Source organism: Christiangramia portivictoriae DSM 23547 (assembly GCF_000423045.1).
GTDB classification, from domain to species: Bacteria; Bacteroidota; Bacteroidia; order Flavobacteriales; family Flavobacteriaceae; genus Christiangramia; species Christiangramia portivictoriae.
In genome coordinates, this window is sequence record NZ_KE383972.1 from 540,882 (window position 1) to 588,123 (window position 47,242).

The following is a 47,242-nucleotide window of genomic DNA, read 5'->3' on the forward strand; positions in this document are numbered from 1 at the left end:
TATTGTTCGGAATTTTCTTGGCAATACAGTAGAAACTTCAGGAAGAAATTTCAAATCCAATACGCTTGGTCTTAAATATTTATTCTACGATCCATATAAGAATATGGAAGAGGAGAAACCAAACATTCGAAGCTGGTACGCAAACAGAAAATTCAAATGGAAAACCCTGATCCCTGCAGTTTCGATCTACGCCGGGGCGAACTTTGCGTTTGGTGACAATCCTTACCTGTTCGAAGGAGAGAATAAATTTAGCCCGAAGGTAGCTCTTATCACGCAAAACAATTGGGGTCGGTGGGTATTGGTGATGAACATTATTGCCGATAAATTAACTGAAGAATACAGAAGCTATAATGGAATTGCAACTGTAACTCATACGGTCACTCCTAACTTTGCGATCTTTGGAGAATACCAAGGAATTAAAAGCGACCTATATGCAGATGATCTTCTGCGTGGCGGTGGTGCTTATCTTGTAGGCGATAATTTGCAATTTGATGTTAGCGGACTAGTCAATTTTAAGAATACCCCCTCCCGTTGGCAGGTTGCCCTAGGAGTTTCCTACAGATTGGATCTTCATAAAGTTGATGAATACCTGGAGGAGTCTAATGAAGGCAATAAGCGCCGTGCCAGAAGCAAGAAACTAAGCCGGGAAGCCGAAGAAGATTCAGAAGAAAATGATCAATAAATAATAAAGGCCGGAGTTACCGGCCTTTATTGTTAATTATATGCTTACTGGGAGCTTATTTGTTGGACATTGCGGCTTCTACTGAAGCAGAAAGTCTTTTATAAGTTCCATTCTCAAGTCTTTCTCTAATCGCGGAAAAAGCTGTAAGTGTTTCTTCTACATCTTGCAAAGTGTGCGTAGCTGTTGGAATCATTCTTAAAAGAATAAGACCTTTAGGAATCACTGGATAAACCACAATTGAACAGAATATCCCATGATTCTCACGTAAATCTTTTACAAGCGCCATTGCCTCCGGAATGCTTCCTTTAAGATACACCGGCGTTACACAACTTTGAGTAGTTCCTATATCAAAGCCGTTATCCTTCAATCCATTTTGCAAGGCATTTACATTCTCCCAAAGTTTCTCTTTAAGCTCAGGCATGGTTCTAAGCATATCCAGACGCTTTAAGGCACCTACAACCAGCTGCATTTGCAGTGATTTAGCAAACATTTGAGACCTAAGGTTATATTTTAGATAATCGATAATTTCTTTATCACCAGCGATAAATGCACCAGTACTTGCTAAAGACTTAGCAAAAGTTGCAAAATATACATCAATATCATCCTGCACACCCTGCTCCTCACCTGCTCCGGCTCCGGTTTTTCCAAGCGTCCCGAAACCATGGGCGTCATCTACGAAAAGTCTAAAATTGTATTTCTTCTTCAGTTCAACGATTTCCTTCAGTTTACCCTGCTCACCTCGCATTCCAAAAACACCTTCAGAAATAAGCAATATACCACCACCAGTTTGCTCAGCGATCTTGGTTGCGCGCTGCAGGTTCTTCTCGATACTTTCCATATCGTTATGCTTATAGGTGAATCGCTGTCCAAGATGTAAACGAACCCCGTCTATGATACATGCGTGAGCATCTACATCATAAACGATAACATCCTGCTTTGATACCAAAGCATCTATGGTAGAAACCATTCCCTGGTATCCAAAGTTCAACAGGTAAGCGGCCTGTTTGTTAACAAAAGATGCAAGTTCATCCTGCAACTTTTCGTGAAGATCTGTATGACCACTCATCATTCTGGCTCCCATTGGGTACGCCGATCCATAATCTGCAGCTGCCTGGGCATCTACTTTACGAACTTCAGGATGATTGGCAAGACCAAGGTAATCGTTAATACTCCAGGTAATTACATTCTTACCTCGAAACTTCATTCTATTGGAAATAGGCCCTTCCAGTTTAGGAAATACAAAATATCCTTCTGCCTGCTCCGCCCATTTTCCTAACGGTCCTTTATCTTTATAAATCTTATCAAATAAATCCTTCATCGGTCATTTTTTAGACGAGCCGCAAAAATACTGAAAATTGGCCCAATTTTACAAGGTAAATTATTAACATCGAAATCTAATAAAAACAGAAGCATCCTGCAAAGAACAGGATGCTTTTTGTTAATAATTGTTAATCTTTTATTTGATGATCTCTATGGATTGAGATTTTGAATCCTTCTGAGTATCGAGAAAACCCTGCTCATTCATCCAGTCATCGCTATAGATCTTACTCATATACCTGGAACCATGATCTGGAAAGATCAGAACTACATTGGAGTTTGCATTAAACTCTCCTTCTTCCTGATATTGTTTTAATCCCTGCATGGCAGCTCCACTTGTATAACCTACGAACAGACCTTCAGTCCTGGCAAGTTCTCTGGCAGTATGTGCTGCATCTTCGTCACTAACCTTCATAAATTTATCGATCTTATCAAAATCTGTAGCAGATGGAATAAGATTTTTACCAAGTCCTTCTATTCTGTATGGATAGATCTCATCTTTATCGAACTCTTTGGTTTCGTGATACTTTTTAAGAACGGAGCCAAATGCGTCAATTCCGAGGATTTTAATATCCGGATTTTGAGACTTCAAAAATCTTGCGGTTCCAGAGATAGTACCACCGGTACCGCTACAAGCCACAAGGTGCGTAATAGTTCCTTCGGTTTGTTTCCAAATCTCTGGCCCTGTAGAATTAAAATGAGCATCTATATTCAGTTCATTAAAGTACTGATTGATATAAACAGAACCTTTAATTTCAGAATGAAGTCTTTTCGCTACTTCGTAATAAGACCGCGGGTCATCTGCAGGAACGTTTGCCGGGCAAACATGAACCTTCGCACCCATGGTCTTCAGCATATCGATCTTGTCTTTAGATGACTTTGAACTTACAGCAAGGATACAATCGTAACCTTTTATGCAACTTACCATGGCAATACTAAAACCTGTATTTCCTGAAGTAGTTTCAATGATAGTATCACCGGGTTTCAAGATTCCTTTTCTTTCGGCTTCTTCAATAATATATAAAGCGATCCTATCCTTCGAAGAATGGCCTGGATTAAAAGCTTCTATCTTAGCGGAGTACTTTCCGGGGAAATCTTTAGTGATTTTATTTAAGTTGATCAACGGGGTGTTTCCAACTAGTTGCAATACGTTATCGTAAACATGCAAATCTTCTCTCATAAAATGATCTTTAAATAAAACGCGTTCTCACACATTTTACTAATCGACAAATTTAAGCCAAATTTTTTAATTACTCCTTAATCCCTTCAAGATCCAGTAAAAATGCGTACTCTTCAGCTACTTCCTTTAAAGCTTCAAACCTTCCCGAAGCACCACCATGGCCGGCATCCATATTGGTATGTAATAGCAAAATGTTCCTGTCTGTCTTCAACTCCCTGAGTTTGGCAACCCATTTAGCAGGTTCCCAGTATTGCACCTGGCTATCATGCAAACCTGTAGTAACCAGCATATTTGGATAATCCTGCGCCACCACGTTATCATAAGGAGAGTATGATTTCATATAATCATAATAAGATTTTTCATTAGGATTACCCCACTCATCATATTCGCCCGTAGTAAGTGGAATGCTATCATCCAGCATCGTGGTAATAACATCTACAAACGGTACGGCGGCTATTACCCCGTTATATAGGTTTGGAGCCATGTTCACGACGGCCCCCATTAGTAAACCTCCGGCTGAACCACCCATCGCGTACAAATGATTCGAAGAAGTGTAATTCTCCTGTATGAGAAATTCAGAAACATCTATAAAATCTGTAAACGTATTTTTCTTCTGAAAAAGTTTTCCATTCTCATACCATTCCCTTCCCAGATATTCACCACCACGAATATGTGCAATGGCATAAATAAATCCGCGATCCAGCAAACTGAGCCGTACGGTGGAGAAATATGGATCTATCGTAGAGCCGTAAGAGCCGTAAGCATATTGTAAAAGAGGATTTTTTTGATCCTTCTGAAGTCCTTTCTTGTATACCAGAGAGACGGGAATACTTGTTCCATCTTTAGCGGTAGCCCAAATACGTTCGGAAGTATAATTATTCTTATCAAATTTACCACCCAGTACTTCCTGTTCTTTTAAAACTTTCTTGTCTCCGTTCTTCATGTTATATTCCACGACTGAAGTTGGAGTAGTTAGACTATTATAGGTATACCTCAACAAATCTGTATCAAAATCTGGATTTATGGACGTGTAAGCTGTATAAGTCTCATTATCAAAAGGAATATAGTATTCTTTATTTCCTTCCCATTCAATAATCCTTATTTTGTTGAGACCATTTGTTCTTTCACTTACCACAAGGTATTTCTGAAAGATATCTATATCCTCCAATAAAAAATCCTTTCGATGAGGGATCACATCTTCCCAGTGCTCTTTTTCTGTTTGAGCTAGCGAAGTCTTCATCAATTTGAAGTTGGTGGCATCATCCTTATTGGTTACTATATAAAAGTGGTCCTTGTAATGTGCAATGCTATATTCAAGTCCTCGCTCACGAGGCTGGAAAACTTTAAATTCTTGATCTGGCGTATTAGCATCAAGAATACGATACTCGGTAGTCAAGGTACTATGAGAACCTATAATGATAAATTCCCTGGATTTGGATTTGTAAACATAGGAATTGAATGTTTCGTCCTCCTCTTCATAAATAAGCTCATCGGTTTCAGGATCGGTTCCCAGAATGTGCTTATATATTCTGAAAGATCTTAAAGTTTGAGGATCCTTTTTGGTATAATAGAGCGTTTTATTATCGTTCGCCCAGGTAGAACCACCTGTAGTATTTTCAATGTTTTCATCATATATCTCACCGGTCTCCAGGTTTTTGATCCTGATGGTATACTGTCTCCTGCTTACCGTGTCGGTTCCAAATGCCACCATCGTATTGTCTGGCGAGACATTTAGACCTCCAAGACTATAGTATTCGAATTCCTTCGCCATGTCATTGACGTTGAACATCACTTCTTCATCTGCCTCGAGAGTTCCTTTTTTCCGACTATATATCGGGTAATCATATCCCTTCTCGAACCTGGTGATATACCAGTATCCATTGAGCTTATAAGGAACTGACTCATCATCTTCCTTGATGCGGCCCTTCATCTCCAAAAATAATTTCTCCTGAAATTCTTTGGTATGGGAAGTCATTTGATCATTATAGCTGTTTTCAGCATTTAAATAATCCAGAACTTCCTGGTCTTCCCGCTGATTCATCCAGAAATAATTATCGATACGCACATCGCCATGCTTCTCTAATCTTTTCTCAACCTTTTTGGCGATTGGAGCCTGTAATTTCTTTTCCAAATCATTGTTATTTTGAGCGCCTGCAAATGTAATGCATCCTAACAGAATAAAGAATAGTCTTTTCATAATGACAGATTTCAAAGCTGAATTTAGTAATTTTGAGCTTACCAATTTTAAAACGAAATAGATATGTTTGGAGATATGATGGGCATGATGAATAAGCTGAAAGAAGCCCAGGAAAAAGTAGAACAAACCAAGAAAAGACTCGATACGGTATTAATAGATGAACAATCTGCAGATGGACTGCTAAAGGTGACCATCACCGCAAATCGTGAAGTGAAAAATATTAGTGTAGATGAGCAATTGCTACAGGATAAAGAGCAGTTGGAAGACTACCTTGTTCTTACAATGAACAAAGCGATTAAAAAAGCTACAGAAATCAATGAAGCTGAAATTGGTTCTGCAGCGAAAGACGGAATGCCAGACATTCCTGGAATGGACATGTTCAAATAATAAAAGCGGGCAATGCCCGCTTTTTTTTGTTGCTTTTCAAGTTTTATGCCTCTCCTCTGGCAGGATAATCTTCTTTATTCACAAAAGAGATCGACTTGATAAGATCCACAAATTGTGGCCTTGCGAAAGGCATAGATTGTATACTCGCAGAATACAGCGTGCTGTCAGGTCTAATCAGGAATAGTGCCGGCTCTACAAATTCTGAAGGTTCAGAATCTTTGATCCCTTCAGAAATATAAAGATCCCATTTTCTACCGTCTTCCACATCAAAACTATGACCTATGGTAAGGTTGTCAACATCCCATTCTTCCACAGTTTTTTCAGCTAACTCCTTAGTATTGGAACTTACACAAATAATATTCACTCCTTTATCCTTAAAATCGTTCACCATCGTATTTAACTCCTCCAGGTATTTTTTACAAACCGGGCAATGTATACCCCTGTAAAAAATGACCATGGTGAAATTCTCAGGTTGGCTATCTCGAAGGTTCCAGTCCATACCGTTAGTAGTTTTTACTATAAGTTCGGGAACCGCCTGTCTTGGTCTTAAATTTTTCATTGCTTTCTATTTTTTTGAAAATTAAAAGAAAGTCAAATTCTTCTGTGATAAAGCCCTGCTAATATTTAGTTAATAAACTCTAGAATCGTAATTTTTCCAAAGTATCAATGAAATAATGGTGCATCTCTTCAGTATAATCGAGATGAGTTACAATCCTCAGTTTTCCCTGCCCCATGTTACTAATTCTTATATTTTTCTCCTCGAGCTTATGCATGAACTCTAATTCCTTAACATCATCCTGAAGATAAAATATAATAATATTGGTTTCTGTTGGTTCCAGGCTTTTCACATATGCCTGTTTTTTTAAAACTGCTGAAAGTTCTGCTGCACGCTCATTATCTTTTTTCAACTGTTCGAGATGATGATCCAGGGCATAAATTCCCGCTGCGGCCATGAATCCTACCTGGCGCATTCCACCTCCAAGCACTTTTCTTACTCTAATGGCATTTTTCATCAAAGATTTCTTTCCTATAAGCACTGAACCCATAGGAGTACCCAAACCTTTCGATAGACAAACCGAAATGGTGTCGAATACTTTTCCGAAGTCTTTAGGAGTATACTCTTTTTCTGCAAAGGCATTGAACAACCTGGCGCCATCCAAGTGTAAGCCCAGATCATGTTGATCACAGACTTTTCGAATCTCCTGAATGGTTTCAAGCTCATAGCAGGCTCCCCCGCCCTTGTTCGTTGTATTCTCAAGACAAACGAGGCTGGTTAGCGGACTATGATAAAAATCTGGAGCATTAATGTTCTCTTCTACCTGAGCAGCGGTAATCATCCCTCGATCGCCATCTACCAGTTTACAGGAAACCCCGCTATTAAAGGAAACACCACCGCCTTCATAATTAAAAACATGAGCCCATTTATCACAGATGAGCTGTTCCCCGGGTTGTGTATGCAATTTGATTGCTGCCTGGTTCGCCATACTTCCGGTAGGAAAAAATAAGGCTTCATCCATCCCGAACATATCAGCTAACTTTTTCTCCAGAGCGTTAATCGTTGGATCTTCTTTATATACATCATCGCCAACTTCAGCATTCATCATCGCCTCCATCATTCCTTTCGTTGGTCTGGTCACCGTATCACTTCTTAGGTCTATTTCTTTCATTGCATCGTTTTTACTGCTCGCTAAGTTAAAAACTTAAAATCTCCTGCCAATCCTAATTACGCCTGAATAAAACATTTAGTTACCAATCGGCGATCCATCGGGTATCTTCGGAATATTCAGTTCTAACTGAAATTGATCTGGATGTTCCCTGAATTCTTCAATATTTCTCAGCATTTCCCTGTTAACCGCATTGTTGTTCTTCCGAAGCCATTGTTGTAGAGCATCAATTTCAGCATTTGTAATGGACTTCACCAGGCTCGTGGATCTATCATTGGCTGCGAGATTGAGCAGATGTTCAAAAACTACGAAATTTACTGTTTGCTGCACCTTATCAAGGTATTCATCATTATAGTCTGTTTTAATCGTACTGCTAAGGATTTCCCGAAGCAAATACTCCAGCCCTGGATTCTTATCATCTACTGCTTTTTGCTGAATCAACCTTTCAGCTCTGGCCGGATGCAACAGGAATTGCATGGTCATTGCTGCTGCGGTCGCCGGTGCTCCAAAGATATCAAACGCAACATCGGTATTGCTTTTAAAACTTTCCCGATCGCGACCATATCCAAATGCTCTGGGTGGAAAAAGCTGAAGTTTATCCTGCGGGATCGCAATTTCTTCTGCCTTCAAAGTATTTAAAACTCCGTCTATTGCTTTCTTCTGAAGATCGGCATCCAGGATTTTAACATTCAGATTGCCGGCTCCTTTCACTGCATAATCGTATTCGAGTCCGCCAACAAGTTTAACTGCAGCTTCCGTTTGATACCGATGGAAAAAATACAAAGGCACAAATACGTCCTCAAGTACTGTTAGTGGCTCTCCAGTCCTTATATTATCAATAGAGAAGTTTTTGATAGCCTGTTTCCGTATTTTCAAAACATCCTTAAGTTCATCAACTGCATTTTCCCCATTATCCCACAAATGAGCCTGGGCGTTGGCACCGCCCGCAGCCCTGGCATCGCTATCAGAAATGAATAGGAGTCCGTTTCTTTGAGCTTCTTCAAGAGTTTCATTTAAATATTCACTTTCGTTCTCACCCTTCGGAATATCACCATAACTATATTGAACGGTGACCATGTCCCATGCTCCTATACCGGTATCATAGGCATCTTCAGCAGAAATCTGTCCGTTCTTTAAACTAAATTGTGGATGAGGATAATCCATCACAGAGGCTCTGTCTTTGGTACTTGCTGCAAAATTATGAGCAAATCCCAAAGTGTGTCCAACTTCATGGGCAGATAATTGTCGGATTCTCGCCAGCGCCAGATCCATCATGGGTTTAATATTTTCATCAGATGCTGCAAAAGGTTTATTGAGAAGCGCCTGCGCGATCATAAAGTCCTGTCGAATTCTTAAACTACCCAAACTAACATGGCCTTTAATGATCTCTCCGGTTCTTGGATCTACAACGCTTGCACCATAGCTCCAGCCCCTGGTAGACCTGTGCACCCACTGGATCACATTATATCTGGAATCAAGAGGATCTGCAAATTCTGGTAACATTTTGACCTGGAACGCGTTTTTATAACCAATGGCTTCGTAAGCCTCGTTCCACCAGGAAGCACCTTCCAGTAAAGCAGAACGAACAGGTTCAGGTGTACCCGGATCCAGGTAATAAATAATAGGCTCAACCACCTCGCTTACTAATGAATCTGGCGTCTTTTTTTCCAGCCTGTGTCTTATTGCGTAGCGTTTGGTAATAGGTTCGTGAACCGGACTTGCATAGTCCTGGTAGGAGATGAATATCGCACCACTTCTTGGATCAAATGGCCTTTTTTTATAATGATCGTCTGGCAACTTTACAAAAGAATGATGCTGTCTTACTGTAATGTTTTTTGCATCTGGTACTACCGAATTAATGGTTCTTCCTGTAGATGTTCCCGAAAAGGTTAGAAGCGCTTCAAATTCCACGTTCTCTGGATAAGCCTTCGTTCTGTCCAGACCAAGGGCACTTTTGGATTTATCCAGATTATAGGAACCAAACTTGCCTCTCTTCAGCTTTTCGCTTACACCGTGAGCATCTTCCATTAGAAATGATGTAAGATCGATTATATATTTGTTCCCATTGGTTTCTTTAATTTCAAAACCAAAAATGACCGACTCTGCAAAAGCTTCTTTCACACTACTTCTTTCTGCCTCATTGGAGGTGATCGCGCGATATTTTTGATTAGGTTCAATTAACAGAAGCTTATTCCCGGCTTTTCTGAATTCGAGAATCTTTGTATTTCCCAGCTGTCCCCTGTCAAGCCCAATATCATTTGATCCCACACCGGTAGTCAAAAACTGTGTATATAAAAATGGTGTATCCAGGCTGTCCACTTCCAGGTATATTTCGTCCTTGTCTTCATGATAATGGAAATTGAAAAATCCCTGGTAAGTTTTAAGATCTTTCATTTTTTCAAGGAACTGTGCATTCATTGGTATCGAAATGCTGAAAGCCAGAAAGATAGATAGTACGTAGCGCATGAGTGTTTTTTTAAAGCTGTCTAAATCTAAAAATTATTCGTTAAATACTTTTCCGAAACACCCCTAAATTCTATTTTTACGCTAAATCGAACACATGATAACTACAGAGAATATACGAGATCTCAAAGAGCGCCTGGTTGCGTTAAGGAGGTATCTTTGACATTGATGCCAAGAAGATCGAAATAACCAACATGGAAGAAAAGACCTTTGCTCCAGATTTTTGGGATGACCCCAAAAAAGCAGAGCAGATCATGAAGGAGGTCAATGCTGAAAAAAGTTGGGTCAGTGATTATGAAAAAGCGGAAACTTTAGTAGAAGATCTTGAGGTTCTTTACGAATTTTATAAAGAGGACGAGGCTTCTGTGGAAGATGTCCAGCAAAGGAATGATGATGCTCTGGATCTTATAGAAGAACTGGAGTTTAAAAACATGCTTTCCGAAGAAGGAGACAGCATGAGTGCCGTTTTGCAGATCACTGCCGGTGCAGGTGGTACTGAAAGTTGTGACTGGGCAGAAATGCTTATGCGCATGTACATGATGTGGGCTGAAAAGCGAAACTTTAAAATAAGGGAATTAAACTACCAGGGAGGTGATGTGGCTGGAATCAAGACAGTGACACTGGAAATTGAAGGTGAATTTGCCTTTGGCTGGCTTAAAGGTGAAAACGGTGTGCACAGGCTGGTAAGAATATCGCCATTTGATAGTAACGCTAAACGTCATACTTCGTTTGCTTCAGTTTATGTATATCCACTGGTAGATGATACGATAGAAATCGACATCAATCCATCACACCTTAGCTGGGAAACTATGCGATCATCTGGTGCTGGTGGACAGAACGTAAATAAGGTGGAGACCGCGGTTAGGCTACGCCATGAACCTACGGGAATTGTCATTGAAAATTCTGAAACCAGGTCACAGCTTGAGAATAAGAACAAGGCGATGCAGTTATTAAAGAGCCAGTTGTTTGAAATTGAACTCCAGAAACGGCAGGCACAGCGAAGAGAAATTGAGGATTCTAAAATGAAAATTGAATGGGGATCGCAAATTCGCAACTATGTGATGCATCCTTACAAACTGGTAAAAGATGTTAGAACAGCGGAAGAAACCGGAAATGTAGATGCTGTGATGGATGGTGCAATTGATCCATTTCTGAAAGCGTTCCTGATGATGATGGGACAAAAAAATGAAGATTAGTTAATGCTATGGCTTTTTTTAATTAATCTGAAATGTTTATATTAAGATTTAATGAAATATACTATTTATCATAATGCCAGGTGTAGAAAATCCAGAGATGGACTTGAACTTTTAAAGGATTCTGGTAAGGATTTTGAAATCAGGGAATACCTCAAAGAGCCACTTACAAAAGATGAGTTGAGGCAGATTTTAAATAAACTGAATTACACCCCTCTTCAGTTAGTGCGCACCAGTGAAAAGATCTGGAAGGAAAATTATAAAGGAAAAGATCTTAGCGAAGAGGAATTGATGCAGGCTATGGTGGAACATCCAAAGTTGATTGAAAGACCTATCGTTGAGAACGATCAAAATGCAGTAGTTGGAAGACCAGCTACTGAAATTAATAAATTGCTATAATAACCAATTATATGAAACTACAACACAGGATTACAATTATTGGTCTGGCCGCTGCGGCAGTAGCTGGTTTCGTATATTCTCAAATACATATTCACGAGAAGAACCGGCGAGAAATTAGAGAGATTGCAGCTGAGCTTGCTTATACCTGGAGAAATCAGTTAAATCTTTCTATTGACCAGACGCAGCTTCTGGAAGATGCGATTATTGAATTCACAATAAAAAAGAATGAGATCATCAATTCCAGCCTGGGAACCGGACAACAAGTCAATAAGTTAAAGACCATTCAAAAAAGTGAACATAAGTCTCTTCAGAAATTTTTAACCCAGGAGCAGTTTGAAAATTATATTTTTTTGAATAAACAGCTTACCAGAAAATCCTGATATTCATTACAGTGCGTTTGTTGATTGAAATTAATTTTGCGCTTAACAATATTTTAACCCTCGTTCATTAAACTAAGTGGGTTTCCTATGGTCATAGGGTAAAATTATATAATGACCAGTCGGAAGATCTATACCCTAAATTTACTCTTACTATTTATTGGCCTGTTGAGTTTCAAAACCTACGCTCAGGGTCCTTCACCTCTTAAAAAATATACCATCTCTGGAAAAGTAATGGATGATGAACTAAACGTTCCTCTTGAATATGCTACTGTAGCCATCCAGAATTCCAATGACCCATCAAAAATTGACGGTACGGTAACGAATATTGATGGTGAATTCGAGATTACGGTTCAGGAAGGTACTTACACTATTACAGTAGAATTCATCTCTTACGAATCCAAAGTTTTTAAAGATCGCCAGGTGAATGCAGATCTGGATCTGGGGACAATTATGCTGGGTCTTGGTTCTGAAAACCTTGATGAGGTGGTTGTAAGAGCAGAAACGACGCAGGTAGATGTAAGACTGGATAAAAAGATCTATAATATTGGAAAGGATCTTACTACTGCTGGTGGAACTGTAAGTGATGCATTAAATAATGTACCATCGGTAACCGTTGATATCGATGGAGGAATTAGCCTTCGTGGGAACGAAAATGTGAAAATTCTGATTAATGGAAAACCTTCGGCAATGGCTGGATTTGGCGATACGAACGTTTTGAACAATTTGCCTGCGGATGCCATCCAGCGGGTTGAAGTGATCACTTCACCTTCCGCGAGATATGATGCTGAAGGTACAGCGGGGATTCTGAACATTATTCTTACTCAAAAGGAAACTTTAGGATTCAATGGTTCTTTTACAGCCAACCTGGGTACTCCAACAAATGCTGGAGCGAATGCTAACCTGAATTATCGTACAGAGAAATTCAACCTGTTTACTACAACCGGTGTTCGTTATAACGAATCTCCAGGTGGCGGATTCTTTGATACCAGGTACTTTGAGAACAGCTCTACAGACTATTCCAGAATCTACGAAGACAGAGATATCGACAGGCTTAGCAGAAATTTCAATACCAATTTTGGGATGGAATATTTCCTGAACGATCAATCCTCTCTAACCGGAACCATATTTTACAGAGGTGGCGATGATGTAGATATCACTACCAATAATTCTGATTATTACACAAGTGAATCGGGTCTGGTTCTACAAACAGAACGCCGTGAAAGACAGGCGGAGATTGACAATAGCTGGCAATTTGCTCTAAATTATATCAATAACTTTGATGATAAAGGCCATACGCTCACTGCAGATTTCCAATATGAGATCGATGGCGAGACACAGGCTACCAGGATTACAGAGGATATTTTCAATAACCCGGGCAATATAGATTTTGCTTTGATCGGGGAAAATGTAAACCAGATCGAGGATCAAACAGAAATACTGATCCAGTCAGATTATGTACTTCCACTAGGTGAGGATGCTCAATTCGAAGCCGGTTACCGTGGTAATTTTGAAAATTCGATTACAGATTACGACTTGTTTCAACAGGACGTAAATACAGGTTCTTTTTTTCTGAATGAAACCCTAACCAACGAATTTGATTATACTGAAAATGTAAATGCTCTTTATACTCAGTATGGAAGTAAATTTGGGTCCTTGTCTTTCTTACTTGGTTTGCGATTGGAAAATACACAATTGAAAGGTAAAATTGAAAGTGAATTGACAGACGAGCAGCTGGAAGAAGCTTTTGGAATTCCTATTGATACCGATTTTGATAACAACTACCTGGGACTATTCCCAACGGTAAACCTTATTTACGAAGTTGCTGAAGAAGAAAATATTACTTTAGGCTATAACAGGAGGATCAACAGGCCAAGAGGCTGGTTTATCAATCCATTCCCTTCTCGTAGTAGTACTAATAACGTATTCCAGGGAAACCCTAACTTAAGTCCGGCCTACTCCAACGCTTTTGATCTTGGATACTTAAAAAGATGGGAAAAGCTTACATTGACTTCATCGATCTACTACCAGCATGAAACCGATTCATTCGAAAGGATCGAAGACAATGTCGCTGGAACAAATATCGTTAGAACGATTCCAGTGAATCTTTCAAGCAATGATCGTACTGGTGCAGAACTTGGTCTTCTTTACAATCCTGCTGACTGGCTAAGATTAAATGGAAGTTTCAATTTCTTCAGATTTAAAACCGAGGGGGATTATAATGGTAGAAGTTATGATGCTGAAAACAATAGCTGGTTCGCCCGCTTTAGTTCAAAAGTAACCTTGCCTGCGAAAATCGACTGGCAAACCAATGCATTTTACAGAGGAGCTTTTGAAGGCGTACAGGGAACACAGGAAGGTATTCTATCTCTGGATCTTGCTTTTAGTAAGGATATCTTTAAAGAGAAAGCTACAATTTCACTGAATGTTCGCGACTTGTTGAATTCACGTAAAAGAGATTCTTATACATTGACAGATACGTACGAGAGAGATAGTGAGTTCCAGTGGAGACAGGGACAAAACGTAACAGTGTCCATGATCTACAGATTTAATCAGAAGAAACAGAGACAAAGCCGAAGAGGTGGCGAAGAAGATTTTGAAGAAGGAGAATACTAGAAAATCTGGAATAGAGGAAATAAAAAAAGGGACTTAAATAAGTCCCTTTTTTTTATGCTTTTTCCGCTTTGGCTTTTTTACGAGCCTCACGTTTTTCTTTGATCAATTCTCCAACAGACCCACCGATCCAGTAAGGAACGAAAGCTACCAGGAAGATCATAAGCCAGAAACCCATCGTTAATATCGTAAGGAACGCTAAAAATCCAAGGTATTGATCGAATTCGAACATAATGGTATAGTTTGATTTAAATCAGGTCAAAGATATAAATACCTGTTCGCTTATCACAGAAAATCATACAATTTTTCCAGAATTAATATATCTCAATATTCAAGCTGCCATCATTTTTATATTTTGAATGGAAGTTGAGCAAACCAGATTGTAAAAAAATAAATCTTGCAACTGGATAATACAGGAATATTTGCAGAGCCAATGTTCTTCAACATTTGCTGAAATTCTTTCTTAGGATGTTATCGCTTGCGGTTGGTCAATGATACGGCATCACCTCGCCTATTTTTAAGAAATCATTATTCTATGTTGACTTCTGAAGATCTGATGATTACAGTTTATTCTATAAAAACTTCAGTTGTCACGGCAAAGCGCCTATAATAGATTCCGAAGAAAATAATTGCTAACAGAACTTAGAGTCATTTGAATTCTATGTCCTAAAAGGTCAGCAGGAACTGATGTCCTTTGATTCAGACTAAAATTACAATCTGTAACTGAGATATTCAGAATAACGGAAGCGCCAATTTTAAAGTTTTTTTTTGATCATTAAGATTAGTGAAATCTTAACTTTGTGAAACAACCAATATTTACAAATATGGATTATAGAATAGAGAAAGATACCATGGGAGAAGTTAAAGTCCCTTCAGATAAACTCTGGGGTGCTCAAACTGAACGTTCCCGCAATAATTTCAAAATCGGGCCCGCGTCCTCCATGCCGCTGGATATCATTTATGGCTTTGCATATCTTAAGAAAGCTGCTGCTTATACCAATTGTGAACTTGGAGTTCTTCCAGTGGAAAAAAGAGATCTTATTGCCCAGGTGTGTGACGAGATTCTTGCTGGGAAGCATGACGACCAATTTCCTTTGGTGATCTGGCAAACCGGTAGTGGTACGCAGAGCAACATGAACGTGAACGAAGTTATTGCGAACAGAGCTCACCAGATCGCAGGTAAGAATATTGGAGAAGGAGAGAAAACACTTCAGCCAAATGATGATGTGAATAAATCTCAATCTTCGAACGATACTTTTCCAACCGGAATGCATATCGCAGCTTATAAAAAGGTTACTACGATCACCCTTCCCGGTTTAAGAAAACTTAGAGACACGCTAAAGAAGAAATCTGAAGAATTCAAACAAACAGTCAAAATTGGGCGTACACATTTTATGGACGCCACTCCCCTAACTCTTGGACAGGAATTTAGTGGATATGTTGCGCAACTGGATTATGGTATCAAGGCACTGGAGAACACTCTGCCGCATTTATCTGAACTTGCCCTGGGTGGAACTGCGGTAGGAACCGGTCTTAATACACCAAAAGGATATTCTAAAAGAGTCGCCGAGTTTATCGCCAAATTTACGGAGATGCCATTCGTATCTGCCGGAAACAAATTCGAAGCCTTGGCCGCTCACGATGCCTTTGTGGAAACACATGGTGCACTGAAACAGATCGCCGTTTCGCTTAACAAAATTGGAAATGATATTAGAATGCTAGCTTCAGGTCCACGTAGTGGAATTGGCGAAATTAATATTCCAGCCAACGAGCCTGGTTCTTCGATCATGCCTGGAAAGGTTAATCCAACCCAGTGCGAGGCGCTTACCATGGTTTGCGCACAAATCATGGGGAACGATGTCACCATGAGCGTTGGAGGAATGCAGGGTCAGTTTGAACTGAATGTATTCAAACCTGTAATGGCGAATGCTTTATTGCAAAGTGCTCAATTAATTGGTGATGCCTGTCTTTCTTTTGAAGAACACTGCGCTCGCGGAATCGAAGCGAACGAAAAACGCATCAAAGAACACCTGAACAATTCTCTAATGTTAGTAACAGCCTTAAATACGAAGATTGGCTATTACAAAGCTGCTGAGATCGCGAATACTGCTCATAAAAATGGTACAACGCTTAGAGAAGAAGCGGCCAATCTTGGGTATGTAAGCAATGATGAATTTGATGAATGGGTAGATCCAAAAGATATGGTAGGAACCATCAAATAATTGCATCAGCATTATAAATAAAAAGCCTGGTTTAAAACCGGGCTTTTTTGTTGTTTGAAATTAAACCAATCGGCTATTTCCTAGCAAAGTGTTTTTTATACTTTAGGTAAGAAATGGTACCCAGAATTGCTACCGCACCTAAAGTGTAATATATAAAGGTTGGAGTAATAACCTTGTCTCCACTGGCATAAGAATGCAGCCCGCTTAAATAAAAGTTCACACCAAAATAGGTCATCATGATACTTGCGAAAGCTACAATCGCCATTAAGTTAAATAGCCATCTGCTTCTAAGCCCTGGAACGAGTCTCATATGGATCACAAATGCATAAACCATGATGCTTATTAACGCCCAGGTTTCTTTTGGATCCCAACCCCAGTAACGTCCCCAGCTTTCATTCGCCCACTGGCCACCTAAGAAGTTTCCAATAGTTAACATGACTAAACCAACGGTTAGGGCCATTTCAGTAATGATGGTGATCTCTTTTATATTAATGTCCATCTTCTTCTTATTCTTCTCATTGGTAAGAATCATGAGAAGCAGGGAAACCACTCCCAGGATCATTCCAAGTGTAAACGGACCATAACTACCAACAATAACAGAAACATGAATCATTAACCAATAGGAATTAAGCACCGGTTGCAGATTGGCAATTGCCGGATCCATCCAGTTCCAGTGTGCGATCATAAGGATCATGGAAGCTACAAAAGCGGTAGACGCGATCGTAAGATTTGATTTTCTACCAAATGCCAGACCAAAGAACATAGTCGCCCAGGCTACGTAGATCATCGACTCATAGGCATCACTCCAGGGAGCATGACCAGAAATATACCACCTGGCTGCGAGTCCTGCCGTATGCACTATAAAAAGTACGATAATCGTAGCGGCTCCGGCGTAGATAAGACCTCGTATCGCTTTGTTATCTTTAAAGATCTGCACAATCACAAAAACGAGCATGACCAGTCCTGCCAGCATGTACATCCAGAACAGGTTTCTAAATACGTCATATTTGTTGTAAAGAATCTCAGCATTTACTTTGTCTTCTGAAGGCATTACCTCGCCTCCAAACTTTTCCTGAAAACTCTGAATACTTTCCAGGTACTGATTTGCTTTTTCGTAATCGCTCGTTTCCCGTGCTGTTTTAAGCGCACTCATGTACAGCGGAAGGATTTGCTTCGTATAAACCGAATCCATTCCCGTGAAACTAGCTTCTCCAAGCTCAGGGTAAGAGACCCACTTGTTATTTTCATCTTCAGGTACAGGAAAAATTTTGAGTACTTTACCCTGAACCGCCTGGTACAAAAGGTTTACTTTTTTATCGGTTTCAATAAAATCCTTTTGAAATTTATTCGGAACTGCAGCTTTATAAGCACCTTCAAGATACGGGGACAGTTTGTAACCACCTTTTTCATCGAAGAAATCCATCAGGGCCAGGTACTTTCTACCTTCCTCCACATCCAGGATCTGGTGCAGACTGTCATTCTTTTTCTCTACATAAATCACCTGCGCCTGGTACCAGAAGGCAGGATTTTCAGTAATGGAAACCAATACCTGGTCTGAACTTAGACCGGCGTACGTATCGCTTTTGCTTAGTTTACGAAGTAATTCTGAAGAATACGTATTAGCAGGTTTCATTCTACCACCTGCATCCTGGATAATTAATCTTCCAAATTTATCGGCGTGCTCCTCTTTTACCGCGTTAGAAACAATGATGCTATCGATCTGCTGCTTGGAATTCTGATTATGTGCATGATCGTCATTTTGGGTAAATCCAACTGAAGACAGGAACATAAGCGCCAAAACTGCCAGTGCTTTTTTCTTATCCTTGATCTTTTCCAGCATAACCTTTAAATTCCCGAAGCGAGAACCCTTATCAAACAATATCCACATTAGTCCAAAGTAAAGTAAGAAATAACCTATGTAGGTAATCCAGGTTCCCCAGAAATCACGGTTTATAGAAAGCACCGTGCCCTTTTCATCGGGATCAAAACTTGATTGAAAAAACCTGTAACCTTGATGATCCAGTACATGGTTCATATATATAGAATATGGTTCAGGCTCTTCTCCTTCTTCAACGATTTCCACCTCACTTCTAAAACTCGCGTAACCAGGTGTTGCTCTATCGGCAGTTCCGGGATATTTTTCTGCAATGAAATCATTCAGTTTCAAGGCAAACGGAAGTTCTTTTTCTATACTTCCGTAGTTAACAAAGACTTCGAGTCCGTCAAAATTAATCGCCTGTGGATCTGCTACAGTTCCCTGTCCGCCCAATAAAGTAATGGTTTCAGTCTTTCCATTGGCTGTAATATCCAGGGTTACCGCATCAAGATCCTGCTTTGTTTTTGGATTGGTAGGCACTACATCATATTCCCCTGTAACAATCGGTTCCGGAATCACGAACTGCATGCTACCAATATTATACAGCGACCTCAGCATAAGAGTTTGCGTGGAATCACTAACCAATGTCCCCTGCTGTTGATCTGCCATTCGCATATATGTTCCTTCAAACGGGGAGTCTATCTGGTATTCTCCATCTTCAGTAACCTGAATATTAATGGCACCATCCTGCGGACTATTAAGCGTAAACAAGGTGTTATGTATATTGCTTACTTCGCCCTGCTTAAGGTAATGATCGTGGCGCGAACCATCCCCAGCTTCCACGATCTTAAGATAATTCTCACCGTCCTCTGTAGGCACAAGCGTCTCTTCAGCGCCGTGAATAAAGTTTGTCACTTCAAATTTTACTGGTGTTCCATTAAAATCTGTATCCAGTACATAATCGTTCTCCACTTCCGGCCCAAACAGTACATCCTCCTGTAAAACCCTTCTTCGTGGCTCACCGTCTATCTCTCCATCGATAAAAAAAGTAAGATAAGTTTCATAGGTCATGAACTTGTTCGTAGTCTCTCCTTCGCGAATAGGCATCACTCCTTCATAGCTTATATACCTTGTTACAAAGGCACCAATCAAAATGAGAATAAAGGAAAGGTGTAACAAAAGACTGCTCCATTTTTCTTTTTCATGAAGCTTGTATCGCTTGATATTACCAATAAAATTGATGAGAAGAAATAACATGATCCCTTCGAACCACCAGGTATTGTAAATAAGAATTCTTGCCGTTTCGATACTGTACCAGCTTTCTATAAAAGTTCCCATGGCCATGGCAATTGCAAAGATGATAAACAGGACGGCCATTATTCGGGTAGAAAAAAGGATAGAGGCTATTTTTTTCTGCATGAGAAAGTGTCGTTTTAACGGCTGCAAATTTAACGATTTTTTATCGTTTAAAGACAGTGAACTACTCGAATATCAAGTCAACAGCTGTTAATTTCTACACCTTGATTTTTTTGGTAATTTAGCCGCATGATAAAAGTAGTGATCCTGGGTGCGGGCAATGTTGGAATTCACCTGTACCAAAGCTTCAAATTAACTCCTGAAGTTGATGTTATTCAATTGTTTAGCCGAAATCCATCCAGGCTGGACTTTATAGGTAACACTACTGAAGTTATTAGTGATTACGAGCAACTGGCTGAAGCAGATATTTACATACTTTCGGTGCGGGATTCGGCAATTACTGAAGTCGCACAGAATTTAAAAGCTTCGAAAGCCCTGGTGGTTCATACCTCCGGAAGTGTAGCTATGGAAGATTTGTCTATGCTGGATAACTTCGGAATATTTTATCCGTTGCAAACCTTCAGTAAAAATAAAGAGGTAAATTTTTCAGAAATACCTTTATGCATAGAAGCCAATTCTGAAGAAAACCTTATTAAACTGAAGGAGCTGGGATCGTTGATTTCAACCAAAGTTTTCGAAGTAAATTCAGAGCAGCGACGAGCTTTGCATCTTTCCGCAGTGATCGTCAATAATTTTACAAATCACCTATTCACATTAGCGGCAGATTACTGCAATGAAAATGAATTGCCATTTGACATTTTAAGACCGCTTATCCAGGAAACTTTTGAAAAGATTCAGGATCTGCCGCCCTATGACGCTCAAACTGGTCCTGCCCTTAGAAATGACATTAACACGATCGAGACTCATTTGCAGATGCTCAATGAAGACCGACAAAAAATTTATAAAACCCTAACCGACTCTATTCAGAAAACACATGGAAAAAAATTATAAAGAATATCTAAACCAGATCACGACCTTCGTATTTGATGTTGATGGCGTCCTTACCGATGGCTCCTTGCAGGTATCAACGAAAGGAGAACTTTTAAGAACGATGAACACAAAAGACGGTTATGCCATGAAGATGGCGTTGCGTGCAGGGTTTACCGTTTGTATTATTAGTGGCGGTAAAAACGAAGGAGTACGTGAACGACTTCGTGGACTGGGTATTACAGATATTTACCTTGGAGTAGATGATAAAGTGGAGCAAATGGATGAGTTTTTAGACGTCTATGATATTAAACCAGAGCAGGTATTATATATGGGTGACGATATTCCAGATTACTATCCAATGAAAATAGTAGGACTGCCTTGCTGCCCTCAGGATGCCGTACCAGAACTCAAGGAAATTTCACTTTACGTATCACACAAAAATGGCGGGGAAGGCTGTGTTCGTGATGTGATCGAGCAGGTTATGAAAGTTCAGGGTAAATGGATGGAAAAGACTTCTTAAATGCTGAATTACGTTAAACTGGTAAGACCGGGAAATCTACTATTCATTGCCCTTACCATGTATCTTATAAAATATGGTTTGTTCGAACCATTTGGAGTGGCGATCACCTTAAACCTCTTTGGATTTTCGATGTTAGTTCTGGCCGTAGTCTCGGTTGCTGCCTCCGGCTACGTGATTAACGACATTTTTGATGTAGAAGCAGATCAAAAGAACAAACCTTCCAAAACCTATGTTCAGTCTGGCATTTCAGAAAAAAGTGCCTACAGCATGTTCTTCTTATTGAGCATCATTGGTGTAGGATTAGGGTTTTATGTATCGAACATGATTGGTGTACCGGGATTTTCAGCATTCTTTATATTTGGCTCTGCCATTTTATACCTCTACAACTCCCAGTTTCAACAAAGTGTTTTGATTGGCAATATCCTGGTAAGTCTTATCGTAGGATTGATTCCGGTAGGTGTTGGCTTATACGATCTGTTACCGGCGATCACCCCTCAAAACCAACCCACTCAGTCCACGATCTTTTCAATATTGATCGATTATTCCATATTTGCATTCCTGGTGAATCTGCTTCGTGAGATAGTAAAAGATCAGGAAGATATCGATGGTGATTACAATGCAGGCTACAAAACCCTTCCTATCGTGCTTGGCAAAAAACGTACAAATCAGTTACTTTTTTTATTGGGTCTGGCTCCCATAGGTTTCCTGATCTATTATGTTTATGAATATCTCTTCGGAAATACGGCGGCAGTGCTATACGCCCTCTTTCTATTGCTGGCGCCCTTGTTGTTTTTTGAAGTTAATATCTGGACAGCGTCAAGAAAATCTGAGTACTCAAGGTTAAGCACACTATTAAAAGCTGTTTTGTTTTTTGGTCTTTTATCCATAGGACTATTACAATTCATAATTCTATAAACATGATTCAGAATTTGCTTAAAGACCACGAAATCATTCTTGCTTCGGGTTCACCACGAAGACAGAAATTCTTTGAAGATCTCCTAATTCCTGTCACCATAGATGTTCGTTCTGTAAAAGAGATCTATCCTGAACATCTCGAAGGCCAGGAGATCACAGATTATCTTTCAAAATTAAAAGCTGAAGCATTTACCAATCTTAAGGATCATCAAATCCTGATTACCAGTGACACCATTGTTTATGCTGAAGAAAAAGCTTTGGGAAAACCTAAAGATCATGACCACGCGGTGGAGATGATTCGAATGCTTTCTGGCAAAGAACACGAAGTGATCACTTCTGTATGTTTTACTTATAAAAACCGGCAGGACATACTCAATTACACCACCAAAGTAAAGTTTGCAGACCTTAGTGAAGAAGAGATCCAATTCTACGTCACTAATTATAAACCATTTGATAAAGCTGGTGGCTATGCCATCCAGGAATGGATAGGTTTAATAGGAATAGAATCCATCAGCGGTAGCTATTTTAACGTGGTAGGCTTACCTACAAATCTGGTCTACAAGAGCTTAATAAACATATTGAAAGAGGAAAATTCGTAAATTGTCATCAATACGATGAAACGACTCCTTACAATTTTCACATTTTCGATACTTATAATCTCCTGTACAGACCGGGAATTTAATCGAAACGATTTCAGTTTAACTGAAGACTTTAAAGATTACTGGTACTCGGGCAAGGCTGAAATAACTACCTATGACCTCGAACAATCCAGGTATGGTGAGCTGCGAAAAGGCACAGCAACCCTTATATATGTTACTGAAGATTTTTCGATTACAGAACAGGTAAAAGCAGATGATGCAACATTAAGTAAGGCATCGGTCCTCAAATTGAACAGCACTAAAAATTTTAATACTGGCATCTACCCTTATAGTATCATGCAAAGTAGCTTCTTTCCTCTTAACGGGAATGATCATGCCCTGAAGATTGCCGCCTCAGTTCAGGAATGGTGTGGCCAGGTATACATGCAATTGAACAACCGGGAAGATTTTGACATTAGCAGTCACTCCTATTTTGCGGGTGAAGCAGACCAGTATTTGAAATTAAATCCAATCAATCTTGAAAATGAGATCTGGAATCTATTAAGAATTGATCTCGATCGGGTGCCGGTAGGATCTTTTAAAATGCTTCCCTCGTTTGAGTTTATAAGACTTCAGCACATTGCAGTGCGTCCCTTTGAAGCTGAAGGACAATTTATTACCAGTGAACGATATCATATATACCAGTTGTTTTATCCAGAATTGAACAGAACACTGAAAATTTACCTCAATAAATCCGCACCTTATACCATAGAAAGATGGGAGGAATCAGCTCCTGTGGGAAATGGTGAACAGTCTGAAATTTTAACGACTACGGCCACCAAAAAAGCACGATTAAGAACCGATTACTGGAATAAAAATTCGAATAAAGATTTACATTTGCGCGAGAAATTAGAACTTGATCAATGAAGGAATTGCTTCTCACCTATCGCTATGAATTACTGTATTCTCTCGCAGTACTTATCATTTTATTGCTAATACAATTTTTACTGAGAACGGCCGCAAACAAAGTTGGTCGTAGAGGAGAGATCAACATCACCCGCACCAGGTTGATGTTTAAATACATTAATATTCTTATCATATTAATTGCAGCTTTTCTCCTGGCTCTTGCCTGGGGTGTAGGAATTACAGATCTCTCCTTGATATTCTCATCTGTATTTGCAGTAATAGGAGTAGCTTTATTCGCCATCTGGTCGATCCTGAGTAATGTTACCAGTGGGATCATCCTGTTTTTTTCCTTTCCCTATAAGATTGGTGACACCATCAAGATCCATGACAAAGACCTGGATATTGAAGCTGAGATCGAAGATATCAAAGCTTTTCACCTTCATCTACGCACCCGTGAGGGCGAACTTGTGACCTATCCCAATAACCTTATTCTTCAAAAAGCGGTTACCTTAAAACATCGGTTAGATGGCCGGGATGAAGGAAAAGACGCTCTCTAGTCTAAAAGATCTGAAATAGGCTTCAGGACGATGTGAAAACTTTTATATTTGATGAAACCTATTATTCAATGCGGAAAATACTTTTTACCCTATTCTTATTAGGCTGTACTTTCTCCAATGCGCAGGCTCCCGAAAAATGGAGTTCTTCAGATATTTATTCCGAAATCCAGAAACTGAACTTTTTAGGTTCTGTTCTCTACGTAGCAGCTCATCCAGACGATGAGAATACCAGGCTGATCTCTCATTTTTCAAATGAAGTGAATGCCAGAACAGCTTATCTTTCATTAACCAGGGGTGACGGAGGTCAGAATCTTGTAGGACCAGAACTTAGAGAGCAACTGGGAATGATTAGAACTCAGGAATTACTGGCTGCAAGAAAAATTGATGGTGGAGAACAGTTCTTTACCCGGGCCAACGATTTTGGTTATTCCAAAACTCCTTCAGAGACATTAGAGATCTGGAACAAAAATGAGGTGCTCAGTGATGTGGTATGGATCATTCGAAAATTCAGACCAGATGTGATCATCAACAGGTTTGACCATCGTACTCCGGGAAGTACGCACGGCCACCATACATCCTCTGCCATGCTAAGCGTGGAAGCTTTTAATCTGGCTGGTGATGCCACTAAGTATCCAGATCAACTAAATTTGGTTACGACCTATAACCCAAAAAGACTTTTCTTCAATACCTCTCCATGGTTTTATGGTGGAACTGAAGCTTTTGAAAACGCAGACAAGTCGAGGTTTATCACCTTTGATACCGGAACATATTTCCCGTTAAAAGGACTTTCCAATCCAGAGATCGCCAGCCTGAGCAGAAGTGAACATAAGTCACAAGGCTTCGGAAGCACCGGTACTCGTGGTAAGCAAACTGAATTTATTGAACTTATCAAAGGTGAAATGCCAAATGATGAAACCAATATTTTCGACGGAATTGATACCAGCTGGAACAGGATTCAGGGAGGTAACAAAATAGGTGCTATTTTGAAAGAAGTTCAGGAAAACTTTGATTTTGAAGATCCTTCTAAAAGCCTTCCAGAACTTCTAAAAGCTTACCGTCTAATCGAGACCCTTGAGGACAATCATTGGAGAGAGCTTAAAACCCGGCAAATCAAAGATATTATCTATGCCTGTTCCGGGCTTTATCTTGAAGCCATTGCAGATCGAGCTTCGGTTACACCTTCAGAGGATGTGAATATAAAGCTGGAAGCCATTCATAGAAGCAACTCGCAGGTCCGTTTAGTTTCCGTAGAACTCATTCCGAATAATACAAAAACAGAACCTGCAGAAGATCTTACCAACAATGAGACCTGGAATCAAAATCTCGTATTCAGACTTCCGGATGATGCAGATTTTACAAATCCATACTGGCTGGAAGCTGATGGTTCCATAGGAATGTACAAGGTAGATGATCAACATCTTAGAGGCCTGCCTCAAACACCTCTTCAGAATAAAGCAGTTTTCAATCTTGAAATCAATGGTACTCCAATTATTTTTGAGAAACCAATACTTTACAAATATAACGACCCGGTACTTGGAGAAACCTATGAGAATTTTGAGGTCATTCCTAAGGCTGAGCTCAGTTTGCAGGACGATATTCTTGTTTTTAACTCATCAGAATCGAAAACAACAGACATTACTATAAAGGCTAACCAGGCAAACCTTTCTGGTGTTCTAAAATTAAAATCTGAAAAAGGCTGGAACATTGAACCACAAGAATTCGAGGTAAACATTGCTGAGAAAGGTGGTTTGCAATCTTTTAAGTTTTCCATCATTCCTCCGGAAGGTCAGAGTGAAACAACCTTAACTCCGGTGCTGCAAACACAAACTGAGCGTTATGATCAAAACATCATCAATATTGATTATGATTATATTCCCTCGCAAAATCTGATTCAAAAGGCAAAACTGGAACTGGTTAAGTTGAATATCAAGAAAAAAGGAGAACTTGTAGGTTACATTGCTGGTGCTGGCGATATGGTACCGGAAGCCATAAGTCAGATGGGTTACAGAGTTGATATGCTTGATCCTTCCAGCATCACGATAAACTCATTAAAGAAATATGACGCTGTGGTTTTAGGGATTAGATCCTTTAATATAATAGAAGATCTGAAAACTCAGAATAGCGTATTATTTGAATACGTTCATCAAGGTGGAAATCTTATCGTGCAGTATAATACCAATCGCGGTTTGGTCACAGACGATATTGCTCCTTTCAAGCTACAGCTTTCACGCGACCGGGTGACCAATGAGTATGCGGAAGTGAACTTTAACCTGCCGGAACACGAAATCCTGAATTCTCCTAACAAACTGGAAAGTTCAGATTTTGAAAATTGGGTTCAGGAAAGAGGTTTGTATTTTGCAGATTCTTGGTCTGAAGACTTTGAAGCTCCTCTATCCATGAATGACCCTTCAGAAGAGTCAACTGCAGGAAGTTTACTGGTGGCCAAATATGGCAAAGGTTATTATATCTATACGGGACTAAGCTTTTTCAGACAATTTCCGGAGGCAGTTCCAGGAGCTTATAGACTATTTGCTAACTTGATCTCGATTGGAAAATAATGGAAAAGCCAGAAACCTATCAATGGAAGAAAAGTTATACGATCGTATTGATCGCCAACCTTTTCTATATCATCATTTTTTATTTTATCATGAACCTTTTCGCCTGATATGGAATTAATCGACTGGATCATTTTAATTGGTACAATCGCGTTCATCGTCTGGTATGGAGTCTACCAGTCTCGGGGAAGTTCCAATGTCGAGGATTATGTGGGAGGTGGTAAAGATGCCAGGTGGTGGACCATTGGGTTATCTGTCATGGCTACACAGGCCAGTGCTATCACATTCCTGTCAACTCCAGGCCAGGCATTCCATGATGGAATGGGTTTTGTCCAGTTTTATTTTGGGCTACCCATAGCGATCATTATTATCTGTATCGTTTTTATCCCCATCTATCACAGGCTAAAAGTCTATACTGCCTATGAATATCTGGAATCCCGGTTTGATCAGAAAACCAGGACTTTAACCGCCATACTTTTTTTAATACAAAGAGGACTTGCAGCGGGAATCACCATTTTTGCGCCGGCGATCGTACTCTCTGCCGTTCTGGGCTGGAATCTTACCTATCTCACCATTGCCATTGGTGTGCTCGTGATTATTTACACCGTTTCAGGCGGGACCAAAGCTGTGAGTGTTACCCATAAGCAACAAATGGCCGTGATCCTCACCGGGATGTTCGTTGCTTTTTTTATCATTTTGAGTTACCTGCCGGAAGATGTCACTTTTACAAAGGCTCTTGAAATTGCCGGGACTAGCGGCAAGATGGATATCCTGGACTATAGCTTTGATTTCAACAACAGGTACACTATCTGGAGTGGGATCATTGGCGGTACTTTTCTCATGCTCTCCTATTTTGGAACAGATCAAAGTCAGGTCCAACGCTATCTCTCTGGTGGTTCTGTAAAAGAAAGTCAGTTAGGAATGATCTTTAACGGACTCCTGAAAGTGCCTTTACAATTTTTTATCCTGCTTGTGGGAGTGATGGTATTCGTTTTCTATCAATTTAATCCAGCGCCCTTAAATTTCAACCCTGCGGCGACCGAAACGGTTCTAAACTCAGATTATGCCGAGCAATACAGGGATTTGATGCTGGAGCATGATGAAGTACAGCAGAAAAAAAAGGAACTTGGTCTTCAATTTGCTTCCAGTCCCTCGCAGACTAAAACTGAAACTGCCAGTTTTAAGGCACAATATTCCAATCTGGAGAAAGAACAGTTCGAGATACGGGAAAAAGCAAAGACTTTTATTGATGCTTCAGACGTTAAGGCAGAAAGCAATGATAAAGATTATGTATTTATTCATTTTATTCTAAATAATCTTCCGAGGGGATTCATTGGATTACTGCTTGCCGTTATATTATCTGCCGCGATGTCTTCCACAGCTTCAGAATTGAATGCGCTGGCGTCAACCACGGTGATCGATCTCTATCGCAGAAATCACAAAGAGAGCAAAAGCGATGAGCATTACCTGGTCGCTTCCAAATGGTTTACATTCATGTGGGGCGCCATAGCGATACTTTTCGCAAGTCTTGCTGAACTATTTGATAACCTGATTCAACTCGTAAACATCATTGGAAGTATCTTCTATGGAAACGTACTGGGTATTTTCCTGCTGGCCTTCTTCATAAAATATGTAAGAAGTAATGCCGTTTTTATAGCAGCCATTATCACCCAGATCATGGTGATCATTGTTTTTAAAATGAACATTATGCCTTATTTATGGCTGAATGTCCTGGGTTGCGTACTGGTAATGTCCATAGCGCTGCTAATACAACTCTTTAGAAATGATAAAAAAGAAGTAAGCACTACATGAGTGAAAAAATAAAATGGGGAATTCTGGGTCTTGGAAAGATCGCCGGGAAATTTTGTGATGGACTGCAACATGCTTCTAATGCTGAGCTTTATGCCGTGGCAAGTAGAGATTTAAACAAGGCTGAAGAATTTGCAGCAGAGTTTGAGGCAGAGAAATCATATGGAAGCTATGAAGAATTATTAAAGGATGAACAGGTACAGGTGGTTTACATCGCCACGCCACACGCGTTTCATCATGAACTCGCCATCCAATGCATTAAACATGGCAAAGCCGTACTCTGTGAAAAACCTTTCGCCTTAAACTACGAGCAGGCCAGTGAAATGATCACCCTGGCCAGGGAAAAGAACGTTTTTATCATGGAAGCTCTCTGGACCGCCTTCTTACCTCATTTTCGTGATCTGGAAAGCAAGTTTAAGAATAAAGAATATGGAAGCCTGAAATCCCTGAAAGCTGACTTTGGATTTCCTGCTAAATTTGACAAAACGAAAAGGCTGTTTAATAAATCTCTTGGTGGTGGCAGTCTTCTGGATATTGGAATTTATCCGGTATTTCTTGCCTATCGCTTACTTGGTATGCCCAATAGAATTACTGCGGAAGCACAATTAGCAGAAACCGGAGTAGACGAATCCTGTGATATCAAATTTCATTATGACCAGGACATAGAGGTTGAACTTACCTCTACTTTTAAGAAAAAAACTCCTACTGAAGCTATTCTGGAATTTGAAGAAACCAAAGTTATCATGAATTCCAGGTTCCATGAACCAACTTCTATTACCACTCATCAACATGATAAACATGAAGTGCGTGATTACGGAGTAGAAAACAATGGCTATACATTCGAAGCAGAGCACGTGGGAGAAATGCTCTTAAAGAATAAAACTGAAAGTGATATCTGGTCTACAAAGAATACGCTTGAATTAATGCAATTACTTGATTCCATTAGAAAAGAGATCAAATTGGAATACTAATATAAAAGGCTTCAGTTCCAACTGAAGCCTTTCTCTTATAAAAGCTGAAGCGAATTATTTAGATTCCCACTCTGCGATGGATTCTTTATTCATTTTTACATAGTCTGCATTGTTAGCAGCTTCTGCTGCTGCAAGTGATTTTTTTGCAGTAGCAATGGCTTCCTTCTTCTTACCCATTTCAGCTTCGATTAAGGATTGTCTTCTAAGCATCCAGTATGCTTTACCTTCACTCATCTCATTTGCCTTCTTCACCCAGGTATAAGCTTTCTCCATATCTTTTCCTGCTTCGTGGTAATAGGATGCTGCAGAGAAATAATCCTGAGCGGTTGGTCCATTCATTACCTTGTCTATACTTGCCATGGTACGATCATCTGTAGGTACTTCGATTTCCAGAATGGCAACGGTATTCTCCCATAGAAAGTTCACATTCGCGCTATCATTTTTAAGCTCGTCGATCACAATGGTAAAAGTTTCCATATTGATTGGCATCTCTTCCACGGCTGCAGTGGTGGTTAAGGCCACCTTGGAATCGTCCCAATCCTGAGGAACACCCCAGTTATTGGTGGTTTTATAGAACATCACGGTCCACTGCTCCTTTTGAGGTTTGGTAAAAATAGCGTACGAGCCTTTAGCCAGCTCCTTCCCTCCTATTTTCACGTTGTCTGAAAAGCTTATAATGGTATTGAGATTGGCACCCGTTCTCCATACCTTATCAAAAGGTACCAGGTCTCCAAAAATCTTACGGCCCCTCATGGCTGGTCGCGAATATTCAATCGTGATATCGGTGAGACCAACTTTTTGTTCCATCTTTCCTAGCGGACTAGGTTGCGGTGCTTCTACTTGTGCAAAGCCGGAAAATCCGGTACACAGCACCAGTGTGAATAGTAATAGTTTTTTCATGTGTGGTTGTTTAAATTTCAATAAAGATAAGTTTAATCGTAATATAAAATCAAATACAAATCAGTGCTGAAATACGCTGCCCACACAGATTTACGTTTTGTTTAACTAATTAAATTTTACTTTAAACAACTTTGCATGTAATTTTATAAAAAACGAAACCCTGATGAAGATCTATACTCTAAAAAGCAAACAAAAATTACCTGTTTCTGTGGAAGAAGCCTGGCAGTTTTTATCAGATCCACGAAATCTGAAGACGATTACACCAGATTATATGGGTTTTAAAATACTTTCAGGTGCAGACAGACCCATGTATCCAGGGCAGCTAATTCAGTATATAGTCACACCAATTGCAGGTATCAAAACAAAATGGGTTACAGAGATCACACAGGTTCGTGACCATGAGTTCTTTATAGATGAACAAAAATTTGGCCCTTATGCATTATGGCATCACAAACATTTTATTAAAAAGATTCCAGGTGGTGTGGAAATGGAAGATATAGTAGATTATAAACTGCCCATGGGTTTTCTTGGCAGACTGGCACATCCAATTCTTGTCAAACCAAAACTGAAGGAAATCTTTGACTACAGAAGAGAAAAACTTATTGAGTTATTTGGAGAATACACTGAACCGGAAATCCAGAGCCAGACTCAAAAACACGATATATTAAATTAATTATTATGAAAAAGAATATAGTCATTATAGGAGGAAGCAGCGGTATAGGAAATGAAATATCCGAAATGCTGAAGGAAGATCATGAAGTTTATGCACTTTCCAGATCGCAAGGAGATCTGGATACAGATAAGGTAAAACATTTTGAGTTTGACGTATTGGAAAATGATATTTCAGAAATTCATCTCCCGGAGCAAATTGACGGATTGGTTTATTGTCCTGGTTCCATTGATCTGAAACCATTCAAAATGATGAAGCCCGAAAGTTTTGAAAAGGAAATGAATCTTAATTTCTTCGGACTTGTACGCGCTGTTCACGGATTATTACCTAACTTAAAAAAATCTGACCAGGCTAGTCTCGTTTTCTTTAGCACAGTCGCAGTAAAAGTTGGAATGCCTTTTCATACCAGCGTTGCAGCAGCGAAAGGTGCGATTGAAGGATTTGCCAAATCACTGGCAGCCGAGTACGCTCCAAATTTTAGAGTTAATGTAATCGCTCCTTCTTTAACAGATACACCACTGGCCGGTAAATTACTTTCCAGTGATGATAAGAAAAAGAAAATGGATCAACGCCACCCATTAAAAAGAGTTGGAGAAGCAAAAGATATTGCTAATCTTGCCGGCTTCCTGCTCACCGAAAAAAGTTCCTGGATCACCGGGCAGGTTTTAGGAGTAGACGGCGGATTATCTACATTAAACATTAATTAATGAACACAGTAAATATATTCTGGTTCCGAAGGGACCTTAGATTAGATGATAATGCGGGATTTAAGGCAGCATTGCGGGATGACCAACCTGTGCTGCCTATATTTATTTTTGATTCTGAAATTCTTGAAAAGCTTCCGGAAGATGATGCAAGGGTCACTTTCATTTTTGAAAATTTACAGAAGATGCGCGATGAACTTCAGGACAAGCATGGGAGTTCGATTGCCATGTATCATGGAAAACCAAAAGATATATTTCAGGAATTACTGAATTCCTACGACATAAAGAAAGTTTTTACCAATCGTGATTATGAACCTTACGCGAAAGAACGTGATAAGGAAATTTCAGAATTACTGGAAAAGGAAGATATAGAATTCTGTGATTTTAAGGACCAAGTGATTTTTGAAAAGGATGAGGTAGTCAAAGATGATGGCGACCCATATAAGGTTTACACTCCCTATAAAAATTTATGGATGGAGGAGTTCAAGAAGAAGGGTTTGGACTTCCATTATACCACCAGGTATATGGATAATCTGTACGAAAACAGTCGGCTTCCTAATTTAAGCCTTAGTGACATTGGTTTTAAAAAATCAGATTTAAAAGTACCAGATTACCAGGTGACACCTGGCCTGATCAAGGACTATGAAGGCAAGCGTAATTTTCCAGCAGTAGAAGGAACATCGAGGTTGGGGCCACACCTTAGATTTGGTACGGTGAGCGTACGCCAGATGGTGAGAGATGCCGATAAGCAGCATAATAAAACTTTTCTGGAAGAATTGGTTTGGAGAGAATTTTTTATGCAGATCCTTTACCATTATCCAGATACGGTGACCGATGCCTTTAAATCTAAATACGACCGTATAAAATGGCGTAACAATAAAAAAGAGTTCGAGAAGTGGAAAAATGGAGAAACAGGCTACCCTTTAGTGGATGCGGGAATGCGGCAGCTGAATAAATCTGGGTTTATGCACAATCGCGTACGCATGCTGGTAGGATCCTTTCTTTGCAAACACCTGCTTATAGACTGGCGATGGGGAGAAGCCTATTTTGCTGAAAAACTTTTGGATTACGAAATGTCATCAAATGTTGGGAACTGGCAATGGATTGCGGGCAGTGGTGTAGATGCTACTCCATATTTTAGAATCTTTAATCCAACCACTCAAATCGATAAGTATGATGAAAATCATGAGTATATAAAAGAGTGGGTTCCAGAATTCGGAACCGATGAATATCCAGATAAAATGGTAGATCATAAGGAAGCTCGGGAAAGGGCATTGGAAACTTATAAGAAAGCTGTTAGCAATTAGCTAGCAGTTTTCTGGCTTTTTCCAGGTCTTCCGGAGTATCGATCCCTATACTTTTTACACTGGTTTCCACCATCTTTATCTTTTTGCCATACTCAAGGTAACGTATACATTCTATTTTTTCTGAAGCTTCTAAAGGCAGCATTGGCAAACGATGAAAATCCATTAGAGCAGATTTCCTGAAAGCATAAATGCCAATATGTTTGTAATAAACAGTCTCGACTGAAGCATCACGGGGATAAGGAATTGGAAATCTTGAAAAGTATAGTGCAGACTGGTCTTTACCGGTGATCACTTTCACATTATTAGGATTGTTGATTTCCTCCAGGTCTTTAAGTTCGGTCTTCAGGCTGGCCAGATCAATTTCGTTTGATCCTGGTTGCTGGAAAACTTCCAGTAATTTGGTTAGACTATTCGTGTCGATAAACGGCTCATCTCCCTGTACATTTACCACTATATCCACATCCATGTTTTCCACAGCTTCTGCGATCCTGTCGCTACCGCATTCATGTTCTTTCTCGCTACGTACGACCTTTCCCCCAATTTGATTCACTTCATTATAGATGCGATCATCATCTGTTACTACATACACTTCATCAAAAAGACCCGTGTTTTTCGCAGCTTTATAAGTTGTAGCAATAACCGTTTGTCCATTGAGGTCCTGCATCAATTTACCAGGAAATCTTGAGGCTTCATAGCGCGCAGGGATCATCGCGATGATTCGTAATTTAGAAGGATCGTACATAGGTATAATTTTATGTAAAAATAGCAATTACTTACCAGCGAAAAAATCGTCTCCAAAACCTATCAGGTATAATTTCTCCTGCGCCCTGGTGATTGCAGTGTATAACCATCTTAGGTATTCCTTCCCCACTCCGTTGGGAAGGTAGGGTTGCTCAATAAAAACATTTTTCCATTGTCCACCCTGGGATTTATGGCAGGTAATCGCATATGAAAACTTGATCTGTAAAGCATTGAAGTATTTGTTGTTCTTAATGTTCATAAACTGCTTGTACTTCGATCTTTCGTTGGCATAATCTTTTTTTACCTCTTCATAAAGGCGGTTGGATTCTTCATAAGTAAGTGATGGTGTGTTGGTTGTAAGAGTATCCAGCATGATGACTGTTTCGAAAGGTCTCATTTTAGGGTAATCTACCATTTGAACCTGTACTTCAGCAAATCTAAAGCCGTAAAGTTCCTTGAACCCAAAGATCTCCAGCACTTTTATAATATCTCCATTTGCGATAAATCCCGCTTCGCTGCTTGGCTTGATCCAGAAATAATTATTCTTTACAACCATTAAATAATCTCCCGGGGAAAGCTCATCTTCCTGAAATAAAATACGGGATCTTATTTGCTGATTATACATATTCGCCCTTTTATTGGACCTTACTATAATACTGGTATCTTCATGCCCATTTTCTCCGTAAGAATCCTGGATGGCGTCCATGATCTCATAACCATCAGTTAATCGTATAACATCTGCGTTTCCAGAAATCTCGAATTGAAAACTTTCGTAGAACTCCTCCTGCAGGCTTTCCCTGATTAGAGTTGCATTGTGCAGGATATCACTGCCTTCACTTTGCCGCACCACTTCATCCAGTTCTATAAAAGAAACCTCTTTGTCATAATTAAGTCCCAGTTTCTCCTCTTCCAACGCTGGGCTCAGCTCCATTTTCACTGGCGGTAACTGCGCGGTATCTCCTATAAGGATGAGCTGACAATTGTGTCCTGCATAAACATATTGAATAAGATCATCCAGCAAAGAGCCATTCTCAAAAAGTTTTGAATTCCCTCCATCATCTGAGATCATAGAAGCTTCATCCACAATAAAGAGGCTATTCTTGTGCTTGTTGGGCTGTAATGTAAATTGAACTCCGCCGTTTCCCGACTTCTTCGGAAAATAGATCTTCTTGTGTATGGTAAATGCTTCTTTCTTAGAGTAATTGGAGATCACTTTTGCCGCTCTTCCGGTTGGAGCGAGCAGAATTCCGGATTTCCGGATCTTCCAGAGGTTTTTGGTAAGCGTACTTATAATGGTTGTTTTTCCGGTTCCGGCGAAACCCTTCAACAGGAACAATTTATCCTTTCCTCCTTCCACTACAAATTTTGAAAGCATCTGCAGTGCGATATCCTGTTTTGCGGTTGGTTGAAATTCAAGGTCTTCAGCAAGGATTTTAAAGAAGGAATCCGGCGTGGGTATGTCCATAAAAAGTGCGTAAAAACTCAAAGATACTAATGGATTTTTATGACAGAAACTTTTGCGAATAAAAAAAAGTTGTAGATTTGCGTGTAACCCATTAACCTTTAAACTAAACTAAATTTTAAAAGCATGAGATTTGTAATTCAGATACTCCTTTGGTTGGTTATTATCTTCCTGGCATATCTTACTTTCAACGCGGTTTACGAACCACTACAATTTAATAAGATCAAGGAAAAACGATATACCAAAGTAATCAAAAATCTTAAGGATATTAGAGCTGCTGAGCTTGCTCATCAGGAAGTAACTGGAAGATTTACTGGCAACTGGGATAGCCTGGTACGTTTCATTGATACAGCTGAATTCGCGATTACTCAGAGACGCGATACTGTTATGCTTGATGAAGAGTACGCTAAAACATATGGAGTAGATAAGAACATTGAAAAAGTAATTATCGATACTTTGGATTTCGTTCCAGTTAGAGACTCCCTGTTTAAAGGTAATAAAGAAAGATATCAAACAATGATGAATGTTCCTGTAGAAGGAGTTAACGAGAGGTTCGAACTTAGAGCAGGCACGATTCAAAAAGGAGATAATAAGATACCGGTATTCGAAGCTAGAATACCTAAAGCCGTAGTCTTATCAGATCAGGATAGAACACTTATCCTTCAGGAAAATGAAGTACAGTCTGTAGATGATGTAAACGGAAGATACATTAGCGTTGGTAGCATGACAGAAGTTAGTACCAGTGGTAATGGGTTTGACAGATATGGTGGAGATAGCGACAACGACTAATATTACAACAACAAAAAAGAAAATGTCCATTCAGGTTAGCCTGAATGGACTTTCTTTTTGTATCCTGGATAAGGAGCGGCAGGAGATAGAATATTTAAAAAGATTTGATTTCGAAAAACAACTGGATCCCGTAAAAGTACTTGCCAGGATTGAATTGATTATCGAACAGGAACCTTTGCTTCAACAGCAGGTCGAGGAAGCTAGTTTGTTTTTTACCAATACCCTCTTTACGCTGGTTCCTCTGGATTTATTTGATGAGGCACAGGCGGTAAGCTACCTGAAGTTTAATACCAAGATCCTGAAAACCGACTTTATTGCTCATGACGAGATAAACCAGGAGCTTGTTAATGTTTATATCCCCTACGCCAATATTATCAATTACTTTTTTGACATGTTCGGGGAATTTGAATATCGTCACAGTCTAAGTGTTCTAATTGAAAGTTTACTACATCACAAAACTTCGGAAGCACCTCAGGCTTACTTGCACACTCATTTGCAACATTATGAGCTAATTGTTATTCAGAATTCAAAATTGATCTTTGCCAATAGTTTCGAATTTGAAACCAAAGAAGATTTTATTTATTACCTGCTTTTTACTTTTGAACAATTAGACCTGGATCCGGAAGTGGTAGAATTAACTCTGCTAGGAGACATTACGAAGAATTCAAAAGAATATGAGATAGCTTATAGATACATTAAAAATGTTTCTTTTTTAGGGATGTTTCATAATTATAGTTTTTCCGAGGCAGCAATGCCAGAGTATCCATTGGCAGATTATTTAACTATTAAAAGTTTGACATGAGAATCATATCTGGGAAGCATAAAGGAAGACGGATCACTGCACCATCTAAATTACCGGTTCGACCAACTACCGATATGGCAAAGGAAGCATTATTCAATATTCTGAATAATCAGTATCGGCTGTCTGACCTTAAAGTTCTTGATCTGTTTTCAGGAACAGGTAATCTGGCATTCGAGTTTGGTTCCCGGGGTGCCGAAGACATTACTGCGGTAGACGCTCATTTTGATTGTGTGAAATTTATCAGGAAAACTTCAGAAGATCTTGATCTCCCAATCATGGCTATTAAAAGTGATGTCTTCAAATTTCTTGGAAAAACTGCGATTAAATCTGATCTTATTTTTGCAGATCCTCCATACGACTTCAGTACAGATCAATTTGGAAAGATCGCTGAAATTATCTTTGAACGTAAGCTTTTAAATGAGGATGGCTCGCTGATCATCGAGCACTCGAAACATACAGATCTAAGTAAATTTCCTCATTTCAGCCATTCAAGAAAATACGGAAGCAGTGTTTTTAGTTTCTTCGAATAATTATTACCTTCATAGAATGACACACCAAGTAAGAAGACTAAGACTCCCGTATGCCGAACTTGAACTGCATGAGCAATATGTGATTTCTACTATCATGGAGGACCAGGTTCTGGACAAAGAACAGATAGAAGAGATGCGGGAAATCTTCTACGATCACTTTGGAGACAGAAAATGGGTATATCTAAGCAATAGAAAGAACAAATATAACGTTAACCCAATCATATATATCGATCTTATCCAAAGACAGTCTCTGGTGGGAATCGCTATTGTTCTACATGAAAATGAGGCCGCACTTACCGCAAATTTTGAAAAACAATTTGCAACCATACCTTTTGAAATGTTCGTTGATACATCTGAAGCTCTTGCCTGGGCCAATGGTTTACTTTCTCAGAACTAAGATTTTAAAAGCGTATTCGCTTATTCTATTTTCAATAATTTCTTGTGTAATAAGTTCCACTATGAGCGCCCAGCAAATGAAACTGGTCTGGCAGGATGAATTTGAGAAATCTGGAAAACCAGATCCGGAAAAATGGAGTTACGAGACCGGGTTCATAAGAAATCTGGAGGCCCAGTATTATACTTCACGAAAGAAAAACGTACGTGTTAGAAATGGCAAGTTGATCATAACGGCCAGAAATGAATACTTCGAAAATCCAGATTATGATCCTGAGATCAATGATTATCGCATTAACACCCCGGAAACCAACTACACCTCTGGCAGTATTCATACTTCAGGCAAATTTGATTTTAAATATGGACGCGTAGACGTTCGCGCCAGTTTACCTGGAGGTGCCGGCTCCTGGCCAGCAATATGGATGCTTGGATCAAACTTTATGGAAGTCGATTATCCAGAAGCTGGTGAGATCGACATTATGGAGCATGTTGGCAAAATCAAGGGAGAAATACACGGCAGTGTTCATTACGCCAGCAGGGACAATGAGATCGTTTCGAAAACCGATACTACTTTCATCGAAAGCGTTTCCGAAGAATTCCACGTGTATTCAATCGACTGGAATAGCGATCGTATCCAATTTCTGGTGGACAACAAAATTTATCACACATTTGAAATTGAAGCTGCCGGAGCAAATAACAACCCTTTTAGAAAACCATTTTTTATATTGATCAATTTAGCGCTTGGAGGAAAATGGGCTGGTAAGATTGACGACTCAAATTTTCCACAAAAATTCATCATAGACTATGTACGGGTGTATCAACACGTGGAAAGTAAAAAAGCAGACCTGTAAGCCGGATTCTGTCATCCGATAAATAGATCGGATCCCTTATCATTTATCTGAAATTAGCGTTGCCACTAATCTTGAGCTGCCTACCCTCCGGCAACGAACGGGCGATCCTTAAATGCCGGTTTACATGGCATTGCACCGCATAGAGTTTACCTGGTTTCACTACAGCTTAACCTGTACATTCTTTCTGTTGCACTGGTCCTGATCTCACGATCGGTGGGCGTTACCCACTATACTGCCCTGTGGTGTCCGGACTTTCCTCTCCGAAATGTGAGTCGGAGCGATAAGGCGGTCTGCTTTCGGCAAATGTAAGTCAAATTATGTTCATTTCTCAGGTCATTTGTTCATAAAAATCGACCCGGTCCAGCTCGATTAGAATTGGGATTTTTATATTTGTAGTTCAATAGATCTTGATGGAACACTTTGTAGTATCAGCACGTAAATACAGGCCTCAAACATTCAAAGATGTTGTTGGACAGCAGGCGATCACCAATACGCTGGCCAACGCGATCCAAAACGATCATCTTGCTCAGGCATTGTTATTTACAGGACCTCGAGGTGTAGGAAAAACCACCTGCGCCCGGATCCTGGCAAAAATGATCAATCAAGATGGCACCCAGGCGCCAGACGAAGATTTCGCGTTCAATATTTTCGAACTTGATGCCGCTTCCAACAACTCGGTAGACGATATTAGAAATTTGATCGATCAGGTTCGTATCCCGCCTCAGGTAGGGAAATACAAGGTCTATATCATTGACGAGGTTCATATGCTGTCTGCATCAGCCTTCAATGCATTCTTAAAGACCCTTGAAGAGCCGCCGAAACATGCGATTTTTATCCTGGCCACAACAGAAAAACATAAGATCATTCCTACGATCCTGTCCAGATGCCAGATTTTTGATTTTAAAAGGATCACTGTAACCGATGCCAAGAACTATCTTGGTTATATTGCTGAACAGGAAGGCGTAAATGCTGAAGATGATGCGTTGCATATTATCGCGCAGAAAGCTGATGGTGCCATGCGTGATGCGTTGTCTATCTATGATCGGGTGGTAAGTTTTAGTGGAAATGAACTTACCAGACAGGCAGTCACAGAAAATCTGAACGTCCTGGATTACGATACTTATATGCAGGTGACAGATATGATCCTGGAGAATAACATTCCACATTTGCTTTTGAAGTTCAATGAGATTCTATCCACTGGTTTCGATGGACATCATTTTATCGCGGGACTGGCTTCTCACTTTAGAGATCTCCTGGTTTGTAAAGACCAAAAAACCATCCAGTTACTCGAGGTAGGAGAACAAACTAAAGCCCGGTATTTTGCACAATCTCAAAAAACATCGCATCCATTTCTGATGGAAGCTATTGAGCTTGCGAATAGCTGTGATCTGAAGTATAAAACAAGTCAGAACCAAAGATTGCTTGTTGAACTTTGCCTTATGCAACTAGCATCCATCACATTCGATACTCAAAAAAAAAAGTCTGATCGTAACATAGTTCCCCCGGAACATTTTACGCAACAACCGGTAAGAATCTCTAGCGAGAAGAAGCAATTACTTAATGAAAATGAGCACGACACATCTTCTCCTGCGGAAGAAATAGCACTTCCAGACCCGTTAAAAGCACCAGAATCCTGTGCTAAACCAGAAGAGGCATCTTATTATTCAAACGAGAGCCCTTCAGATTCTACGGAAACTTCAGCTGTCTCCAAGCTTAATGCTACTGGAAATAAGTCTGAAACAGTTCAAAATCAGGATTCAGATATTATTCCGAAGCCAACTACAAAAACTTCAGAAGACAATGAGGTACAGGAGCTCAGAAATGCAATGAGCGAGGAACCTGTTCGAACTAAGAAGTCACTTCCGGAGATCAAACGAGAAAAAGTCTCTGGTCTGTCTTTAAAAAGTATTGGCAAGAAAAAGGAGCTGGCAGAAAAGCAAAAAGCGATGTTACCTGTGGAAGAGGTAATGAATGAAACTTTTTCTGAAGAAGATATGGTAAGGGAATGGAAGAATTATTCGGAAAAGCTGAAAAGTAAAGGTGAAAAGATCCTTGCTTCCATATTCGAATCGCAGACACCAAGCCTCCAGGACAAGGATATTCATCTAACTTTTCCAAATGAAACGATGAAGATCGATCTGGAAAGAGAAGAAAACCGACTCATGCATTTTCTAAAAGCCAGACTTAGAAATACCCATATTAGGTTGGTGATCCATGTTGATGAAGTTGTTTCTAAGAAATATGCCTTTACTCCCCAGGAAAAGTACGAAAAACTGAAAGAGGCTAATCCTCTACTCGACCAATTGCGAGCAACTTTTGATTTAGATGTATAATTATGTTAGGACTAAAATTACCTACCGACCCGAGATGGGCAGATATTGCAGAGAAAAATATTGAAGAGATCCTGGTAGATCATGCCTATTGCGAGCAGAAAGCAGCATCAACAGCCATCTCACTGATTGTAAGTTTTCCAGAGTATCCAGAACTGGTGAATGCCATGACAGCACTTGCCCGGGAAGAAATGGGACATTTCAAGATGGTTCACGACCGGCTGCTAAGCATGGGATTTAAAATGGGATGGGATCGGAAAGATGAATATGTGATCCAGCTCTTGAAATTTTTCCCAAAAGGAGGTAGTAGATCCACGCAACTTGTACATCGCCTACTTATTGCAGGTTTGATAGAAGCCCGCAGCTGTGAACGATTCAGACTTCTTTCTGAAGAACTGGAAGATAAGGATCTCGCAAAATTTTACCGTGACCTCATGATCAGTGAAGCTAACCACTACACTATGTTCCTGAAGTTCGCCCGGCAATACGGTGAAGATCGGAAAGTAGTAGATCAAAAATGGGAAGACCTACTGGAATTTGAAGCCAAGATCATGAAAGACCTGGGAACTAAAGAAAGCATTCACGGTTAGACTTTTGTTCTTTTTGAATCATTGTAAAGTGATTTAATGATCCCGTCTGCCAGACCAATCTTTGGAACGTGTATCCAGTTGGCACGCGCCCATTTCATGGAGTTCACATAAATTTTAGTTGCGGGAATGATCACATCTGCACGGTCATTTTTTAGGTCCAGTTCGGTGATACGTTCCTCATAAGTATAGGAATTGAGTTTTTCGTCATAATCCCGCATATACTTTAAACTAAGTGCCTTACCCTCTTTTTTGCCGCTGGTTTTAAAAATGTTATTGATATTTCCTCCAGAACCTATTAAATCGATGTCATCATACTCCCGGGTCGTTTCCTTTACCCATTCCCGCATTTCTTCCCAGGTATGATGTTCTACCAGGTCTTCCATCATTCGTACGGTTCCAACCTTAAAAGATCGTGATGCAATTGTTTCTCCATTACTATACATCGTATATTCTGTACTTCCTCCACCTACATCTACATATAAATAGTTACAATCATTCTGAATAAGTGCACGAAGATCTGTAGCTGCAATGATCGCAGCTTCATGGGAACCATCGATGATTTCTATGTCAATACCAGACTTTTCCTTGATAATAGAAGCAATCTGCTGCCCATTAGCAGCTTCCCGCATCGCAGAGGTTGCGTAAGCTTTATATTTCTCGACCCCATGAGATTTCATCAATAAATTAAAAGCATGCATGGTATCGATCATACGCATGGTGTTCTTTTCTGAAACTTTTTTCTTCAGGAAAACATCTGCTCCTAGTCTAATAGGTACGCGTACGAGAGAGGTTTTTCTAAACATTGGCTCCTTACCCTCTTTTTCTGTAATTGTAGAAACGAGAAGTCTTACAGCATTTGAACCAATATCTATGGCAGCAAAATTCTTTTGTTTGATCATTCGTAAATTTCAGTTTTTCTTAAATAATAGTCATAAAGCGCGAACTGTGATCTTACATTCTCGCCGCTCGTTCGGCGGTAAGGATTGTCCATACCTTTGCAATGTATCCTGGCTTTCACATTATCACTCCAGCTTATTTCAAAAGTTTCTATGAGTTCCTGCTTGATATCCTCATCATAAATTGGACATGATATTTCAACACGTTGATCAAGATTCCTGGTCATCAGGTCTGCCGAAGAAATGTAAATTTTTCTATTTCCAGCATTCTCAAATATGTAGACTCTTGGATGCTCCAGAAATTTATCGACGATACTAATGGCTTCAATATTTTCACTCAGACCTTCAACTCCAGGTATTAAACAGCAAATACCTCGTACAATTAATTTGATCTTCACACCAGCTTTGCTTGCCATGTAGAGCTTATCTATTACTCCGTTATCAGACAAACTATTCAACTTCAGCCTTATTCCTGCGGGTTTTCCATTTTTGGCGTTGTCAATTTCAGTTTGAATGAGATTATAGATAACATTCCTGGTATAGTGAGGAGAAACAATTAGATGCTTGTATTTGTTGACCTTATAATTCGTTTCAAAGAAGTCGAAAACCATATTCACTTCTTTGAGGATAGCCGCATCTGCGGTAAAGAGTGTATAATCTGTATATATTTTCGAAGTATTTTCATTGAAATTCCCGGTACTTATAAAACCGTATCTCTTCAGTTTGCCTTCTTCCTCACGTTCGATCACACAGGTTTTACAATGCACTTTTAATCCCGGAACACCAAAGATCAAATTAACACCTTCTTCCTGCATTTGTTCAGCATAACGAATATTAGCAACTTCATCAAATCGAGCACGCAATTCAATTTGTACGGTAACTTTCTTGCCATTTTTAACAGCATTGATAAGAGAACTGGCGATATGCGAAATTTTGGCCAGTCGGTAGATCGTTATTTTTATAGTTTTCACCTTTGGGTCCAAAGCAGCTTCTCGAAGAAATTTAACCACGTAGGCGAAACTCTGGTATGGTGTGTACAGAAGATAATCTTTTTCAGCAATACCTTTTAGAACACTTGTTTGAAGAATTAATCCAGGTATTGGCAGAGGCTCTCTTTTTTCAAATTGCAGCTCTTCCCTTCCCATACTTGGAAAGTCCATATAATCTCTTCTGTTATGATATCTCCCACCCGGGATGATACTATCGGTAGACTCAATCCCCATTTTATTCATTAAATAGGTAAGCGTCTCGCTATCAATATTCTTATCGTACACGAAACGAACAGGATCTCCTTTTATACGGTCCTTGACACTGTCTGAAATCTTTTCAATAAAGCTTTTACTAAGGTCACTATCCAGATCCAGCCCTGCGTCCCTGGTAATTTTGATCATGTGTGCAGAAAGACTTTCGTAGTCGAAAATATTAAAGATCGTATGCAGGTTATAACGAATTAGATCATCCAGAAGAATGATGTACTGCTTGCCATTTTCCTCCGGAAGCACTACGAAACGCTCAATATTACGAGGTATTTCAATGAGCACATAACGTTTTTCTTTGGTCTTCCTCTTTAAGATCCTGTCTATTCCTTCAGTCTGCTCTACTTCTTCGGTCATCACCATTTTTACCGCCAGGTATGCTGCAGAATCTTTTAAAGAAGGCATTTCCGGAAGCTCATTCAGAATGATGGTAACAAGAGCGGGGCTTACCTTACTTAAAAAGAAGTTTTTTATAAAATCCTGTTGTTTATAGGTTACTTCATCTTCATTTATCACGTGGATATTATGCTCCTTCAGTTTTTCCTGAATATCCTCCAGTATTTTAAGACTTTCAGACTGTTGATCTATTACAATTTTGGTAATGGCTTCCAGTAATTTACTCGCTTTGATTCCGCCAAGAACACTTTTTGCTGCTTTGCCTGCCAGGTCAATTCTTTTAACTGTGGCATATCTTACTTTAAAGAACTCATCGAGATTGTTTGAAAAGATCCCTAAAAACCTTAATCTTTCAATCAGGGGAACTGTTTCGTCTGCCGCTTCCTGTAAAACTCTTGCATTAAAGCTTAACCAACTTAATTCGCGGTTCGTATAATTTTTATTAGCCATAAGGTTTAGCGAAGATTTTTCGGGAACAGATGCAAAATAGTTTTGCCTTGATGAATGTTTTTCCAGGATTCCGTTTCAAAATCGATCACAGTAAGACCGGTCGTTGGAACATTATCGAATTTCTTATCTCCGAGAAAATTTACCAGAATGGTCATGGCAGGATTATGACCAAAAACGATCAATTGATCCCGATCATCTGGACACTCCTGTATTTCTCTGAGTAGTTCATTCTGGTTAAAGGTATAGAGTTCTTCTTTCACCTCGAAATCTGGTTCCTTAATGTTCAGACTCTTTTTAAAAAGTTTCGCGGTTTCATGTGCACGAACGGCATAACTGCTCCAGAACAGGCCTCCAGGTTGATAAAAATTCTGAAATTTCTTAAGAACCAGTTCAGCATCCCTGAACGCCCTCTTCTTTAAAGGTCGTTTGTGGTCTGGAAGCTCATTCTCCCAGGAAGATTTCCCATGTCGTACTAAGATTAATCGTTTCATAAATTAAGGTGCTAAACGTTCGTGTTTCCAGGCGTTGGTAGTTTTTTTGTAGCGTATGCGATCATGTAATCTGCTCTCTCTACCCTGCCAGAATTCAAAGGTTTCAGGTTGAAAAATGTAGCCTCCCCAGTCTTTTGGTTTTGGGATTTCTGCGGAATCATATTGGTTTTCAAGTTCTGCTAATTTTTCTTCCAGAAATTTTCTGGAGGGGATTACTGAACTCTGATCTGAAGCCACGGCCCCTAACTGACTTCCTTTAGGTCTTGAATGGAAATATTTGGTGGATGCTTCTTCCGAAATTTTGACGGCAGTTCCCTGTATGATAATCTGTTTTTCAAGCTCTGGCCAGAAAAATGACAGGCAACAGTTAGGATTTTCTGCCAGTGCCTTTCCCTTATCTGAAGAATAGTTGGTGTAAAAATGAAAACCTTCCTTCCCGAATGCTTTTAATAAAATAACCCTGGACTTTGGGATCATGTCCTTTCCAACCGTAGCGATCGTCATGGCGTTTGCTTCCAGTATCTTATTAGAAATATCTGCCTGTTTAAACCATTCCTGAAAGAAGTAATGTGGATCAGCAGGAATTGCATCATCCTCAATGCGATCCTTCTTGTAAGTTTTACGGTAATCGTTAAGATTATTATTCATATGCCGGCCGCTTTTCCTGCAATTTACGAGTTTCGCGAGTAAGTTCGAAAAGTTTCTGATGGATTCTGGAACATTTGATGCCGTATGGTTAAAAGATGCATTTTGTCGGATATTGTACACAAATCTTCTTTTTTACCGACAAGTTGAAAATTTAACGGACTACAAAATTTTTATTTGCTTTGCAACTGTTAATCAATTGTTTACAGCTTATTTAGTCAATGAATTTAGGTTATTTATTCTGCGATAAATCTTAAATTCCTACAATATTCTGACAGATGACTTTTTAGATTGCATTTTATTTCCCAGTCTAGGGATTGTATACAGTCTTTGAACGAGATTATAACGCGTTATATCTAAAAAGCTGATTATTATACACTTCAGCCCTTTATTCTCTCTAATTTTACTTCAGAATTGCACCATAATAGAGTCACCCCCACACTTCTCTAAAGTAGTTCCTCAAAACTATCGGTTGTATTTCAAAATATTTTTGACATCCCCAATCAAAGGACCTTGCTCTTTTGATCAATTGCTATTGAAAAAATTATAAACCATATCGGGTAAGATCGATATAACAACAAGGATTGATAATTCTAAACATTATTGATATGATTTGGAAAACTACTATTTCATTTTTATCGCTACTTCTTGTGATCTGTTTTGGCAGTGATCGTCTATTAGCCCAAAGCAGTGATTTCACTACTAGCTGTACTTCAAATGACCTAAGCGTTGTTGGAGCGGAATTAACTAATTTGCAGCCATGTTTTACCTGTACGGGAGACACACAATTGAACCCTACATTGGCGGTGTCCATTGACAACAAAACAAAGTCAACTAGAACTTCCTTTGCCTTTTGGGGAACTTTAAATGCGTACGATGTCGATGGAAATTTAGTTTCTTCTGAAGAAATTAGTGGCTGTGAAGGTCCAGTTCCTGGCAACGGCATCACAACTATCAATTTTGACAGGATCAATTATACCTGTGGAACGACTCTTGAAATCACAAATCTTCTAATTGCTTGGACATCTGCTTCTCCCAATGAGGTATGCCCATTAGATCGAAATGATATCAAACCAAAATGTGGAACTGCTCAGTCTATTGAAGTAGTTCCTCCTTTATTTACAGTTATAAATAATCAGACAAACGAAACATGCGAAAACAGTTCAGATGGTAGTATCGACATCAGCACTGAAGGTGGCTCAGGGAGCTATACCTATAACTGGTCTGACTTACCTGGGAGCAATAATGTAGAAGACAGGGAAAATCTTGCTCCTGGAACTTATTCAGTGTCTGTAACCGATTCAGATGGATGTACTACAAACTTAAATGGTATCGTAGTGGAAGCGGGTCAGAATCCAAACGCTCCTGTGGTGGATTCTGTATCTCAACCGACCTGCCAGACTGCGACTGGATCTTTTACCGTAAGTACAGT

The 47,242-nt window shown here is 39.6% G+C and carries 41 protein-coding genes, 1 other RNA gene and 1 pseudogene (1 of these 43 running past the window's edge); 27 read left to right on the top strand and 16 right to left on the bottom strand.

The genetic code is table 11. From position 1 onward, the window contains the following. Positions 1 to 682, top strand: the 3' portion of a protein-coding gene (locus tag G529_RS0115090) for a transporter (RefSeq protein WP_026916324.1). 284 nt of this gene lie to the left of the window's left edge; only the last 682 of its 966 coding nucleotides appear in the window; the start codon falls outside the window, past its left edge; its stop codon occupies positions 680 to 682. A gap of 55 nt (positions 683 to 737) precedes the next feature. Here the strand turns inward: G529_RS0115090 and capB are convergent, their stop codons facing one another. The 3 genes from capB to G529_RS0115105 all read right to left on the bottom strand — a co-directional run bounded on the left by capB (position 738) and on the right by G529_RS0115105 (position 5,376). Beyond that, on the bottom strand, positions 738 to 2,000 hold the full coding sequence (gene capB, locus G529_RS0115095) for a cysteate-C-fatty acyltransferase (protein WP_026916325.1): 1,263 nt from the start codon (positions 1,998 to 2,000) through the stop codon (positions 738 to 740). Between the two features lie 138 nt (positions 2,001 to 2,138). Continuing rightward, positions 2,139 to 3,179: a cysteate synthase gene (gene capA, locus G529_RS0115100; RefSeq protein WP_026916326.1), complete on the bottom strand. Its 1,041-nt coding sequence runs from the start codon at positions 3,177 to 3,179 to the stop codon at positions 2,139 to 2,141. A gap of 70 nt (positions 3,180 to 3,249) precedes the next feature. Then, entirely contained in the window at positions 3,250 to 5,376 is a 2,127-nt protein-coding gene (locus G529_RS0115105) for a S9 family peptidase (RefSeq protein ID WP_026916327.1), read from the bottom strand. Between the two features lie 63 nt (positions 5,377 to 5,439). Here G529_RS0115105 and G529_RS0115110 point away from each other — a divergent pair, with 63 nt between their 5' ends. Then, on the top strand, positions 5,440 to 5,763 hold the full coding sequence (locus tag G529_RS0115110; protein ID WP_026916328.1) for a YbaB/EbfC family nucleoid-associated protein: 324 nt from the start codon (positions 5,440 to 5,442) through the stop codon (positions 5,761 to 5,763). Between the two features lie 43 nt (positions 5,764 to 5,806). Here G529_RS0115110 and G529_RS0115115 read toward each other — a convergent pair whose 3' ends face one another. The 3 genes from G529_RS0115115 to G529_RS0115125 all read right to left on the bottom strand — a co-directional run bounded on the left by G529_RS0115115 (position 5,807) and on the right by G529_RS0115125 (position 9,893). Continuing rightward, the gene (locus G529_RS0115115) at positions 5,807 to 6,322 is read right to left on the bottom strand and encodes a redoxin domain-containing protein (protein ID WP_026916329.1); all 516 of its coding nucleotides are present in this window, start codon (positions 6,320 to 6,322) and stop codon (positions 5,807 to 5,809) included. A gap of 79 nt (positions 6,323 to 6,401) precedes the next feature. Beyond that, positions 6,402 to 7,430: a threonine aldolase family protein gene (locus G529_RS0115120; protein WP_026916330.1), complete on the bottom strand. Its 1,029-nt coding sequence runs from the start codon at positions 7,428 to 7,430 to the stop codon at positions 6,402 to 6,404. A gap of 75 nt (positions 7,431 to 7,505) precedes the next feature. After that, positions 7,506 to 9,893: a zinc-dependent metalloprotease gene (locus tag G529_RS0115125; RefSeq protein WP_026916331.1), complete on the bottom strand. Its 2,388-nt coding sequence runs from the start codon at positions 9,891 to 9,893 to the stop codon at positions 7,506 to 7,508. Positions 9,894 to 9,987: 94 nt separating this feature from the next. Here G529_RS0115125 and prfB point away from each other — a divergent pair. The 4 genes from prfB to G529_RS0115145 all read left to right on the top strand — a co-directional run bounded on the left by prfB (position 9,988) and on the right by G529_RS0115145 (position 14,475). Further along, positions 9,988 to 11,086 (top strand): peptide chain release factor 2 gene (prfB, locus tag G529_RS16040; RefSeq protein WP_157514694.1). Its coding sequence is split into 2 segments (ribosomal slippage): positions 9,988 to 10,050 and positions 10,052 to 11,086, totalling 1,098 coding nucleotides; the frame shifts between segments, so codons are not numbered across the junction. Between the two features lie 51 nt (positions 11,087 to 11,137). Next, positions 11,138 to 11,482 carry an arsenate reductase (glutaredoxin) gene (arsC, locus tag G529_RS0115135; protein ID WP_026916332.1) on the top strand — a complete coding sequence of 115 codons (345 nt, stop codon included), beginning with the start codon at positions 11,138 to 11,140 and terminating at the stop codon, positions 11,480 to 11,482. A gap of 11 nt (positions 11,483 to 11,493) precedes the next feature. Beyond that, on the top strand, positions 11,494 to 11,862 hold the full coding sequence (locus G529_RS0115140) for a hypothetical protein (protein WP_026916333.1): 369 nt from the start codon (positions 11,494 to 11,496) through the stop codon (positions 11,860 to 11,862). A gap of 111 nt (positions 11,863 to 11,973) precedes the next feature. Then, a complete protein-coding gene (locus G529_RS0115145) occupies positions 11,974 to 14,475 on the top strand; it encodes a TonB-dependent receptor (protein ID WP_026916334.1) in 2,502 nt (833 codons plus the stop codon). A gap of 52 nt (positions 14,476 to 14,527) precedes the next feature. Here G529_RS0115145 and G529_RS16635 read toward each other — a convergent pair whose 3' ends face one another. Further along, on the bottom strand, positions 14,528 to 14,704 hold the full coding sequence (locus G529_RS16635; protein WP_026916335.1) for a hypothetical protein: 177 nt from the start codon (positions 14,702 to 14,704) through the stop codon (positions 14,528 to 14,530). Positions 14,705 to 15,296: 592 nt separating this feature from the next. On the opposite strand from G529_RS16635, the gene fumC reads away from it, so the two are divergent. After that, positions 15,297 to 16,694, top strand: a complete 1,398-nt coding sequence (fumC, locus tag G529_RS0115155; RefSeq protein ID WP_026916336.1) for a class II fumarate hydratase — start codon at positions 15,297 to 15,299, stop codon at positions 16,692 to 16,694. A 73-nt stretch (positions 16,695 to 16,767) separates the two neighbouring features. On the opposite strand, the gene G529_RS0115160 is transcribed toward fumC, so the two are convergent. Beyond that, the gene (locus tag G529_RS0115160) at positions 16,768 to 19,929 is read right to left on the bottom strand and encodes a cytochrome c biogenesis protein CcsA (protein WP_035696170.1); all 3,162 of its coding nucleotides are present in this window, start codon (positions 19,927 to 19,929) and stop codon (positions 16,768 to 16,770) included. Between the two features lie 126 nt (positions 19,930 to 20,055). Here G529_RS0115160 and G529_RS0115165 point away from each other — a divergent pair, with 126 nt between their 5' ends. The 9 genes from G529_RS0115165 to G529_RS0115210 all read left to right on the top strand — a co-directional run bounded on the left by G529_RS0115165 (position 20,056) and on the right by G529_RS0115210 (position 29,607). Further along, positions 20,056 to 20,817 (top strand): Rossmann-like and DUF2520 domain-containing protein, encoded by a 762-nt coding sequence (locus tag G529_RS0115165; protein ID WP_026916338.1) that lies wholly within the window; start codon positions 20,056 to 20,058, stop codon positions 20,815 to 20,817. Continuing rightward, a complete protein-coding gene (locus tag G529_RS0115170; RefSeq protein ID WP_026916339.1) occupies positions 20,801 to 21,316 on the top strand; it encodes a KdsC family phosphatase in 516 nt (171 codons plus the stop codon). The genes G529_RS0115165 and G529_RS0115170 overlap by 17 nt, the downstream gene beginning before the upstream one ends. Continuing rightward, positions 21,317 to 22,231: a geranylgeranylglycerol-phosphate geranylgeranyltransferase gene (locus G529_RS0115175; protein WP_035696171.1), complete on the top strand. Its 915-nt coding sequence runs from the start codon at positions 21,317 to 21,319 to the stop codon at positions 22,229 to 22,231. A 2-nt stretch (positions 22,232 to 22,233) separates the two neighbouring features. Beyond that, entirely contained in the window at positions 22,234 to 22,830 is a 597-nt protein-coding gene (locus G529_RS0115180; RefSeq protein ID WP_026916341.1) for a Maf family nucleotide pyrophosphatase, read from the top strand. A 15-nt stretch (positions 22,831 to 22,845) separates the two neighbouring features. Then, complete coding sequence (locus G529_RS0115185) at positions 22,846 to 23,736, top strand: hypothetical protein (RefSeq protein ID WP_026916342.1); 891 nt, start codon at positions 22,846 to 22,848, stop codon at positions 23,734 to 23,736. Continuing rightward, entirely contained in the window at positions 23,733 to 24,272 is a 540-nt protein-coding gene (locus G529_RS0115190) for a mechanosensitive ion channel domain-containing protein (protein WP_026916343.1), read from the top strand. Before G529_RS0115185 ends, G529_RS0115190 begins: the two co-directional genes overlap by 4 nt. A 68-nt stretch (positions 24,273 to 24,340) precedes the next feature. Continuing rightward, positions 24,341 to 26,830 carry a PIG-L family deacetylase gene (locus G529_RS0115195; protein WP_026916344.1) on the top strand — a complete coding sequence of 830 codons (2,490 nt, stop codon included), beginning with the start codon at positions 24,341 to 24,343 and terminating at the stop codon, positions 26,828 to 26,830. Between the two features lie 108 nt (positions 26,831 to 26,938). After that, a complete protein-coding gene (locus tag G529_RS0115205; RefSeq protein ID WP_026916345.1) occupies positions 26,939 to 28,639 on the top strand; it encodes a sodium:solute symporter family protein in 1,701 nt (566 codons plus the stop codon). Further along, on the top strand, positions 28,636 to 29,607 hold the full coding sequence (locus G529_RS0115210) for a Gfo/Idh/MocA family protein (protein WP_026916346.1): 972 nt from the start codon (positions 28,636 to 28,638) through the stop codon (positions 29,605 to 29,607). Before G529_RS0115205 ends, G529_RS0115210 begins: the two co-directional genes overlap by 4 nt. Positions 29,608 to 29,661: 54 nt before the next feature. On the opposite strand, the gene G529_RS0115215 is transcribed toward G529_RS0115210, so the two are convergent. Then, positions 29,662 to 30,507, bottom strand: a complete 846-nt coding sequence (locus G529_RS0115215; protein WP_026916347.1) for a DUF2911 domain-containing protein — start codon at positions 30,505 to 30,507, stop codon at positions 29,662 to 29,664. A gap of 163 nt (positions 30,508 to 30,670) precedes the next feature. Here G529_RS0115215 and G529_RS0115220 point away from each other — a divergent pair, with 163 nt between their 5' ends. The 3 genes from G529_RS0115220 to G529_RS0115230 are packed head-to-tail and all read left to right on the top strand — an operon-like array spanning position 30,671 to position 33,188. Continuing rightward, a complete protein-coding gene (locus G529_RS0115220) occupies positions 30,671 to 31,180 on the top strand; it encodes an SRPBCC family protein (RefSeq protein ID WP_026916348.1) in 510 nt (169 codons plus the stop codon). Positions 31,181 to 31,185: 5 nt separating this feature from the next. Beyond that, entirely contained in the window at positions 31,186 to 31,884 is a 699-nt protein-coding gene (locus tag G529_RS0115225; RefSeq protein WP_026916349.1) for an SDR family NAD(P)-dependent oxidoreductase, read from the top strand. After that, positions 31,884 to 33,188 carry a cryptochrome/photolyase family protein gene (locus tag G529_RS0115230; protein WP_026916350.1) on the top strand — a complete coding sequence of 435 codons (1,305 nt, stop codon included), beginning with the start codon at positions 31,884 to 31,886 and terminating at the stop codon, positions 33,186 to 33,188. Before G529_RS0115225 ends, G529_RS0115230 begins: the two co-directional genes overlap by 1 nt. Here the strand turns inward: G529_RS0115230 and kdsB are convergent. Both kdsB and G529_RS0115240 read right to left on the bottom strand, forming a co-directional pair. Further along, entirely contained in the window at positions 33,178 to 33,930 is a 753-nt protein-coding gene (gene kdsB, locus G529_RS0115235) for a 3-deoxy-manno-octulosonate cytidylyltransferase (protein WP_026916351.1), read from the bottom strand. The two genes, G529_RS0115230 and kdsB, sit on opposite strands and share 11 nt — an antisense overlap. A 27-nt stretch (positions 33,931 to 33,957) precedes the next feature. Further along, a complete protein-coding gene (locus tag G529_RS0115240) occupies positions 33,958 to 35,394 on the bottom strand; it encodes an ATP-dependent DNA helicase (protein WP_026916352.1) in 1,437 nt (478 codons plus the stop codon). A 123-nt stretch (positions 35,395 to 35,517) separates the two neighbouring features. Here G529_RS0115240 and G529_RS0115245 point away from each other — a divergent pair, with 123 nt between their 5' ends. The 5 genes and pseudogenes from G529_RS0115245 to G529_RS0115265 form a co-directional block, all read left to right on the top strand. Beyond that, positions 35,518 to 36,180, top strand: a complete 663-nt coding sequence (locus G529_RS0115245; protein WP_026916353.1) for a hypothetical protein — start codon at positions 35,518 to 35,520, stop codon at positions 36,178 to 36,180. Continuing rightward, positions 36,140 to 36,982: a DUF3822 family protein gene (locus G529_RS0115250; protein ID WP_051201478.1), complete on the top strand. Its 843-nt coding sequence runs from the start codon at positions 36,140 to 36,142 to the stop codon at positions 36,980 to 36,982. The genes G529_RS0115245 and G529_RS0115250 overlap by 41 nt, the downstream gene beginning before the upstream one ends. After that, a complete protein-coding gene (locus G529_RS0115255; RefSeq protein ID WP_026916355.1) occupies positions 36,979 to 37,512 on the top strand; it encodes an RsmD family RNA methyltransferase in 534 nt (177 codons plus the stop codon). Before G529_RS0115250 ends, G529_RS0115255 begins: the two co-directional genes overlap by 4 nt. Before the next feature lie 16 nt (positions 37,513 to 37,528). Next, entirely contained in the window at positions 37,529 to 37,909 is a 381-nt protein-coding gene (locus tag G529_RS0115260) for a hypothetical protein (protein ID WP_026916356.1), read from the top strand. A gap of 76 nt (positions 37,910 to 37,985) precedes the next feature. Next, positions 37,986 to 38,729 (top strand): annotated as a pseudogene (locus G529_RS0115265) (glycoside hydrolase family 16 protein); the annotation flags it as partial. An 8-nt stretch (positions 38,730 to 38,737) separates the two neighbouring features. On the opposite strand, the gene rnpB reads toward G529_RS0115265, so the two are convergent. Further along, an RNA gene (gene rnpB / locus G529_RS16315) (RNase P RNA component class A) lies at positions 38,738 to 39,053 on the bottom strand. 113 nt (positions 39,054 to 39,166) lie between these two features. On the opposite strand from rnpB, the gene G529_RS0115270 reads away from it, so the two are divergent. Both G529_RS0115270 and G529_RS0115275 read left to right on the top strand, forming a co-directional pair. After that, positions 39,167 to 41,089, top strand: coding sequence for a DNA polymerase III subunit gamma/tau (locus tag G529_RS0115270; protein ID WP_026916358.1), 1,923 nt, complete (start codon positions 39,167 to 39,169; stop codon positions 41,087 to 41,089). A 2-nt stretch (positions 41,090 to 41,091) separates the two neighbouring features. Further along, on the top strand, positions 41,092 to 41,676 hold the full coding sequence (locus G529_RS0115275) for a MiaE family protein (protein WP_026916359.1): 585 nt from the start codon (positions 41,092 to 41,094) through the stop codon (positions 41,674 to 41,676). On the opposite strand, the gene G529_RS0115280 is transcribed toward G529_RS0115275, so the two are convergent. The 4 genes from G529_RS0115280 to pdxH are packed head-to-tail and all read right to left on the bottom strand — an operon-like array spanning position 41,673 to position 45,813. After that, positions 41,673 to 42,575, bottom strand: coding sequence for a Ppx/GppA phosphatase family protein (locus G529_RS0115280; protein WP_026916360.1), 903 nt, complete (start codon positions 42,573 to 42,575; stop codon positions 41,673 to 41,675). The two genes, G529_RS0115275 and G529_RS0115280, sit on opposite strands and share 4 nt — an antisense overlap. Continuing rightward, complete coding sequence (gene ppk1, locus G529_RS0115285; RefSeq protein ID WP_026916361.1) at positions 42,572 to 44,674, bottom strand: polyphosphate kinase 1; 2,103 nt, start codon at positions 44,672 to 44,674, stop codon at positions 42,572 to 42,574. The genes G529_RS0115280 and ppk1 overlap by 4 nt, the downstream gene beginning before the upstream one ends. 5 nt (positions 44,675 to 44,679) lie before the next feature. Next, positions 44,680 to 45,165 (bottom strand): SixA phosphatase family protein, encoded by a 486-nt coding sequence (locus tag G529_RS0115290; RefSeq protein ID WP_026916362.1) that lies wholly within the window; start codon positions 45,163 to 45,165, stop codon positions 44,680 to 44,682. Positions 45,166 to 45,168: 3 nt separating this feature from the next. Next, positions 45,169 to 45,813, bottom strand: a complete 645-nt coding sequence (gene pdxH / locus G529_RS0115295) for a pyridoxamine 5'-phosphate oxidase (RefSeq protein ID WP_026916363.1) — start codon at positions 45,811 to 45,813, stop codon at positions 45,169 to 45,171. A gap of 605 nt (positions 45,814 to 46,418) precedes the next feature. On the opposite strand from pdxH, the gene G529_RS16045 reads away from it, so the two are divergent. After that, the coding region (locus tag G529_RS16045) for a SprB repeat-containing protein (protein WP_211220667.1) at positions 46,419 to 47,242 on the top strand (824 nt) is incomplete at its 3' end.

Coding starts and splice junctions, on each gene's coding strand:
- capB (WP_026916325.1), bottom strand. CDS start 2,000: ATGAAGGATTTATTTGATAAGATTTATAAAGATAAAGGACCGTTAGGA.
- capA (WP_026916326.1), bottom strand. CDS start 3,179: ATGAGAGAAGATTTGCATGTTTACGATAACGTATTGCAACTAGTTGGA.
- G529_RS0115105 (WP_026916327.1), bottom strand. CDS start 5,376: ATGAAAAGACTATTCTTTATTCTGTTAGGATGCATTACATTTGCAGGC.
- G529_RS0115110 (WP_026916328.1), top strand. CDS start 5,440: ATGTTTGGAGATATGATGGGCATGATGAATAAGCTGAAAGAAGCCCAG.
- G529_RS0115115 (WP_026916329.1), bottom strand. CDS start 6,322: ATGAAAAATTTAAGACCAAGACAGGCGGTTCCCGAACTTATAGTAAAA.
- G529_RS0115120 (WP_026916330.1), bottom strand. CDS start 7,430: ATGAAAGAAATAGACCTAAGAAGTGATACGGTGACCAGACCAACGAAA.
- G529_RS0115125 (WP_026916331.1), bottom strand. CDS start 9,893: ATGCGCTACGTACTATCTATCTTTCTGGCTTTCAGCATTTCGATACCA.
- arsC (WP_026916332.1), top strand. CDS start 11,138: ATGAAATATACTATTTATCATAATGCCAGGTGTAGAAAATCCAGAGAT.
- G529_RS0115140 (WP_026916333.1), top strand. CDS start 11,494: ATGAAACTACAACACAGGATTACAATTATTGGTCTGGCCGCTGCGGCA.
- G529_RS0115145 (WP_026916334.1), top strand. CDS start 11,974: ATGACCAGTCGGAAGATCTATACCCTAAATTTACTCTTACTATTTATT.
- G529_RS16635 (WP_026916335.1), bottom strand. CDS start 14,704: ATGTTCGAATTCGATCAATACCTTGGATTTTTAGCGTTCCTTACGATA.
- fumC (WP_026916336.1), top strand. CDS start 15,297: ATGGATTATAGAATAGAGAAAGATACCATGGGAGAAGTTAAAGTCCCT.
- G529_RS0115160 (WP_035696170.1), bottom strand. CDS start 19,929: ATGCAGAAAAAAATAGCCTCTATCCTTTTTTCTACCCGAATAATGGCC.
- G529_RS0115165 (WP_026916338.1), top strand. CDS start 20,056: ATGATAAAAGTAGTGATCCTGGGTGCGGGCAATGTTGGAATTCACCTG.
- G529_RS0115170 (WP_026916339.1), top strand. CDS start 20,801: ATGGAAAAAAATTATAAAGAATATCTAAACCAGATCACGACCTTCGTA.
- G529_RS0115175 (WP_035696171.1), top strand. CDS start 21,317: ATGCTGAATTACGTTAAACTGGTAAGACCGGGAAATCTACTATTCATT.
- G529_RS0115180 (WP_026916341.1), top strand. CDS start 22,234: ATGATTCAGAATTTGCTTAAAGACCACGAAATCATTCTTGCTTCGGGT.
- G529_RS0115185 (WP_026916342.1), top strand. CDS start 22,846: ATGAAACGACTCCTTACAATTTTCACATTTTCGATACTTATAATCTCC.
- G529_RS0115190 (WP_026916343.1), top strand. CDS start 23,733: ATGAAGGAATTGCTTCTCACCTATCGCTATGAATTACTGTATTCTCTC.
- G529_RS0115195 (WP_026916344.1), top strand. CDS start 24,341: ATGCGGAAAATACTTTTTACCCTATTCTTATTAGGCTGTACTTTCTCC.
- G529_RS0115205 (WP_026916345.1), top strand. CDS start 26,939: ATGGAATTAATCGACTGGATCATTTTAATTGGTACAATCGCGTTCATC.
- G529_RS0115210 (WP_026916346.1), top strand. CDS start 28,636: ATGAGTGAAAAAATAAAATGGGGAATTCTGGGTCTTGGAAAGATCGCC.
- G529_RS0115215 (WP_026916347.1), bottom strand. CDS start 30,507: ATGAAAAAACTATTACTATTCACACTGGTGCTGTGTACCGGATTTTCC.
- G529_RS0115220 (WP_026916348.1), top strand. CDS start 30,671: ATGAAGATCTATACTCTAAAAAGCAAACAAAAATTACCTGTTTCTGTG.
- G529_RS0115225 (WP_026916349.1), top strand. CDS start 31,186: ATGAAAAAGAATATAGTCATTATAGGAGGAAGCAGCGGTATAGGAAAT.
- G529_RS0115230 (WP_026916350.1), top strand. CDS start 31,884: ATGAACACAGTAAATATATTCTGGTTCCGAAGGGACCTTAGATTAGAT.
- kdsB (WP_026916351.1), bottom strand. CDS start 33,930: ATGTACGATCCTTCTAAATTACGAATCATCGCGATGATCCCTGCGCGC.
- G529_RS0115240 (WP_026916352.1), bottom strand. CDS start 35,394: ATGGACATACCCACGCCGGATTCCTTCTTTAAAATCCTTGCTGAAGAC.
- G529_RS0115245 (WP_026916353.1), top strand. CDS start 35,518: ATGAGATTTGTAATTCAGATACTCCTTTGGTTGGTTATTATCTTCCTG.
- G529_RS0115250 (WP_051201478.1), top strand. CDS start 36,140: ATGGGTTTGACAGATATGGTGGAGATAGCGACAACGACTAATATTACA.
- G529_RS0115255 (WP_026916355.1), top strand. CDS start 36,979: ATGAGAATCATATCTGGGAAGCATAAAGGAAGACGGATCACTGCACCA.
- G529_RS0115260 (WP_026916356.1), top strand. CDS start 37,529: ATGACACACCAAGTAAGAAGACTAAGACTCCCGTATGCCGAACTTGAA.
- G529_RS0115270 (WP_026916358.1), top strand. CDS start 39,167: ATGGAACACTTTGTAGTATCAGCACGTAAATACAGGCCTCAAACATTC.
- G529_RS0115275 (WP_026916359.1), top strand. CDS start 41,092: ATGTTAGGACTAAAATTACCTACCGACCCGAGATGGGCAGATATTGCA.
- G529_RS0115280 (WP_026916360.1), bottom strand. CDS start 42,575: ATGATCAAACAAAAGAATTTTGCTGCCATAGATATTGGTTCAAATGCT.
- ppk1 (WP_026916361.1), bottom strand. CDS start 44,674: ATGGCTAATAAAAATTATACGAACCGCGAATTAAGTTGGTTAAGCTTT.
- G529_RS0115290 (WP_026916362.1), bottom strand. CDS start 45,165: ATGAAACGATTAATCTTAGTACGACATGGGAAATCTTCCTGGGAGAAT.
- pdxH (WP_026916363.1), bottom strand. CDS start 45,813: ATGAATAATAATCTTAACGATTACCGTAAAACTTACAAGAAGGATCGC.